The organism is Streptomyces dioscori, from assembly GCF_003024195.1.
Taxonomy (GTDB): domain Bacteria; phylum Actinomycetota; class Actinomycetes; order Streptomycetales; family Streptomycetaceae; genus Streptomyces; species Streptomyces dioscori.
The window spans coordinates 1-57,025 of sequence record NZ_KZ679045.1 but is presented as its reverse complement, the minus strand read 5'-3'; the positions used below and the strand labels follow the sequence as shown (position 1 = coordinate 57,025).

Genomic DNA, 57,025 nt, shown 5'->3' with positions numbered 1-57,025 from the left:
CAGTCTTGTCGCTTTTAGGGGCGCGGGGAACGGCGCGACAAGCCCCCACCGGACCCGCACCCGCCCACGCCCCCCCGGGCACCCCCTCCCCCCCCCGAGCGGACGCGAAGGGGCGCCCACCACGCAGGTGGACGCCCCTCGGAAAAGCCAGCCGGCTCAGACCTGCCCAGCCTTCTCCAGCGCGGAGCAGCACGTGTCGACGATCAGCCGAGTCACCACATACGGGTCGACATTCGCGTTCGGACGCCGGTCCTCGATGTACCCCTTGCCGTCCTTCTCCACCTGCCAGGGGATACGAACCGAGGCCCCACGGTTGGACACCCCGTACGAGTACTCGTTCCACGGAGCCGTCTCGTGCAGCCCCGTCAGCCGGTCGTCGATCCCCGCACCGTAGTTCTTGACGTGGTCGAGCGGCTTCGAGCCCTCACCCAGCGACTCGCACGCGGTGATGATCGCCTCGTACCCCTCGCGCATCGCCTTGGTGGAGAAGTTGGTGTGCGCACCGGCCCCGTTCCAGTCACCCTTCACCGGCTTCGGGTCCAGCGTCGCGGAGACGTCGAAGTCCTCGGCGGTGCGGTAGAGCAGCCAGCGGGCCACCCACAGCTGGTCGGAGACCTCCAGCGGGGAGACGGGACCGACCTGGAACTCCCACTGGCCGGGCATGACCTCGGCGTTGATGCCGGAGATGGCGAGCCCGGCCTTGAGGCAGTTCTCCAGGTGCGCCTCGACGATGTCACGGCCGAAGATCTCGTCGGAGCCGACGCCGCAGTAGTAGCCGCCCTGCGCGGCGGGGAAGCCGCCCACGGGGAAGCCGAGCGGACGCTCGCCCTTGAAGAAGGTGTACTCCTGCTCGATGCCGAAGATCGACTCCTGCGCGGCGAACTTCTCCGCGACCTCGGTGAGCGGCGCACGGGTGTTGGACTCGTGCGGCGTCATGTCGATGTTGAGGACCTCGCACATGACGAGGACGTCGTCACCGCCGCGGATCGGGTCCGGGTAGGTCGCGACCGGCTTGAGCACACGGTCCGAGGCGTGACCCTCGGCCTGGTTCGTGGACGAGCCGTCGAAGCCCCAGATCGGCAGCTCCGCACCCTTCGCGTCGTCGGCGAGTATCTTCGTCTTCGAACGGAGCTTGGCCGTCGGCTCGGTGCCGTCGATCCAGATGTACTCAGCCTTGAAGGTCACGGGCCACATCCTTCGGGGTGGGTCTCTAAGCGCAGTGCGGTAGCTGCGGCGCTGCGGCACTGGGGCGCCGCGGAGGATGCCCGAAGCCTGTCAACAGGCAGTTTCCCGATCATTGCCCGGATGTGAACCCCGTGTTACCTGATGTCTCTGTGGTGCGGGTCACCTACGGAGAGCATCGCCCCCTCGTATGCGATGGGTTTCGGACAGGTGGCGGCCCGCACCGCCACCCGACACGAAACCAGGCGGTCCGGTGGGACCCGTCAGCCCACCTTCTCGATGACGGCCTTGCGGATCAGGAACTTGCCGGGCTCACGGACCTGCTCGAACGCCTCGTTGTTCAGGAGTACGCAGCTGCCGGAGACCGAGGTGACCTCCACGGTCGTGGACTTGTTGTTGTCCAGGTTCGTGACCTTGAGCTTCGTACCGGCGGGGAACTGGTTGCTGGACGCGGCGGGCGCGCCCGCTTCACCCGAGAGGGTGACCGTGGACCCGTTGCAGACCTGCTCGCCGGCCGCTGCGCCGCCACCGCCACCGGCGGCCGGGGCGGACGGGGCCTGCGACGGCTGCTCGGCGGGAGCGGACGCGGCGGGCGGCGCCTCGGTGCCCGCCCCCGTACCGTCCCCGGTACCGGCACCGCCCCCTTCGCCCACGGTGGCGTCGGACTCGCCGACCGTGCAGCCGGAGGCCTCCTGCTGCACCTTGATCTGGGCGATGACCGCTTCACGGTTGGCGATCCGCGCCTCGGACTGGGCGTCCGGGGCGGTGCGCTGTCCCTCGATGAACTTCTCGTTGTTGCCGAGGGCGGTGGCCAGTCCGCCGCAGACCACGGAGGACTGCGCGGTGGACTTGGCGGAGTTCGTGGCCGGTGTCGCGTTGGACGTGGCGGCCAGGGCGAAGGCCCCACCGCCGGCCACCGCGGCGGCGCTCACCAGCAGGGCGATCTTCTTCTTCGTCCCGAGCGTTCTTCTGCGCGACATCAACGGCTCCTGTCCCCGGCCGCCCCTGGCGGCGGCCGTCCGCCGTTATGTACGAGATACCGAACGAACTTGCTCAGTGGTTGACCGGAGTCGTTCAAGTAACGTGGATCACACGGGTGTTGTCGGGGTCACTGCCGCCTGCCCAGCGCGTCCCGCACCGACTCGTCCGTCCGCGCGACGACGGCGGTCCCGTCCTCCGCGGTGATGATGGGCCGCTGGATGAGCCGGGGGTGTCCGGCCAGTGCCGCGACCCACCGCTCGCGCGAACCGGCGTCACGGGCCCAGTCCTTCAGCCCCAGCTCCTTCGCCTCGGCCTCCTGGGTCCGGGTGATGTCCCAGGGCTCAAGACCGAGGCGCTCCAGGACCGCCCGGATCTCCGCCTCGCTCGGCACGTCCTCCAGATACCGCCTGACCGTGTACTCGGCCCCCTCCGCGTCCAACACGCTGATGGCGCTGCGGCACTTCGAACAGGCCGGATTGATCCAGATCTCCATGCCGCACAAGGTACGCGAGAACACCGTGCCACTCACTTGTCACGGCACCCCCAAAAGGCCTGTGGCCAGGGGCGATTGTCAGTGGGCGGCAGTAGAATAGAAGCAGTGTTCGAGGGTGCCGCCGGAGACGCCGGCCGGTGCCCTGACCGCGACAGGAGGATGCCTGTGCCCGCTGCCGCACTGAGTCCGCTGCCCACCCAGTCCACCGCCAAGAGGGCGGTCCAGCTGGACCTGCCCTACCAGCCCGTCGAGAAGCGCCCGCTGCCCCCGGGCCGCCCGCGCGAGTGGTACGTCACGCACAACCGCCGCCTCAAGGCGATGCGGCTGGCCATCGCCCTCCTCGACTCCGGCGTCTACGTACCCAGGCAAGCCCACAACGACACGATCCGCAGCACGGCCGCACTCATAGGCGTACACCCACCGTCGGACACGACCTGCCACATGGTCCGGGCCCTGATGAGGTACGCGCGCTGAGCCCGCGCCCGTGACGCGGCCCAATCCGTGACGCAGCCCAACCCGTAGCGCCGCCCGCGTCCCGGGCGGCGCGTCGGTGAGGGCTCCTCGGGTTCTCCGGGTCTCCCGCTCTCAGCCGGACGCCAACTCCCGCTCCAGCGGGGTCCGGAAGCGGGGGGTGACCCGGGTGGGCCCCATCCACGACCGCAGCCGGTCGGCCTCGGCCCCGATCGCCTCCAGGGCCTCGGCGCCAGGGTCCTTGCTGTCCGCGTCCTCACCGTCCAGCAGCCGCCAGGCGATCTCGCCGTCGGGGCGCTGGGCCCAGCCGCCCACGATCCGCCCGTCCCACCAGACGGTCGGTCCGATGTTCCCGCTGCGGTCGAAGAGCGTGGGCCGCAGCCGGGGCGGGCAGTACCAGTCCCGTTCCTGCCATCCCATGGCCGTCGGGTCCAGGCCGGGCAGCAGCGCGGCCCACGGTTCGACGGCCCCGGCCGGCTCCACCGCGTCGGCGAGCACGTACGCCACGCCCTCGTCCACCGAGACGGTCACCGCTCCCACCGCGCCCAGCGCCCGCCGTACGTCGCTGACCTTCCACCCCGTCCACCACTTCAGGTCGGCCTCCGTGGCCGGCCCGCACGCGGCGAGCCAGCGCCGGATCAGCTCGGCCTGGGCCTCGGCGACGGGCAGTTCGGCGCACGGGGGAGCCGTGGCCCACCGGAACTGCGTGGACGTCCACGACCCCAGCGGCCGTCCCCGTACGATCCGGCCCTCGGCCCCGAGGACACGCAGCAGCCGCGACGAAACGGTGTGCACTCCCTCGTAGCTCGTGCCCGGCGCGTACGCGAACTGCTCCCTCAACCGCGGCTCCTCGCGGCCCAGTTCGGCGGCCGTCGCCTCGCCGCGCCGGGCGAGTGCGGCCAGCGTGGACGTCTCCACCTCCGCGAGCCACTGCGCGTCGGGAGCACCGGCTCGGGCCATGTCCTTGACCAGCGAGGCGCGCGCCCGGGCGGCCACGGCGAGTCCGGTGGACGCGTGCACGACCGGAACGAGCCCGGTGGGGAACACGAACACGGTCTGCCGCATGCCGTGCATCCGGATCAGCGTCCGGTCCTCGTACAGGGCCCGCTCCATCTCCGGCACGACCCGCGCCGCGTCCGTGAGCCGCGCCCCCACGGCGAGGTGGACGCTGACGGGATCCGTCCCGTGCAGCGCCACCAGCGAGGCCGCGACCTCCTCGGGAGTGCCCGCCCGGGCGGCCCCGGCCAGCCGCTGCCCGACGCCCAGCCGGGCCCGCCGCTCGGCCACACCGACGTGCCGCCGCTGCCCGCTCATGCCGTTCCCCCTGTCCGGTCCGACCCCGCGTCCTCGCATTCTCTCCGATGCCCTCTCGGGGCAGGGGCAGGGAGGGCGGTGGCCCCGGACGCAGATTTACTCACTCCGGAGCACCCTCATTGCTCCGCTCTGTGACGATTTCGCTTGACCCCGAGCTGTTTTGTGACTGCTCGTAAGCGGACCCTGCCGTTATTCGTTTCCGTCGGACAGGGATCGCCCGGCATCCTGGGGACTACTCTCGACGTCACCGACGGCCCGGCACACAGTCCGGCACCGCGTCGGACAGCTCAAGGTCCCACCACCCACGCACAAGGAGACCCGCCATGGGTACCTTGATCGTTTTGGCGATCCTCGTCCTGGTAGTCCTGGGATTCAACAGTCCCGTCTGGTGGCTCGCCGCGGCCGCCCTGGTCTACCTCTACGTCCGCTTCTTGCGGGCGGGCCAAGGGGCCTCCGGCCCGTCGTCGGGCGGCGGCGGAGGCGGCGGCGGTTCGAGTTCGAGCTCCACGGCCCGGATGGACAGCGACTACCACTCATACCGCCAGCGCCGCGACCGGATGGCCAAGTGGGAACGCCGCTACCGCCGCGAACGCCCCTGGAACGTGAAGAAGTGAACGTCAGAAAATGACGGACGTCAGGAAATGACGGAGCCCCGCCACTGCCCGAGGGGCGATGGCGGGGCTCCGTTCATACCGTACGACTGGTCACCGGGCGGACACCGGCTCGATCACACGTCGTAGTACAGCTCGAACTCGTGCGGGTGCGGGCGCAGCTGCAGCGGGGCGATCTCGTTCGTGCGCTTGTAGTCGATCCACGTCTCGATGAGGTCCGACGTGAAGACGTCGCCCGCGAGCAGGAACTCGTGGTCGGCCTCAAGGCGGTCGAGGACGGCCGGGAGCGAGGTCGGGACCTGCGCGACGCCCGCGTGCTCCTCGGGCGCCAGCTCGTAGAGGTCCTTGTCGATCGGCTCGGCCGGCTCGATCTTGTTCTTGATGCCGTCGAGGCCCGCGAGGAGCAGCGCCGAGAAGGCGAGGTACGGGTTGCCGGAGGAGTCGGGCGCGCGGAACTCGACGCGCTTGGCCTTCGGGTTCGAGCCGGTGATCGGGATACGCATGGCCGCGGAGCGGTTGCGCTGCGAGTACACCAGGTTGACGGGGGCCTCGAAGCCGGGGACCAGGCGGTGGTACGAGTTCACCGTCGGGTTGGTGAAGGCCAGCAGCGACGGGGCGTGCTTGAGGATGCCGCCGATGTAGAAGCGGGCGGTGTCCGACAGGCCCGCGTAACCGGCCTCGTCGTAGAACAGCGGGTCGCCGTTGGCCCACAGCGACGAGTGGATGTGCATGCCCGAGCCGTTGTCACCGAAGATCGGCTTCGGCATGAAGGTCGCGGTCTTGCCGTTGCGCCACGACACGTTCTTCACGATGTACTTGAAGAGCTGGAGGTCGTCGGCCGCGGCGAGCAGCGTGTTGAACTTGTAGTTGATCTCGGCCTGGCCGGCCGTGCCCACCTCGTGGTGCTGGCGCTCGACCTGGAGGCCGGACTTGGCCAGCTCCAGGGAGATCTCCGCACGCAGGTCGGCGAAGTGGTCGACCGGCGGGGTCGGGAAGTAGCCGCCCTTGTAGCGGACCTTGTAGCCGCGGTTGTCCTCGATGGCACCGGTGTTCCAGGCGCCGGCCTCGGAGTCGATGTGGTAGAACGCCTCGTTCGCCTTGGTGTCGAAGCGGACGCTGTCGAACACGTAGAACTCGGCCTCGGGGCCGAAGAACGCGGTGTCGGCGATACCGGTCGACGCGAGGTACGCCTCGGCCTTCTTCGCCACGTTGCGCGGGTCACGGGAGTACTGCTCGCCCGTGATCGGGTCGTGGATGAAGAAGTTGATGTTGACCGTCTTGTCGCGGCGGAAGGAGTCGACGCGCGCGGTGGACAGGTCGGCGCGGAGCGCCATGTCGGACTCGTGGATGGCCTGGAAGCCGCGGATGGAGGAGCCGTCGAAGGCCAGTTCCTCGGTCGGGTCGAAGGCCTCCGCCGGAATCGTGAAGTGCTGCATCACACCCGGCAGGTCGCAGAAGCGGACGTCGACGAACTTGACGTCCTCGTCCTTGATGAACTTCTTGGCCTCGTCGGCGTTCTGGAACATCCAGCTCCTCCTACTCCCGCTCACTTCGGACCGGGGTGGTAGTTCGTTCGTGCGGCCAGTGCGGTGGCACACGCTGAGCCCGACCTTAAGGACGGGTGATTTCTCCAGCGTGACCCATTTGTTTCGCCCAAGTTAACCGGACGAGGTCCGGTGTACCCCACCTGTCCGCATGGCAAAACGGTCGCAGTACCGTGGACGGGTGGACAACAGGCAAGCAATCGGATCGTGGCTGTCCGGACCCCGCGCCGCCGCGGAGGACGCCGGTGCCGACTTCGGATACCGCGGAGAGCAGCTGGGCCTGCCCGAGTCGGGCCCCGGCTCCATCGGGCGCCCCGGCAGGCGCCTGGGCGCCCTCGCCGTCGACTGGGGCCTGTGCACCTTGATCGCATACGGCCTGATCACCGACGGCTACGGCCAGGCGACCGGGAACTGGACGCTGCTCGTTTTCTTCGTCGTGAGCGTGCTGACCGTGGGCACCCTCGGCTTCACACCCGGCAAGCGGCTGTTCGGCCTGCGGGTCCTGGCTCTGGAGACCGGCACGGTCAACCCGCTGCGCGCCCTGCTGCGCACGGTCCTGCTGTGCCTCGCGCTGCCGGCCCTGATCTGGGACCGCGACGGACGCGGCCTGCACGACCGCCTGGCCCGCACGGTCGAGGTCAGGATCTAGATCCGCAACCCCTGTTCGTGCGACGAGCCCGGCTTCCGTACGGAGCCGGGCTCGGGCATGAGAACGGGGCGCCCCGGAACCGTCGGTGATTCCGGAACGCCCCGTTCCAGTGGAGCTCAGGTGCGGCGCTAGCGCATCTTCCCGCCGCGCGGCATCCGCATTCCCTTGGGCATCGGGCCCTTGGGAAGCGGCATGTTGCTCATCAGGTCGCCGAGGGCACGCAGCCGGTCGTTGGTCGCGGTGACCTGCGGGCCGGTCAGTACACGCGGCAGCTTCACCATCGTCGTACGGAGCTTCTTCAGCTCGACCTGGCCCTCGCCCGTGCCGACGAGGATGTCGTGCACCGGCACGTCCGCGACGATGCGCGCCATCTTCCGCTTCTCGGCGGCCAGCAGGCTCTTCACCCGGTTCGGGTTGCCCTCGGCCACCAGCACGATGCCGGCCTTGCCGACGGCCCGGTGGACCACGTCCTGGCTGCGGTTCATCGCCACCGCCGGGGTCGTCGTCCAGCCGCGCCCGACATTGTCGAGCACCGCCGCCGCCGCGCCCGGCTGGCCCTCCATCTGGCCGAAGGCCGCCCGCTCGGCCCGGCGCCCGAAGACGATCGCCGACGCGAGGAAGGCGAGCAGGAGGCCGAGAATGCCGAGATAGATCGGGTGACCGATCCAGAAGCCGATCGCGAGGAAGACACCAAGGGTGACGATTCCGACAGCCGCGAGTACAAGACCGATCTTTTTGTCGGCCTTGCGGGTCATCTTGTAAGTCAGAGCGATCTGCTTGAGTCGCCCGGGGTTCGCAGCGTCCGCTGCGGGTTCCTTCCTCGCCATGCCGTGAAGTCTACGTGTCGGGGGAAGCGCCGACGACGGCGGTGCCCGGTCGGCCTGCGTCACGGCCCTCACGCAAAGGCGCGGGACGGCTCAGAGGTGGGTGACGAAGGACTGCTCCACGACACGCTGTGCCTCGACGCGGTCCTTGGCGCGACGGCGGTCCTCCAGGACGGACGTCCAGGCGTTGCGACGGGCGGTGCGCTGGCCACTGCTCAGGAGCAGGGACTCGACGGCACGGAGTGCATCGGTGAACGACGGGATCGCGGTGGCGCGTACGGGCGCGGCCTGCATGATGGGGGTCCCCCCTCGGGACGGCGGCTCTGGCTAAGGCTCTACGGGGTGTAAAACCAGGGTCACTGAATGGTGTTACCAGGGCGTGACCGACCGGTCAAACGCCGGTGAAGCCTTGATATGCAGGCCTGAAACCTTGACGCGGCCCTGATATGGCCCCTATCTGCGGGGACGCCCAGGACCGCGTCGTACCGGCCATTACTGACGAGTAGCCACTTGTGCGCAGGTTCACACGCTCAAGTGGCACCGCGTGCCATTCGACGGAGTCGCCGATGGCGGCCGATATGGCTCAGACGGCCTGCGAGGCGACGTACGCGCCGCGCTTCTCGATGGCCATCTGGTAGAGGCGGCCGGCCCGGTACGAGGAGCGGACCAGTGGGCCCGACATGACTCCGGAGAAGCCGATCTGGTCGGCCTCCTCCTTCAGCTCCACGAACTCGTGCGGCTTCACCCAGCGCTCGACGGGGTGGTGGCGCACGGAGGGCCGCAGGTACTGCGTGATGGTGACGAGCTCACAGCCCGCCTCGTGCAGCTGGCGCAGCGCCTCGCTGACCTCTTCGCGGGTCTCGCCCATGCCGAGGATCAGGTTCGACTTCGTGACCAGACCGTAGTCGCGGGCCTCGGTGATGACCTTCAGTGAACGCTCGTACCGGAAGCCCGGGCGGATGCGCTTGAAGATGCGCGGGACCGTCTCCACGTTGTGCGCGAAGACCTCCGGGCGGGAGGAGAAGACCTCGGCGAGCTGGGCCGGCTCGGCGTTGAAGTCCGGGGCCAGCAGCTCGACCTTGGTCCGGCCCTCGGCGCGGTCCGCGGTCTGCTGGTGGATCTGGCGGACCGTCTCCGCGTACAGCCAGGCGCCGCCGTCCTCCAGGTCGTCACGGGCCACGCCGGTGATGGTGGCGTAGTTGAGGTCCATCGTGACCACGGACTCGCCCACGCGGCGGGGCTCGTCGCGGTCCAGCGCCTCGGGCTTGCCCGTGTCGATCTGGCAGAAGTCGCAACGCCTCGTGCACTGGTCGCCGCCGATGAGGAACGTGGCCTCGCGGTCCTCCCAGCACTCGTAGATGTTGGGACAGCCCGCCTCCTGGCAGACCGTGTGCAGGCCCTCGCTCTTCACGAGGTTCTGCATCTTGGTGTATTCGGGACCCATTTTCGCCCGGGTCTTGATCCACTCGGGCTTGCGCTCGATGGGGGTCTGGGCGTTCCGGACCTCCAGGCGCAGCATCTTGCGTCCGTCGGGTGCGACTGCGGACACATCGGCTCCCTGTAGCTTCGATTCTTCGGCGTACACCAGGGTACGCCCGTTCGGTGCGTGGCCCCCGAGGAGGGGAACCTTCGGGAACGGGGGTGCATTCCCGAGGCTCGGCGGGCGCTGCCCCCGGGCCCCCGGGTCCTCATTCGCCGGACGGGCTGATGTTCTTCGGCTGCGGGCCGGTGGGGGCGTGCCCAAAGGATTGAGCAGTTCCCCGCGCCCCTGGGTGACTCGGCCGGTCCGTCGCCTCTCAGCCCGTCCGGCGTTTGAGGACGAGCGCGTAGCGCGATTACGGGGGCGAGGGGCGAAGCCCCCTGCGTGACGGGAACGGGTAGGGGCGGCGGGGGCGAGAAAAAAAGCCCTACACCCCCGCCCCCTCCACCGCCCGAGGCAGAAGCTCCGCGTTCCCCAGGACGTCCGCCAGGTGCCGCTCGGCCACGGGCAGCACATCCGAAATGGCGAGGTCCCGCCCAAGCTCGTGCGCCAGCGACGTGACCCCCGCATCCCGGATCCCACAAGGAATGATCTTGTCGAAGCTGGACACGTCGGGGTTCACGTTCAGGGCGAAGCCGTGCATGGTGACCCCCTTGGCCACCCGGATCCCCATCGCGCAGATCTTCCGGTCCTCCCGCCGCTGCCCGGCGTTGGAGGGCGCGTACTCGGGCCCGTTGAGCCGCGGGTCGAACTCCTCGTCCGCCAGCCGCGGATCGAAGTCGAGCGAGAGCCCGCCGAGCGCCGGCCGCTGATCCACCGGGTCGCCCAGGACCCAGACACCGGCCCGCCCCTCGACCCGACTGGTCTCGACGCCGAACTCCGCGCAGACCCGGATCATCGCGTCTTCGAGCCGCCGGAGGTGGGCGACGACGTCCACCGGGCGCGGCAGTTTCTGGATCGGGTAGCCGACCAGCTGCCCCGGACCGTGCCAGGTGATCTTCCCGCCCCGGTCCACGTCGACGACGGGCGTGCCGTCGAGGGGCCGTTCGTTGTCCGCCGTGCGCCGGCCGGCCGTGTAGACCGGCGGGTGCTCAAGGAGCAGACAGGTGTCGGGGATCTCGTCCTGGAAGCGGGCCGTGTGGACACGGCGCTGCTCGTCCCAGGCTTCCTGGTACTCGACGGCGTCCGCACCGAAACCCATGCGGACGAACCGCAGCTCACTCACGGCAAGCGCCTCCCTTGCAAGAGTTCGAGGGGCCGGTCAACGGTCCCGTAAGGCTCGTAACGCCCCACGCCACTGTACGTCCGGTCGGCGCGCGTCAGCCCTGAGGGCAATCCTCACACGATCGGATGAATGAACGTCGAAATGTGCGATCGCTTGCTTACAGACCGCTACATTCGCGCCGTTCACGAGGCAAATAAGGGCTGCTCAAGGCATGGCGGCCGACCTCGCCCCGGGCCTGCCCGCGCAGGCCCCCAGCCCGGAAGGCAGGAGTTCGCACCGCAGATGACGGAACGACCCGCGCAGCGCACCCCCAACCGTCAGCTCGCCGCACTTATCGCAGAAGCGGGGTTCTCCAACGCGGGGCTCGCCCGTCGAGTGGACCAGCTCGGCCTCGAACACGGTCTCGATCTGAGATACGACAAGACATCCGTCACCCGCTGGCTGCGAGGACAGCAGCCCCGGGGCACCACACCGGCCCTGATCGCCGAGGTGTTCACCCGCCGCCTCGGCCGCCGGCTCAGCGCACAGGACCTCGGACTCGACGCGTGCGCACCCGTCTACGCGGGTCTTGAGTTCGCCGCCACACCGGAGGAGGCCGTCGACATCGTCGGCGGGCTCTGGCGCAAGGACTCGGGAAGCCATGCCGAGCTGCGCAAGATCGCGTTCACTCCGGCGGGGCTCGTCGTGCCCAGCCGGGACTGGCTGATCGGCCGGGCCGACGACCGGGTGAGCCGCGGTGACCCCGGTGCGGCGCGGATCCCCGTACAGGGCGGCCGACCGGTTTCCGTCAAGCCGCTGGCCGTGCCGGAACAGGTCAGGCCGCCGTTCCGGCAGCGTGCGGGGACCGAGCGCGGGCCCGGCCAGCGGGTCACCGCGGGCGACATCGCGGCCCTGCGCTCGGTCGGCGAGCTGTTCCGCTCGCTCGACAACGCGTACGGCGGGGGGCACGCCCGGCAGGCCCTCGTGCGGTACCTGGAGCACGAACTGGAGCCGATGCTGCGCGGCACGTACGGGGAGCAGACAGGGCGCCGGCTGTTCGCCGCGGCGGCCGATCTGACCCGGCTGGCGGGCTGGACCTCGTACGACATCGCCGCGCACGGGCTCGCGCAGCGGTACTTCGTGCAGGCGCTGCGCCTGTCGCAGGCGGCGGCGGACCGGGCGTACGGGTCCTACGTGCTCGTCACCATGAGCCGGCAGGCCGTCTACCTCGGGCACGGACGCGAGGCGGTGCAGCTGGCCCGGGTCGCGCAGCAGGGCGTGGGCTCGTCCGCGCCACCCGTCGTCCAGGCGCTGCTGTACGCGGTCGAGGCGCGCGGGCACGGCGTGCTCGGCGAGGTACGGGCGGCCACGGCCTCGCTCGTACGGGCCGAGCGGGCACTGGAGATCGCCCGGCCGGGGGACGAAGTCCCCTACTGGGCGCGGTTCTTCGACGATGCGCAGCTCGCGGACGAGTTCGGGCACTGCCACCGGGATCTGCAGCAGTACCGGGCGGCGGCTCAGCACGCCGAGCGGTCGCTGCAGTTGCGCGCGCCCGGGTATGCGCGCAGCCGGCTCTTCTGCCGGGTGGTGCTCGCTTCGGCGCGGCTCGGACTGGGGGAGCTCGACCAGGCGTGCCAGCTGGGGGCCGAGGCGGCTACGCAGGCGTCCGAGATGCGCTCGGTCCGGGCGCTGGAGTATGTGCGGGACTTCGAACGGCGGCTGGAGCCGTATCGCGACGCGGCGCCGGTGAGGGGGTACCGCGACAAGGTCGCTGCGCTGGGCTGAGCGTGGCTCCGGGGTCGCGGTTCGGCTGCGGGCCGGCGGGGGCGGGTCGCGCCGTTCCCCGCGCCCCTGAAGGGCGCTGGTGCGGCCGGCCGCGATTCGCCTGCGGCCCGGTGGGGGCTTGTCGCGCAGTTCCCCGCGCCCCTGCAAGGGGCCCTCGTCGCTGATGGGAGTGGAGGTCCCGCCCCGCGTCGGGGCCTCCACTCCGGCTTGGCGAAGGGGTGTTGTCTTTAGGGGCGCGGGGAACTGCGCGGTCAACCCCCGCCGGCCCGCAGCCGAGTCACGACCCGCCCCCCCCGGCAAGGGCTACGCGGCCGTAGGTGTCGGTAATGGGGCGGCCACCGCCGACCCCGTCGCCGCGGCGCCCAAGTCCGAGAGCACGGCCCGCGCCACCCGCCGCCCCGAGTGCAGAGCACCCTGCACCGTGCTCGTGTCCCGGTGGTCGCCGCACACGTACAGACCCGCCAGCAGCCGCACAGGACGGCGCAGATCGTGCGGCGGCGCCATCGCCGGGACGGCGTCGGGCGTGTGGTGGACCGCCAGCAGCTCCCAGCGGTGCGTGGCGGTGCCGTAGAGGGCCGCCAGCTGCGCCCGTACCGCACGGTCCGTGTCCGCGGTCGGTGCGCCCAGCACCGTCGACGAGATCAGCGCACGGCCCACGGGCGCCCGCGACGGATCGACCTGACTGATCACCGCCGTGTGGGCCACAGGCCCCCGCCGGTCCGCGTCCAGGAGCAGCGCCGCGTCCGTCAGGGGCGGCTCGTCCGCCGTGTGGTGCACCACCGTCACCGGATGGCACGGCGGCACCCGCAGTCCGGGCAGCAGCTCCGCCGCGGCGCGGGCCCCGGTCGCCACCAGGACGGCCCGGCAGCGGAGTTCACCGTGCTCGGCCGTCGTCACGGACGTCGTCGAGACGGAGGTGGCCCGCACTCCGGTACGGACCGTCCCCGGCGGCAGGGTCGCGGCGAGCAGCTCCGGCAGGGTGTCGGCCCCGCCCTCCGGCAGGCACAGCCGCCCGGAGGCGAAGGTCCGGAGGGCGAGGTCGGCGCACCGGCTGGACGTCGTCAGGTCCGGGTCGCAGAGCAGCGCCGCCAGGAGGGGGCGCAGAAAACCCTCGACCGTTCGCGCCGGCATGCCACGCGCCGCGAGCGCCTGCCCGGCGGGCCGCTCGGGCCGGGCCAGCAGCCGCTCCACGGGAACCGTCGCGATCCGGCCGAGGGCCGCGGCCAGCCGGGCCTGGTCGAGTGCGCCCCCGAGCGGGGGGTACGCCCGCGACATGGGCGGCGCGGCGGCGGGGGCGAGCTGCCGGAGCCTGCGAGGGGGGCTCACAAAGGCGCGCGCCGCGTCGAGTGCGCCCCTTGCGCCCCCGGCGCTCGCGGGCTCGCCCGCCCGGTGCACACGCCCCTCGGCGTGGACGAGGACACCGGCGGCGAACGGGCGCAGGACGAGGGCGTCCAGGCCGGGCGTCAGCCGCAGTTCGGGGTACGACGTGAAGAGGAGCCGTCCGACGCGGTCGAGACGGAAACCGTCGATCTTCTCGGTCGCCATCCGGCCGCCCACCTGAGGGGCGGCCTCCAGGACGACGGTCGACACACCTGCGCTGTTCAGCCGTTGGGCGGCCGAGAGTCCCGCGACCCCGGCCCCCACGATGACGACGTCCGCCTGGCAAGCGGGCTCAAGCACGTGCCCCTCCTAGAGGTCGCGCGGCTGCTTGGAGGCGTCCCGCCCCCAACGGGTATCCGGAATACCCGACTTCGGGACGAGCGTAGGGCCGCGACCGGCCGGAGGAACTCGCGCATGAACAGGGCACGGTCGCACGCCGGTCGCATGCGGTCGGCGTGCACGCCTGGGGAGCGGGCCCGGGTGCTGGGCCGTACCTAGCTCTGAGCCGCCCTGATGGCCTCCTCGATGCCCGGGAAGGCGAAGGTGAAGCCCGACTCCAGCAGGCGGGTGGGAAGGACGTGCTGGCTGCCCAGCACCTCCGAGGCCATCTCGCCGAGCGCGGCCTTCAGGACGGGCGCGGGCACCGAGAACAGTGTGGGGCGGTGCAGGACGCGCCCCATGGCGGCCGTGATCTCGCCGTTGGTGAGCGGTTCCGGAGCCGTCAGGTTGAAGGGCCCGGACAGCGCCTCGGAATCGATCAGGAAGCGCAGCGCGGCCACGTGGTCGTGCAGTGCGATATAGCTCCAGTACTGCCGACCGTCGCCCATCTTCCCGCCGAGCCCCGCCTTGAAGAGCGGGAACAGCCGCCCCCAGGCACCGCCCTTGGGGGCCACCACCAGTCCGGTGCGGGCGAAGACGGTCCGTACGCCCGCCTCCTGCGCGGGCGCCGCCGCCGCCTCCCACTCCACGCACAGCGAGGGCAGGAACCCGTCCCCGGGCGGCGCGCTCTCGTCCACGGCCCGCGTGCCGGTGTCCCCGTAGAAGCCCATGGCGCTGCCGTTGAGGAAGACCCGCGGCGGCCGTTCGAGGGTGGCGGCGGCCTCCGCGAGGGTGGCTGTGCCGAGGAGCCGGCTCTCACGGATCGTCCGCTTGTACGCGTCCGACCAGCGGCGGTCGGCGATCCCGGCGCCCGCGAGGTTCACGACGGCGTCGCAGCCGGTCAGGCCCACGGCGTCCACGTAACCGCGCTCGGGGTCCCACTCGACCTCGTCGTCCGACCGGGGCGTACGGCGTACCAGCCGCACCACCTCGTGCCCGTCGGCGGTCAGTGAGCGCACCAGGGCCGTACCGATGAGGCCGGACGCGCCGGCCACGGCGATTCGCGAAGCTTCCATGACCCCATCCTGCGCCAGTCTCCCCGGGAGCACCGCGCCGAGGGGCCCGCGGCCGGGGCGGCGCCCGGCGCGCCCGCTCTACAGTGACGTCCATGCCCGAGCCGTACATACGCACCGCGGTGCCCGAGGACGAAGAGGCGCTGGGCCGTCTCGACCGTGCCGTCTGGTCCTACCGGCACGCGGTCAGACCGCGGGAGCAACCGCCGTACGAGCCGTTCTTCGACGACCGCTTCGGGCCCCGCGACCACCTGGTCGCCGAGCTGGGCGGACGGCTCGCCGGCTACGTACGGCTCGGATTCCCCACCCCGCTCGCCTCCAACGCGCACGTACGGCAGATCCAGGGCCTCGCCGTCGCCGACGAGGTCCGCGGCAACGGAGTGGGCCGGGCGCTGGTCCGCGCCGCCGTCGAGGAGGCCCGCCGCCAGGGCGCACGCCGGATCACGCTGCGCGTCCTCGGCCACAACACGCCCGCGCGCAGGCTGTACGAGTCGGAGGGCTTCGCGGTCGAGGGCATCCAGCCGGAGGAGTTCCGGCTGGCGGGCGAGTACGTGGACGACGTACTCATGGGCCGCAGGCTCTGACCGGCCCGCGGGACGGCAATGCGGCCGACGGGACGGCAGCCCGGCCGACCGGGACGGTCACCCGGCCCACCGGAACGGTCACCCGCTCGGGGCGTAGGTCACGACGTCACGAGATCCCCCGTGTCCACCGGTGTCGACGCCTTCGCCGCCCGCGCCGCGTCCTCCGCGACCTCGTCGGCCGTCAGTACGTAACCCGTCTCGGCGTCGCTCGTGGAGCGGGCGAAGACCACGCCGTAGACCTTGCCGTCGGTGGTCAGCAGGGGGCCGCCGGAGTTGCCGGGGCGGACCGTGGAGCGGATCGAATAGATCTCGCGGTTGACCACCTCGGAGCCGTAGATGTTCCGCCCCTGGGCGTTGATCTTGTTCGCGACCGTGGCCGCCTGGAGGTCGAGCCCGCCGTCCTGCGGGTAGCCCGCGACCACGGCCGCGTCGTCGCGCTTCGCAGTCGTGTCGAAGGACAGCACGGGAGCCTTGAGCCCCGGCACGTCCAGCACGGCCACGTCCTTCTGCGGGTCGAAGAGGACGACCTTCGCCTCGTACGCCCGGCCCGTGCCGCCCACCCGCACGGTCGGGTCGTCGATGCCCGCCACCACGTGCGCGTTGGTCATCACGTGCTCCGGGGCGAACACGAAGCCGCTGCCCTCGCGGCCCTGTGTGCCGACGGCGCCCTCGACCTTCACCGTGGAGCGCTGGGAGGCCCGCGTGGCGGCGGCCGTGACGCTGTCCCCGGAGGGCTTGGCGACCGAGGCCGTCGGCTCGTTCTCGAAGGGGTTGAAGACCTGCGGGAAACCGGCCTCCGTGAGCGCCGAGGTGGCCCGGGAGAACCATGCCGGGGTCGTCTCCGGCATCGTGTCCTGCACCGCGCCGAGCAGTGCGGAGTCCCGGATCGAGGACGTGACGACGGGCGAGGCCGACGCGCCGAGCACGCTCGCGGCCACCCACGCCACGAGCAGCACGGAGACCGTGTTCGCCGCGGCGCCGCCCACCCCGTCGACCACACGCAGGGGCCCCTGGTCCAGCTCGCGGCGCAGCTTCAGCCCCAGCCGCCCCGCCAGTTCGTGGCCCACCGCGGCGGGCAGCAGCACGGTGAGTACCGCCGTGACCGTCGCCGTCGTGGTCCCCGCCTCCACCAGGTCCATCACCCAGGGCAGCACCCATACACCGATGACGGCACCGCCCACGAAACCGGCCAGCGAGACACAGCCCGCGACCAGTCCGCGCCGGTAGCCGGACGCCGCGTAGCCGAGAATGACCAGCAACAGCAGGATGTCGAGCAGGTCCACGGAGCTCCCTTTCTCTTGGGCCCCCTAATACGCGCCGGGCGGGCCCAGTGATCAGGTACGCGCGTGGGGGACCGGCCGGCCGGCACACGTGCGTGGACCTGTAGAAACGTCCCGGACCGGGGCGTTGGTTCCACCGGGTGGCACACCACACATCGCGGACCCTCCCGGCGTCCCGGAGAGTGGGTCGCATGTGCGCCCACCGGAGCCCGCTCACGGCCCGCGTACCCCGCCTGCCGCGCGTCGTGCCGGACCGGCTGCCCCGGTCCGCGCGCGCCGTGCTGGCCTGCGTGCCCGGCCTCGCGGCCGTCGCCGCGCTGGTGCTCTGCGCCGTGGGCGTCGACCGGACGCCGGGCGGCGGCGAGCGGGACGTCGCGGCCCGCGCCTCCGTCGGGCACCGGGCCCCGAAGCCGCCCATCGTGCCGAGGGAACGCTGGCTGGGCGACGCCGCGTCCACCCAGCCGCCGACCCGGTACGCCGACCGGGTGTCCGCCGTCTTCGTGCACCACACCGACTCGCCCAACGGCTACGACTGCGCCGACGCGCCCCGCATCATCCAGTACCTGTACACGGGGCAGGCCGGGGTCCGGCACTGGGACGACATCGGCTACAACTTCCTCGTCGACCGCTGCGGCACCGTGTACGAGGGGCGGGCGGGTGGCGTCGAGCGGGCCGTCGTCGGCGCCCACACCCAGGGCTTCAACGTGGGTACGACGGGCATCGCGGCACTCGGTACGTTCACCGCGGGCGTGCCCGTTCCCCGGGCGATGACCGACGCCATCGCGGCCGTGGCCGCCTGGAAGCTGGGGCTCACGGGGGTCGACCCGCGGGCGCCCGTGCGGCTCGTGTCGACGAACAGTCTGAGCAAGTACCGGGCGGGTACGCGGGGCACGTTCACGGCGGTGTCAGGGCACACGGACGGGTACTGGACCGCGTGCCCGGGGGCCGCGCTCATGGCCCGTCTGCCCGCGATCCGGCAGGAGGCCGCACGGTTGCAGGGGCGGCGCTGAGGCGTCCCGCCGGGGGTGCGGTGTTTCGGCTGCGGGCCCGGTGGGGGCTGGTCGCGCAGTTCCCCGCGCCCCTTCAGGGCGCCGGCGTGCCGCGCGCCTCTTCGGGGCGCCAGTGTGCCGCCGGGCGCCTTTTCGGGGCGTCGGCGTTCCTCACAGGTCGTGCACAGCGGGGTCATCGATCACCCCGAGGCACGCCTTCTAGCGTCGGGGTACGCACTGACCGGAGGTGGGGATCATGGACCGTCGTACGAGTACGAGCAGTCGCGAGGGGCAGGCCGGGCGGACGTCTCTCTGGGGGCGGGTCGCACGCAGTCCCTGGACCGTCGCCTGCGTGGTGGCCGCGGTCGTGGTGGGTCCCTCCGCCGCCACCGCGTCCGCCCTGGACCGGGCCAACGCCGCGCCCCCGCACAGCTCCCCGCGGGCGTCAGTCCGCGAAGCGGTCCCACAGCTGGGGCAGGCGTTCCTCAAGGAGTGAGTGGTTCTCCAGGTCGAGCGGGGTGCCCAGCGGCTCCGGAGGGGCCGCCGGGATCCCCAGGTCGGGGGCGACCGCGCCGGTGAGCTGCTCGTACGCCTCGTCCGCCGCGTACCCCAGCTCCTCGGCGTCCCCGTCGACCTCGTCGTCGAAGTCGCCGAGCAGGTCGGCCAGTTTGTCCGGGTCGTGCACGGCACCCTCGTACGTCTCCCGGCCCTGGCCGATCAGCCAGCAGCGGAAGAAGTCGAAGGCGTCGTCACTGGCCCCGTCGAGCAGGATCCAGGCCGCGCCCCACAGGTCCCAGGTGTACGCGCGGTTGTAGCGGGCCTCGAAGTGACGGGCGAAGTCGAGGACCATCTCGGGGTCGAGCCGGAGCAGCCGTTCGACGAGCAGGTCGGCCTGCTCCTCGGGGTCGCCCTCGGCGGCCTCGCGGGTCGCGTCCACCAGCTCCCAGAACTCCGTCTCGTCCATCACGGGACAAGCATCGGGCCTGTACCCGGCCCGCGCACCCGGGGACAGGCGGATCGTTATGCGCGCACATGCCGCCGGAAAATCCGACAGCAGGTGTCGGCATTCGGCGCGATGCTCGGCACATGGAGAGAGCAGAGCAGGCTTCAGGACAGAACGCGGGACCGCTCGACGGCAGGATCGCGCTGGTCGCGGGTGCCACGCGCGGTGCCGGCCGGGCCATGGCGGTCGAACTGGGGCGCGCGGGGGCCACGGTGTACGTGACCGGACGCACGACCCGCGATCAGGTCAGCGAGGTCGGCCGGACCACCGAGACGATCGAGGGGACGGCCGGACTGGTCGACGAGGCCGCCCGCGCCGCAGGTGGCGCGGGGCGTGGGATCGCCGTACCCACGGACCACCTGGAACCGGAGCAGGTACGCGCCCTGGTCGAGCGCATCGACCAGGAGCAGGGGCGCCTCGACATCCTCGTCAACGACATCTGGGGCGGCGACGTCCACCTCGACTTCACGGTCGAGAAGCAGCCCGACATGTGGGACATGGATCTCGGCAAGGGGCTGCGGATCATGCGCCTGGGCATCGAGTCGCACCTCGTGACCAGTCACATCGCGGCGCCCCTGCTGATCCGTAACCCCGGCGGGCTGCTCGTCGAGGTCACGGACGGCACCGAGGAGTACAACCGGCGCTACCGCAAACCGCTGTTCTACGACCTCGCCAAGACGGCCCCGATCCGGATGGCGTACGACCTTGGGGAGGAACTGAAGGAGTACGGCTGTACGGCGGTCTGCGTCACCCCGGGCTGGCTGCGCTCCGAGGCGATGCTCGACACCGCGTTCAAGGTCACCGAGGAGAACTGGCGGGACGCCTGCGAGCAGGCACCGCACTTCGCGATCTCCGAGTCGCCCACGTACATCGGGCGGGCCCTGGTCGCCCTCGCCGCCGACCCTGACGTGGCCCGCTGGAACGGGCAGTCGCTGTCCAGCGGCGGGCTCGCCCAGGAGTACGGCTTCACCGACGTCGACGGCTCGGCGCCCGACGCGTGGCGCTATCTGCTGGAGGTGGAGTCGCAGGGCAAGCCGGCGGACGTGACGGGCTACCGCTAGCCGTCGTTCTCCCGGCCCGGGTCGCCGTAGTACGCGGCGATCCGGGCCGCGGCGTCGGAGAAACGTTTCCTTAGCTCGGTCGGCTCCAGTACCTCCGCCTCCGGGCCGAGGGACAGGAACTGCGTGTACGCGACGTCGTACGACTCGACCGGCAGCGTGAGCGTCACCCGCCCCTCGCCGTCGGGCGGGCCCGCCGCGTCCAGGGCCTCCTGGGCCGAGAGCGGATCCACGGTGTGTCTGAGCCGCCGCGCACCCGCCTCCGTGAGGCGCACCACGACGGTCGCCCGCAGGAGCGAGCGGGCGAACCGCTCGGCGTGGTCGGCCCAGAAGCCGGGCAGGTCGAAGGTCCCGTCGCGCTCGAAGCGGTCGCCTGCCGGTTCGGCGGAGGTGAACCGTTCGATGCGGTAGACCCGGAAGGGGCCGGGTTTCTGCTCCGGTACGTGCTCCGGTGCGTGCTCCGGCCCGCCGGCCACCCTGGCGCACACGTACCAGACACCGGCCTTGAGGACGAGCCCGTACGGCTCCAGCTCACGCTCGATGTCCGTGTCCTCGCGGCGGTACCGCGCGGTGATCCGGCGGTCGTCCCAGACCGCTTCCGCGATCGCGGGGAGCAGTTCGGGGGTCTTCGGCTCGGCGAACCACGCGGGGGCGTCCAGGTGGAAGCGCTGGGCCGCGGTGCGGGAGGCGTCCTTGAGGGAGGGCAGCAGGGCGGCGGACACCTTCAGGAGGGCGGCGGAGGAGGCGTCCTCCAGGCCCATCTCGCGCAGGGCGCCGGGTACGCCGGAGAGGAACAGGGCCTCGGCCTCACTGCGGGCGAGGCCTGTCAGCCGGGTCCGGTAGCCGCCGACGAGCCGGTATCCGCCGGTGCGGCCGCGGTCGGCGTACACCGGGACGCCGGCCTCCGACAGTGCTTGCGCGTCCCGCGTGATCGTCCGCTCGGACACTTCCAGCTCGCGCGCCAGCTCGGCGGCGGTCATGGAGGGCCGGGACTGCAGAAGCAGCACCATCTTGATGAGCCGGGCAGCGCGCATGCCCCCCATGATGCCGGTGGCTCCGCCGGTGCGGTGAGTGGGGTGGGTACGCGTTCGCCTGCGGCGGGCCGGGGGGTGGGGGTGCAGGGTCGGGTGCGACCTCGTCGTGGCTGGCCGCGCAGTTCCCCGCGCCCCTAAAGACGGGCCGGTGGGTGGGTGCGGCGCCGTCGTGGTTGCTCGCGCAGTTCCCCGCGCCCCTGAAAAGCGGGGCTGCGCCCCTGCCTTTCGCCTTTGGGGGCGCGGGGAACTGCGCGGGTCACCCCCACCCTCCCGCAGGCTGCGAACCGGCCGCGGGAGGGTGGGGAGGAACTACAGGCCGTACCTCGCGCGGGCTTCCTTCACCGCGGATGCGGGGACCTCGCCCCGCCGCGCGAGCTGCGCCAAAGCCGCCACCACGATCGACTGCGCGTCGACGCCGAAGTGGCGACGGGCAGCCGCCCGGGTGTCGGAGAGACCGAACCCGTCCGCGCCCAGCGACGAGTAGTCCTGCTCGACCCACTGCGCGATCTGGTCCGGCACCTGCCGCATGTAGTCGGAGACGGCCAGTACCGGCCCCTCCGCCCCCTGCAGCGCCTGCCGAAGGAACGGCACCCGGTCCTCGCCGCGCAGCAGCGCCGCGTCGGCCTCCAGCGCATCGCGCCGCAGCTCGGTCCAGGACGTGGCGGACCAGACGTCCGCGGCCACGCCCCACTCCTCGGCGAGCAGCTTCTGCGCTTCCAGGACCCAGTGGATCGCCGTGCCGGAGCCCAGCAGCTGGATCCGCGCGGCGTTGGCGGCGTTGACCTGGACGCCCGCCGACTCCGCCGTGTTGAAGCGGTAGAGCCCCTTGACGATGCCCTCGTCGATGCCGGTGGCGGCGGGCTTTGCGGGCTGCGGGATCGGCTCGTTGTAGACGGTGAGGTAGTAGAAGACGTTCTGGTCCTCGCCGGGGGCGGCCTCGCCGTACATCCGGCGCAGCCCGTCCTTGACGATCGTGGCGACCTCGTACGCGAACGCCGGGTCGTACGACAGCGCCGCCGGGTTCGTCGCGGCGATCACCGGCGAGTGCCCGTCCGCGTGCTGCAGGCCTTCGCCCGTCAGCGTCGTACGCCCTGCCGTGGCGCCGACCAGGAAGCCGCGGCCCAGCTGGTCGCCGAGCTGCCACATCTGGTCGGCCGTGCGCTGCCAGCCGAACATCGAGTAGAAGATGTAGAACGGGATCATCTGCTCGCCGTGCGTGCTGTACGCGGTCGACGCGGCGATGAAGTCCGCCATGGAACCGGCCTCGGTGATCCCCTCGTTGAGGATCTGGCCGTCCTTGGCCTCCTTGTAGTACATCAGCTGGTCGCGGTCGACCGGCTCGTACGTCTGGCCCTTGGGGGAGTAGATCCCGAGCGACGGGAAGAGGCTCTCCATGCCGAAGGTGCGCGCCTCGTCGGGGACGATCGGCACCCAGCGCTTACCGGACGTCTTGTCCCGGACGAGGTCCTTGACCAGGCGTACGAAGGCCATGGTCGTCGCGACGTTCTGCGAGCCGGAGCCCTTGTCGAAGGCCGCGAACGCCTTGTCGGCGGGTGCGGGAAGGGGCGCCAGCGGCTGCGTACGACGGGCCGGGGCCGGGCCGCCGAGGGCCGCGCGGCGCTCCTGGAGGTAACGGACCTCGGGGGAGTCGGCGCCGGGGTGGCCGTAGGGCACGACCCCGTCGACGAAGTCGCTGTCCTTGATCGGCAGCTCCAGCAGGTCACGCATCTGCTTGAACTCGTCCGTCGACAGCTTCTTCATCTGGTGGTTGGCGTTCTTCGACGCGAAGCCCGAGCCGAGGGTGTGGCCCTTGACCGTCTGGGCCAGGATGACCGTCGGAGCGCCCTTGTGCTCGACGGCCGCCTTGTACGCCGCGTACACCTTGCGCGCCTCGTGACCACCGCGGGAGAGGTGGAAACACTCCAGGATCTTGTCGTCGCTGAGCAGCTTCGCCAGCTCGACGAGTGCCGGGTCCGAGCCGAAGAAGTCCTGGCGGATGTAGGCGGCGTCGCGCGTTTGGTACGTCTGCACCTGTGCGTCCGGGACCTGACGGAGGCGGCGGACGAGGGCGCCGGTGGTGTCGAGCCGGAACAGCTCGTCCCAGGCGTTGCCCCACAGCGACTTGATCACGTTCCAGCCGGCGCCGCGGAACTGGGCCTCCAGCTCCTGCACGATCTTGAAGTTCGCGCGGACCGGGCCGTCGAGGCGCTGCAGGTTGCAGTTGATGACGAAGGTCAGGTTGTCCAGGCCCTCGCGGGAAGCCAGCGCGAGTGCCGCGGTCGACTCGGGCTCGTCCATCTCGCCGTCACCGAGGAACGCCCACACGTGGGACGCCGAGACGTCCTTGATGCTGCGGTTGGTGAGATAGCGGTTGAAGCGCGCCTGGTAGATCGCGGAGAGCGGGCCGAGGCCCATCGACACCGTCGGGAACTCCCACAGCCAGGGCAGGCGCCGCGGGTGCGGGTACGACGGGAGGCCGTTGCCGCCCGCCTCCTGGCGGAAGTTGTCGAGGTGCGCCTCGTTCAGCCGGCCGTCGAGGAAGGCACGGGCGTAGATGCCGGGGGAGGCGTGGCCCTGGATGTAGAGCTGGTCGCCGGACCCGTCGGCCTCCTTGCCCTTGAAGAAGTGGTTGAAGCCGGTCTCGTAGAGCCAGGCCGCGGAGGCGAAGGTGGCGATGTGGCCGCCGACGCCGTGTTTCGCGCCGCGGGTCACCATCGCGGCCGCGTTCCAGCGGTTCCACGCGGTGATCCGGCGCTCCATCTCCTCGTCGCCGTCCACGGTGGGCTCGGCGGCGGTCGGGATGGTGTTGACGTAGTCGGTCTCAAGCAGCTTGGGCAGCGCGAGTCCGTTGCCCTCGGCGCGCTCCAGAGTGCGGCGCATCAGGTACGCGGCACGGTGCGGCCCGGCCGCCTCGGTGACGGCGTCCAGGGAGGCCTGCCATTCGGCGGTCTCCTCGGGGTCGCGGTCCGGGAGCTGGTCGAGCTCGCTCGGCTGGATAGCGGTGGGGTCGGTCATAGCGCCGCCTTCCGGATGCGGAGGGGGTTCCCTCGTCGGCAAGGGGTGTGTCGGGGGATTGCCCTTGGTCTTTGGCAGGACAGGGCGGCGGGCTCTGGTGGGAGCCCGCCGATGACTGTAACTCGCTGATCGATGATCGATCAAAGGGTTGAAGGGCAAAACCTCTTGATCACGAGAAAGTAGGCACGCGGTGCCTTCGCTGTGGGCACGGGGTGCCTTGTTTTCGCAGGTGAGGTGGGCTGTCGGCGGTCTGCGGGGGTACGTATGAGCGGGCCGGCGCTCCGCTGGTCGCGATCACGGTCGTCATCGAGTCCGCGGTCACGTCGCGGGTTCGTCGCCCGTCCTGGGGGCGCAGCCCAGCACATGCGCCTTCACCAGCTCCGCGATCAGCGGGTCCCGGCGCCGGAACGCCTCCACCAGGGCCTCGTGCTCCTCCGCGTACGACTGCTGGACCGTGCCCAGCCAGCGGATCGACAGGGCCGTGAAGACCTCGATGCCCAGGCCTTCCCAGGTGTGCAGCAGCACGCTGTTGCCCGCGGCGCGTACCAGCTCGCGGTGGAAGCCCACCGTGTGGCGGACCTGGCCCGTGCCGTCCGCCCTGCGGTCGGCCTCGTACAGGGCGGCCACGTGCGGTTCCAGGGTCGAGCAGTCGGCCGCGAGGCGCTCCGCGGCCAGCTCGGCGGCGATGGCCTCCAGGCCGGCCCGGACGGGGTAGCTCTCCTCCAGGTCGGCCGCGGTCAGATTGCGTACGCGTACGCCCTTGTTCGGGGCCGACTCGATCAGGCGCAGCGACTCCAGCTCGCGCAGGGCCTCCCGTACGGGGGTCTGGCTGACCTCCAGCTCCGTGGCGATCCGGCGCTCCACGATCCGCTCGCCCGGCTTCCAGCGGCCGCTGACGATCCCCTCCACGATGTGCTCGCGGATCTGCTCGCGGAGCGAGTGGACGACGGGCGCGGTCATGGGGGCTCCTTCGTTTTGACCTTTAGACAATAAGGCCACGGCGCTCCGCGGGGTCGGGCCGGGCGCGTGCGGGGTGGGGCTGCGGCCCGCAGGGCGTCTGCGGGCCGCAGCCCCGGAGGGTTGTTCTTCGGCTGCGGGCCGGCGGGGGCCGTTCGCGCAGTTCCCCGCGCCCCTCAAAGACGGGGCTGCGCCCCAGCCTTTGCCCCTTCAGGGGGCCCTGAAGGGGCGCGGGAATCTGCGCGCTCAGCCCCCACCGCCCCGCTTTCAGGCCCCGCAGACGCAGAACCGCCCCGCCTTTAGGGGCGCGGGGAACGGCGCGGCCAGCCCCCACCGGCCCGCAGGTGGAGAGCCGGCCCGATTTCAGGGGCGCGAGGAACTGCGCGACCAGCCCTCACCGGCCCGCAGCCGTGGAACCGGCCCGTTTTTTCAGGGGCGCGGGGAACTGCGCGGCCAGCCCCCACCGGCCTGCAGCCGTGGAACCGGCCCGTTTTTTCAGGGGCGCGGGGAACTGCGCGACCAGCCCCCACCGGCCCGCAGGTGTAGGACGGGCCTGTCTTCAGGGGGCTCTGCCAGCCCGCGGGCAACGCGAAGGTGCCCCTGTCCGGTGGACCGGACAGGGGCACCTCGTCGTGCCTTGCGGTGGTGGCGGCGGAGCCTACAGGCCGAGCTCGACCTCGAACTCGCCCGCCTCAAGGATCGCCTTGACCGCGGTCAGGTAACGCGCCGCGTCCGCGCCGTCCACCAGCCGGTGGTCGTACGACAGCGTCAGGTACGTCATGTCACGCACACCGATGACCGTACCCTCGTCCGTCTCGATGACGGCCGGCCGCTTGACCGTCGCACCGATCCCCAGGATCGCGACCTGGTTCGGCGGCACGATGATCGTGTCGAACAGCGCCCCGCGCGATCCCGTGTTGGAGATCGTGAAGGTCGCCCCGGACAGCTCGTCCGGAGTGATCTTGTTCGCCCGGACCTTGCCCGCGAGCTCGGCGGTGGCCTTGGCGATACCGGCGATGTTGAGATCCCCCGCGTGCTTGATGACCGGAGTCATCAGGCCCTTCTCGGAGTCCACCGCGATACCGACGTTCTCGGTGTCGAAGTAGGTGATCGTGCCCTCGTCGACGTTGATCCGGGCGTTGACGGCCGGGTGGGCCTTCAGCGCCTGGGCCGCCGCCTTCACGAAGAACGGCATCGGGGAGAGCTTGACGCCCTCACGCGCCGCGAAGGACTCCTTCGCCTGCGCGCGGAGCTTCATCAGCCGGGTGATGTCGACCTCGACGACCGAGGACAGCTGGGCCTGCTCGTGCAGGGCCTTCACCATGTTGTCGCCGATGACCTTGCGGATGCGGGGCATCTTCACGGTCTGGCCGCGGAGGGGGGAGGCCTCCAGCTTCGGCGCCTTCTTGCCGGCGCTCGGTGCGGCCGGGGCGGCGGCCGGAGCCGGTGCCGCGGCTGCGGCCTTCGCGGCCTCGGCGGCGGCGATGACGTCCTGCTTGCGGATCCGCCCGCCGACGCCGGTGCCCTTGACGGTGGACAGGTCGACGCTGTTCTCGGCGGCGAGCTTGCGCACCAGCGGGGTCACGTACGCGCCGTCGTCACCGGAGGTCGCGGCGGGCGCCGCGGCCGGGGTGACAGGAGCCGGGGCGGGCGCGGGAGCCGGTACCGGCGCGGCCGGAGCCGGGTCGGGGGCCGGAGCCGTCTGCTGCTGCGGCGCGGGAGCCGAGGGCGCCTGCGGAGCCGGCGCGGCCGGAGCAGGAGCCGGAGCGGCGGGAGCTGCCGGAGCCGGTGCCGGTGCCGGGGCAGCGGCGGCGGGCGCCGGAGCCGGGGCGGCCGGAGCGGGCGCCGCGGCCGGAGCCGCGCCGGGAGCGCCGATGACGGCCAGCTTCGCGCCGACCTCCGCGGTCTCGTCCTCGCCGACCACGATTTCGAGCAGCACACCGGAGGTGGGCGCCGGAATCTCGGTGTCGACCTTGTCCGTGGAGACCTCAAGCAGCGGTTCGTCGGCCTCGACCGATTCACCGACCTCCTTGAGCCAGCGGGTGACGGTGCCCTCGGTGACCGACTCGCCCAGTGCCGGAAGCACCACGTCGGTGCCCTCGGCGCTGCCGCCGCCGGAGGCGGCCTCGGCGGTCGGGGCCGGCGCCGGAGCGTCGGTCTCGGTGGACGGAGTGGTCTGCGGGGCCGGCTCCGGAGCCGCGGCGGGCTCCGGGGCGGGGGCCGCCTCGGGCTCGGGCTCGGCGGCCGGAGCGGACTCGGCGGGGGCGCCGGAGCCGTCGTCGATGACGGCCAGCTCGGCGCCGACCTCGACGGTCTCGTCCTCGGCGACCTTGATGGAGGCGAGCACACCGGCGGCAGGGGAGGGGATCTCGGTGTCGACCTTGTCGGTGGACACTTCGAGCAGCGGCTCGTCGGCCTCGACGCGCTCGCCCTCGGCCTTCAGCCAGCGGGTGACAGTGCCCTCGGTGACGCTCTCGCCGAGCGCCGGAAGGGTTACGGAAACCGCCATGGTTTCGGTTGCTCCTTACGAATTGCGGAAGTCTGTGTCGTCGCGTCGTGAGTTGACCGAGGGTCGGTCAGTCGTGCGAGTGCAGCGGCTTGCCCGCCAGGGCGAGGTGCGCCTCGCCCATGGCCTCGTTCTGCGTCGGGTGCGCGTGGATGAGCTGCGCCACCTCGGCGGGCAGCGCCTCCCAGTTGTAGATCAGCTGGGCTTCGCCCACCTGCTCGCCCATGCGGTCGCCGACCATGTGGACGCCGACCACGGCACCGTCCTTGACCTGGACGAGCTTGATCTCGCCCGCGGTCTTGAGGATCTTGCTCTTGCCGTTGCCCGCGAGGTTGTACTTCAGAGCGACGACCTTGTCCGCACCGTAGATCTCCTTGGCCTTGGCCTCGGTGATGCCCACGGAGGCGACCTCCGGGTGGCAGTACGTCACCCGGGGCACGCCGTCGTAGTCGATCGGGACGGTCTTGAGACCGGCCAGACGCTCCGCCACCAGGATGCCCTCGGCGAAGCCGACGTGCGCGAGCTGGAGCGTCGGGACGAGGTCACCCACGGCCGAGATGGTCGGCACGTTGGTGCGCATGTACTCGTCGACCAGGACGTAACCGCGGTCCGTCGCGACGCCCTGCTCCTCGTAACCGAGACCGGCGGAGACCGGGCCGCGGCCGATGGCGACCAGGAGGATCTCCGCCTCGAAGGTCTTGCCGTCGGCGAGGGTGACGCGGACGCCGTCCTGCGTGTACTCGGCCTTGTCGAAGAACGTGCCGAGGTTGAACTTGATGCCGCGCTTGCGGAACGCGCGCTCAAGAAGCTTGGAGCTGTTCTCGTCCTCGACCGGGACGAGGTGCTTGAGGCCCTCGATCACGGTGACGTCGGTGCCGAAGGACTTCCACGCCGAGGCGAACTCGACGCCGATGACACCGCCGCCCAGCACGATCGCGGACTGCGGTACGCGGTCCAGCGTCAGCGCGTGGTCGGAGGAGATGATGCGGTTGCCGTCGATGTCCAGGCCCGGCAGCGACTTCGGCACGGAGCCGGTCGCCAGGAGCACGTGACGGCCTTCCACGCGGCGCCCGCCGACGTCCACGGAGGTGGCGGACGACAGACGTCCCTCACCCTCGATGTACGTCACCTTGCGGGAGGCCACGAGGCCCTGCAGGCCCTTGTACAGGCCGCTGATCACGTCGTCCTTGTACTTGTGGACGGCGGCGATGTCGATGCCCTCGAAGGTGGCCTTGACACCGAACTGCTCGCTCTCGCGTGCCTGGTCGGCGATCTCGCCGGCATGCAGCAGGGCCTTGGTGGGAATGCAGCCGTTGTGCAGGCAGGTGCCGCCGAGCTTGTTCTTCTCGATCAGGGCGACGTCCAGGCCCAACTGCGCTCCGCGCAGCGCCGCGGCGTAGCCGCCGCTACCACCGCCGAGGATCACTAGGTCGAAAACGGTGCTGGCGTCGTTCGCCACGTCACGTCCTCCATGCATGTGCGCCGGCGCCGGTCTTCAGTGACCGGGCGGCGGCTGGTGTGGCCGCTCTTTCTTCGGCCCTGAGGTGGGCCCTGTCCTGCCGAGCCCATCTTCGCACTTGTCGACGACAGGCGGGACGCCGGGCTGCGCTGTGGGACGTCTGATCGATCACACGAAGGCCCCGCACCCCCTCAGGGGCGCGGGGAACCGCGCGATCGGCCCCCGCCGGCCCGCACTCGCCGTACGACGGGCGGGCCCGAGCCGTCGGGCGTGCGTCAGCCCAGGTCGCCGACGGCAGTCAGCTCGGCCAGCCGCACCAGCGTACGCACGGCGGACCCCGTACCACCCTTGGGCGTGTACCCGAACGGCCCCTGCTCGTTGAAGGCGGGCCCGGCGATGTCCAGGTGCGCCCACGTGATGCCCTCGCCCACGAACTCCTTCAGGAAGAGCCCGGCCACCAGACCGCCGCCGTAGCGCTCGCCCATGTTGGCGATGTCGGCGGTCGGGGAGTCCATCCCCTTCTTCAGGTGGTCCGGCAGCGGCATCGGCCACGCGGCCTCGCCGACCTCCTCGGCGGCCTCGTGCACCGCGGAGCGGAACGCGTCGTCGTTCGCCATGATCCCGAACGTACGGTTGCCGAGCGCCAGCATCATCGCGCCGGTCAGCGTCGCCACGTCGACGATCGCGTCGGGCTTCTCCTCGGACGCCTTGGCGAGCGCGTCGGCGAGCACGAGCCGGCCCTCGGCGTCGGTGTTGAGGACCTCGACGGTCTTGCCGCTGTACATGCGCAGCACGTCGCCCGGACGGGTGGCGGAGCCGGAGGGCATGTTCTCGGCCAGCGCGAGCCAGCCGGTCACGTTGACCTCAAGGCCCAGACGCGCGGCGGCGACCACGGCGGCGAAGACCGCCGCCGCACCGCTCATGTCGCACTTCATCGTCTCGTTGTGCCCGGCGGGCTTGAGCGAGATGCCGCCCGAGTCGTACGTGATGCCCTTGCCGATGAAGGCGAGGTGCTTCTTCGCCTTGGACGAGGTGTACGAGAGCTTCACCAGCCGGGGCGCGGACGCGGAACCGGCGCCGACGCCGAGGATGCCGCCGTACCCGCCCTTGGCGAGCGCCTTCTCGTCGAGCACCTGCACCTTGATGCCGTGCTCCTTGGCCGCGGCCTGCGCGACGGCGGCGAAGGCCTCCGGGTTCAGGTCGTTCGGCGGGGTGTTGATGAGGTCGCGGGCACGGTTCAGCTCCTCGGACACGGCCGTGGCGCGCTCGATCGCCGCCTTGAACGCCTTGTCGCGGGCCTTGCCGCCGAGCAGCGTGGCCTCGGCGAGCGGGGCCTTGCCGCTCTTGGAGCCGTTCCCGTCCTTGGCGGCCTCCTTGTACGTGTCGAAGGCGTACGCGCCCAGCAGCACGCCCTCGCCGATGGCGCCCGCGTCGGCGGCGTCCGAGACCGGCAGGGCGAACCCGGCCTTCTTGGTACCGGCCAGGGCGCGGGCGGCGACGCCGGCGGCGCGGCGCAGCGTCTCCGCGGAGAAGGAGCCGTCCTTCTCCGGGAGGGCACCGAGGCCGACCGCCACGACGAGTGGTGCCTTGAAGCCGGAAGGTGCCGGCAGCTTCGTCACCTCGCCCTCGCCGCCCGAGGCGCCGAGGGTCTCCAGAACGCCGGCGAGCCTGCCGTCGTACGCCTTGTCCACGGCTTCGGCGCCCGGTGCGACCACCAGGTCCCCGGACTTGGACCCGGTGACCTTGGCGACACCGACGACGATCGCGTCGGTGCGCAGACCGGGCGCCGCGGCGGTGCTGAGAGTGAGAGCAGTCACGGTGGTGAAATCTCGCTTCCGTTGAGTTGCTGTGGCCGGCGGGGGTGTGGTCGGCCAGGGGGTTGGAGTCCCGCCCCCGAGCCTACGCGCGCCACCGACTTTCGCTCCTACCAGAGGGGCCTCCGCCCCCGCCGCCCCTACCCTTCCCGTCACTGCATGGGGGCTGCGCCCCCTCGCCCCCTGATCGCGCTGCGCGCTCGTCCTCAAACGCCGGACGGGCTGGTTTTCCAGCCCGTCCGGCGTTTGAGGACCGGGGGTTCGGGGGCTGGCCCCCGAGTCAGTGACGGGAACGGTAGGGGCGGCGGGGGCGAGGAACCCGCCGCTAGGCGAAGAGACAGAACGCGACCAGCGCGACGGTCACGGCGGTCTCTTCGAGCGCGCCGAAGACGTCCCCCGTCACTCCGCCGAAGCGCCGCACACAGCGCCGCAGCAGTGACTCGGCGGCGGCGCAGGCGAGCAGGACGGCCAGCACGGCGCCGAGGACGCCGTACACGCCGAGGAGCGCGCCCGCGGCGGCTGCCAGGGCCGTCACGGCGACGGCGACGGCGACGGCGGCCCGCACGGAGACCACCCCCGCCACCACCGCCCCCAGCCCCTCGGCCCGAGCACCCGGCACCCCCGCCCGCGCGGCCAGCGTGAGGGCAAGCCGCCCGACGGTCGCGGACACGACCGCCGCGAGAACACCTCGCCCCCACGAGTCGCCGTACGCCTGAGCGAGCGCGGCCACCTGCGTGAGCAGGACGAACAGCAGCGTGATGACCCCGAAGGGTCCGATGTCCGACTGCTTCATGATGCGCAGCGCGTCCTCGGCGGGTTTGCCGCTGCCGAGGCCGTCGGCGGTGTCGGCGAGGCCGTCGAGGTGGAGGCCGCGGGTCAGGACGGCGGGTACGGCGGCACTCGCCACGGCCGCGAGGAGCGGTCCCGCGCCGAGCACCAGCAGGAGCAGCCCCGTCGCGGCGGCGAGAACACCCACGGCGAGTCCGGCGACGGGCGCGACCGACATCCCGGTGCGCGCGGCCCCGCGGTCCCAGCGCCGCACGGTCACGGGGAGCACGGTCAGCGTGCCGAAGGCGAAGCGGAGCCCGTCACTCCAGGACGCCGCCGCCGATGCCGCCGATGCAGCCGACGCCTCGGGCGTCCCGGGCGTCCCGGGCTTCTCGGGCAGGGGGCCGGGCGGCGGGTTCGGCGGGGGCGTGGACACCGGCGCAGAGTACCGGTCGCCACCCACGGACCGACCGCCGGACGACCGCTGGGCCACCGCCGGACGTGCGCCGGACAAGCGTCGGACGAGCGCCTGCCGACCAGGAGACGCCCACGGCAGCCGCGGATAAAGTGCGCACATGGGGCATTGGTGGACACGGAACATCATCGAGCCGGGAAAGCTGCCGCTGCTGCTGGCGCTGGCCTCGTTCGTCCTCACCTTCGTGATCACCCGGATCGTGGTCCGGCTCATCCGCGCGGGCAAGGGCCCGTTCGGCAACGTGAAGGCGGGCGGTCTGCACATCCACCACGTCGTCCCCGGGGTCGTCCTGACCGTGATCGGCGGCTTCGGCGCGGTGGGCAGCGACCGGCACGGCCTCGGCTCGGCCGTGTCCGCCGTGGTGTTCGGGATGGGCGCGGGCCTGGTGCTCGACGAGTTCGCGCTGATCCTGCACCTCGACGACGTCTACTGGAGCGAGGAGGGCCGCAAGAGCGTCGAGGTCGTGGTGGTCACGGCGGCGCTGGTCGGCCTGATGCTCAGCGGCTTCCTGCCGTTCGGCGTCAACGACCTCACCGAGGACGAGCTGCAGAACCGTGCCGGTGTCGCCTTGAGCATCGGGCTGAACTTCGGCGTCGCGCTGCTGGCGCTGAGCAAGGGCAAGGCGCGTATGGCGATCTTCGGGGTGATCGTCCCGCTCGTCGCCCTGGTCGGCGCGATCCGGCTGGCCCGCCCCACGTCACCCTGGGCCAGGCGCTTCTACCGGCGCCGGCCGCGCGCCCGCGCCAAGGCCCGTCTGCGGGCCTACCACCACGACCGCCGCTGGGCGGGCCCGCGCCGCAGGTTCCAGGACTTGATCGGCGGCAAACCCGACCCGGAACCCGTACGCCCGCTGCCCGGACGCTCCTGACGGCTCACTCATTCCCGTGGGTCGGCATGCGAGTCCAGTCGCTTGCGGTGCAGCCACTTCGGCAGGCCCGGGGCCTCCAGGAAGCCCTCCGCGCGGGCGGCGGCGAGGCCGATACGCGGCAGGTCGGCGCTCTTCTCGAAGAGCAGGAACCGCGGTTCCCAGATGGGCCGGTACTTGGCGTTGGCGCGGTACAGCGACTCGATCTGCCACCAGCGCGAGAAGAAGCTGAGCAGTGAGCGCCACAGCCGCAGCACCGGTCCCGCGCCGAGGCGCGCGCCGCGTTCGAAGACGGAGCGGAACATGGCGAAGTTGAGCGAGACCTGCGTGATCCCGAGCTCGGGGGCCCGCTGGAGGAGCTGGATCACCATGAACTCCATGAGCCCGTTCTCGGAGTCCCGGTCCCGCCGCATCAGATCGAGGGAGAGCCCGCGGGGCCCCCAGGGCACGAAGGAGAGCACGGCCCGCAACTCGCCTTCCCCGTTCCCCTCCTCCCCGCCGCCGTCCCGGCATTCGAGCATCACGCACCGCCCGTCGCCCGGGTCCCCGAGCCGCCCCAGCGCCATGCTGAAGCCGCGCTCGGTCGCCCCGTCCCGCCAGTCGTCCGCGCGGGCGAGGAGGTACGCCATCTCGTCGGCCGGGATGTCCTCGTGCCGCCGGATGCGTACCCGGTAGCCCGCGCGCTGCACACGGTTGTAGGCCTGGCGGACGGTCCGCATGGCCCGCCCGTCGAGGGTGAACTCGGCGGTCTCGACGATCGCCTCGTCCCCGAGTTCCAGTGCGTCGAGGCCGTGCCGGGCGTAGACGGTCCCGGCCTCCTCGCCCGCGCCCATCACGGCGGGGATCCAGCCGTGGGCGCGGGCCTCGGAGAGCCACGGTTCGATGGCGCCGGGCCATGCCTCGGAGTCGCCGATGGGGTCGCCGGAGGCCAGCGAGACACCGCCGACGACCCGGTAGGCGACGGCGGCCTTGCCGGTCGGCGACCACACCACGCTCTTCTCGCGGCGCAGGGAGAAATAGCCCAGGGAGTCGCGGTCGCCGTGCCGGTCGAGCAGGGCCCGCAGCCGTTCCTCGTCGTCGGCGGTGAGCGGGTCGACGACGCGGCGGGAGCGGAAGGCCGCGTACAGGACGGCGAGGACGAGCAGGGTGCTCAGTACGTTGATGGCGACGTTCACCCAGTTGGGAGTGGTGATCCCGGGGAAGCGGGAGTCGTCGGCGGCGACCGAGACGAGCCGCAGGGTGCCGTAGCGCCAGCGGTCGGTGAAGGTCGACAGGTGCGCGTCGTGGGCGTGGTTCGTGACGGTCACCAGGAGCGCGGCCAGCAGGGAGCAGACGAGGAGGCCGCCGACGCCGACGGCTGCCGCGAGCCGGGGGTTCGAGCGGTCGCCCTTCGCGTAGAACGCGGGGCGGCCGACGATCAGCGAGGCCACGAAAGCCGCCGTCAGGACGAGGGAGATCCAGTTCTGCGGGTAGCGGCGGACCTCGGGGAAGGCCATGGCGAAGGCGAAGAGCAGCAGGAAGAGTCCGCTGAGCACGAGGTTGAGAATCCAGGCGGCTCGCTTGCGCCTGCGCATCGTGATCGCCAGGAACATGGTGAACACACCTGACGCGAAGCCGGCGGTCAGGAGGTACGGGGTGAAGTAGTCCTCCGTGTTGTGGCGCCGCACGTCCTGGCCGAGGGAGACCCAGACGGCGCTCAGGAAGTTGAGGAACGCGACGGTGCGGAGGTACCACACGGCGGTTGCCGCGGCGGCAGTGGTTCGGGCGCTTCCCATGAAAGTGGATCATATGGGGCACGTATGCCGTCGGGCCGCCTCCCGGGCGTGGCGGCTCGCCCGCGGTACGCGCCTGCGGCCCGGCGGGGGTTGCTCGCGCCGTTCCCCGCGCCCCTGAAGGAGCCCGGGTGCGGGCCGGTGGGGGCCGTTCGCGCCGTTCCTCGCGCCCCTGATGGAGCCCGGGTGCGGGCCGGTGGGGGTCGCCCGCGCAGTTCCCCGCGCCCCTAAAAGAAGGGGGCTGCGCCCCCGTTCTTCCGGGGCGCGGGAAACGGCGCAGTCTTTTCGCCTTTAAGGGGCGCGGGGAACGGCGCAGTCTTTTTGCCCTTAAAGGGCGCGGGGAACTGCGCGAGCAACCCCCACCGGACCCGCACCCGACCCCCGGGCCGGAGCCCACCCCTACTCGGCCTCCAAGGCCTCCAAGGCCTCCAAGGCCTCCGTGGCGTCCGGGGCCTCCAAGCCCTCGGTGCCCGAAGGAGCCGAAGGAGCCGAAGGAGCCAAAGGCAGCTCCGCCGCCAGCGCCGCAGCAGCCTGCACCAAAGGCAGCGCCAGCAACGCCCCCGCCCCTTCCCCCACGGTCACCCCATGCGAAAGCAGCGGTTCGAGCGCCATCCGGTCGAACGCCTTCGCCTGCGCCGGCTCCCCACTGCTCTGCCCCGCCAGCCACCAGTCCGGCGCCCGGAAGGCGACCCGCTGCCCGACCAGCGCGCAGGCCGCGGAGACGACCCCGTCGAGCACGACGGGCGTCTTGCGCACGGCGCTCTGCAGCAGGAACCCGGTGATCGCCGCGAGATCGGCCCCACCCACCGTCGCGAGCAACTGCAACTGGTCCCCGAGAACAGGCCGAGCGCGACGCAACGCGTCGCGAACCGCCGCGCACTTGCGCATCCACGCGAGGTCGTCGATCGCCCGCCCCCCGCGCCCGGTCACAACCGACGCGTCGGTCCCGCAGAGCGCCGCCACCAGTACGGCCGCCGCGGTCGTCCCGCCGACGCTCACGTCCCCGAGCACGACGAGATCGGTCCCGGAGTCGGCTTCCTCGTCCGCGACGGCGACGCCCGCCCGGAACGCGGCCTCCGCCTCCTCCAGGGTCAGCGCGTCCTCGATGTCGATCCGCCCGGACCCGCGCCGCACCCGGTGCCGTACGACCTCGTCGGGCAGGCTCTCCGGCTCGCAGTCGAGTGCCATGTCCACCACCCGCAGGGGCACTCCGAGCCGCCGGGCGAGGACCGACACGGGGCTCGCGCCCTCCAGCACGGAGCGCACCAGGTCGTCCGCGCCCCCGGCGGGCCGTGCCGAGACGCCCAGTCCGGCGACCCCGTGGTCGCCCGCGAACAGCACCACGCGCGGACGCTCGATCGCCCGCACCGGCACGGCCGCCTGCGCGGCGGCCAGCCACTCACCGAGTTCGTCCAGGCGTCCCAGTGACCCGGGCGGCACGACCTGGCGCTCGCGGCGCGCCTCGGCGTCACGGCGTACGCCACCGTCGGGGCGCTCGATCAGGTCGGTGAAGTCGTCGAGATTAAGCGAGCTCATTCGCCGAACAGTACCGGCAGTGATCGGACCGGGATCCTGACGGGCGGTCAGTGGCACGCGCGGGGTGGGCGCGTCAAAGACGGCAATCCCATGTGTGCCGGTTTGCAGTGGATTGTCATACCGGTTTGTATCAGCTGGTAGCGGCTCATATCAGCCTCTACAGGGTCTTACCCCGTCGGACCGGCAGGAGCAGACAGACCATGCCCCCCACACCCGTCACACCCCCGACCCCGGCCACACCCCCCACGCCGCCTCCCGCAGCCGTCACGGCCGCCGCCCAGCAGTCCCCTGCTCAGCAGTCCGCCGTCCCTCAGTCCGCGACCCCGCAGCCCACCGCCCCGCAGTCCGTCGCCCAGCGCCGGGCCGCGTACCTGGGGGAGCTGGCCCAGGGCACCGACCGCTTCCACGAACCGCGCAGGCCCGACTGCCCCTGGTGCGGCTCGGCACGGCTGCGCACCCGGCTGCGTACCCCCGACCTGCTTCAGCACAAGCCCGGCACCTTCGTCGTCGACGAGTGCGAGGACTGCGCCCACGCCTTCCAGAACCCGCGCCTGACCACCGAGGGACTCGCCTTCTACTACCGCGACTTCTACGAGAACCAGGACGGCGGCGAAGATCGCCAGGAGCACGACGGCGAACGCCAGGAGCACGAGAGCTTCGCGGAACGGACCCTGCGCTCCCGGGCCGGCCGCCGCCGTCACGAGGCCGCGGCCCGCGCGATGCTCCCGTTCCCGGAACCCGAGAGCTGGCTGGACGTCGGCACCGGACACGGCCACTTCCCGGCGGCGGCCAAGGAGTTGTTCACGTACACGTCCTTCGACGGGCTCGACCCCACCTCACGCGTCGACAAGGCCCTGGCGGCGGGCCGGGTCGAGGAGGCGCACCGCGGCCGGCTGCCGGACCTGGTCGGCCGGCTGCGCGCCCGCTACGACGTGGTCAGCATGTTCCACCACCTGGAGCACAGCCCCGACCCGCGCGAGGAACTGCGCGCCGCGCTCGCCGTACTGCGCCCCGGCGGTCATCTGCTCGTCGAAGTCCCGGACCCGGACTGCGCGTTCGGCGCGCTGCTCGGCAAGTGGTGGGTGTCGTACTGCCAGCCGCAGCACCTCCACCTCATGCCGCTGCGCAACCTGCTCGACGAGCTGGACGCGCTGGGCTGCTCGGTCGTCTCCACCGACCGCCGCGAGCCGCACGTCCCGTACGACCTGACCGGCGCCCTCGCCCTGGCGATCGGCAACCGGCTGCCCGGCGGCGACGAGCCCTGGCGCCCCGCCCCGCCGACCGACCTCCAGCGCACCCTGCGCACGGCCCTCACCCGGGCCGCCGCCCCGCTGCTCGCCTCCGCGTTCGTCCTGGACCACGCCCTGGCCCCGCTCCTGCGCCGCACCCGCTTCTCGAACGCGTACCGGATCATCGCCCGCAAGAACCCGCGAGCGAACCCCCTCTGACCGGGCCTCAGCCTGACCGGTCCTCAGCCCTTCAGGGTCACCGCCTGGCCCGCCACCACCAGCAGCACGTGCTCGCACTCGGTCGCGAACGCCGCGTTGAGGCGGCCCAGTTCGTCGCGGTAGCGGCGGCCCGAGGGGGTGGCGGGGACGATCCCGGAGCCGACCTCGTTGGAGACGGCGACCACCGTGCGGCGCGACTCGCGGACGGCGGCCGTCAGCTCCTCGACGCGCGCCCGCAGCACGCGCTCGCCGCCACCGGCCCACTCGGCGTCGTCCCACGCGTTCGCGGAGTCCATCGCGTCCGTCAGCCACAGCGACAGACAGTCGATGAGCAGCGCGGGCCCGTCGTCCTTGAGGAGGGGTACGAGGTCGCAGGTCTCGGTGGTACGCCAGGAGCCGGGGCGCCGCTCGCGGTGCGCGTGCACCCGGGCCGCCCACTCCCCGTCCCCGTTGCGCGCGCCGCCCGTCGCCACGTACAGCACGTCCGGGAAGGCTTCGAGCCGTCGCTCGGCCTCCACCGACTTGCCCGACCTGGCCCCGCCGAGGACCAGCGTCCGGCGCGGTACGTCGGGCACGTCCTCGTACACCCCGACGGTCAGCGTCCTGCCGTCCAGGACCGTGCGCGCCCCCGCCGCCGCGAGGCGCCGCCGCAACTCCCGGCCCGGCGGCACGTCGTGGTCCAGATGCGCCGCGATCACATCGGTGGCGGGCCCCACCGCACCCACCAGCCGCAGCCGGGCCAGCGCGTCCGGCCGCCCGACGACATCGCCGACCACCATGTCGTACGTCTCGGTCGTCTCGTCCAGGCCCGCGGGCGCCGCGCCCGGCGGGAGGTAGAGGAGCCGCTGTCCGTCGGGGCCCGTGACCGCGTACCCGGTGCCCGGCGCGTCCATCGACAGCGCCCGTACCCGATGGCCCGTCAGCAGCGTCAGCTCCCGGCCGTCCGGCACGCGGCCCGGCTGCGGCAGCCCCGCCGGGACCTCCACGGCGGGTCCGTCGTGCGGGTGCGACAGCAGGACCTGGCGCACCCCGCCCAGCGAGTGCCCGGCCCGGGCCGCCGCGAAGGCCGCCCCGGGTGTCAGGTCCAGCAACAGCGTGCCGTCCACCAGCAGGGCGGTGGCCGCGCGGGCGTCCGCACCGAGCGCCACCGCGCAGACGGCGCACGAACAATCGGGCCTGGGCAGCCCCAGGGGCCCGCCGGTACCAAGCAGAGTCACTTCCACGGGCCCGATTTTCCCGTGTCGGCGCGGCTCGTGCCCGTCAGGGGGTGCACAAGGGCGCACGTCGAGCGGGGCACGGGTGAGCGCGCGAGCGGAGCGCGCACACCCACCACCGGCACCCCATGGTTCTCGACCTGCACTTTTGAACACCGGACCAGCAGGGGACCGCCTAGGCTGACGGCGAGAGCCCGATCTTGCTCGGTACTTTGGGAACTTTTGGGAGGCTGACATGGCGGCATGGACGTGGCGGTTCGAGAAGGCCGACGGGACGGAAGTCCAGCCCGCGGTCCAGCCCGAGGAGTTCACCACCCAGGGCGACGCGGAGTCCTGGCTCGGCGAGAACTGGAAGGAACTGGCCGAGGGCGGAGCGGACCAGGTCCGCATCTTCGAGGACGCCGCGGAGATCTACGGCCCGATGAGCCTGCACGCCGAGGCGTCCTGACCTCGTAGATCCGCAAAGGCCTGGTGGTCCGTACGGGTCCTGGTGGTCCGTACGAGTGAGGGGCCGCGACCGTACGAACCGGTCGCGGCCTCCTGCTGTCCGGCCGGGCGTGCGACCCGCTTCAGCCCCGTACGCCGCACAGGTGCAGCAGCGCCGCCACCCGGCGGTAGGGGTCGGTCCGGCCGGCCCGCTCCTCGGCGGCCAGCAGGGAGTCCACGTCGTCCGGCACCGGCGCGTCGTCGGCGGCCGTGTCCGTGAAGACCCGCACCCCGTACCAGGCGTGCAGCGGCGCGCCGATCCCGGCGAGGGTGCCGGTGAGGGTGTCGAGCCCGTCGGCGCGGACGTCGAGCCCGAGCCGGTTCGTGTACGAGCTGGTGTCGAACGCGGTCAGCGTCGCCGCCCAGTCCCCGGCCAGCCCCGGCCGCATGGCCAGCGCGTCGGCGTTGCGCACCAGCAGGGACAGCAGCCCGCCGGGGGCCAGCATCCGGGCGAGGCCGGCGAGCAGCGCGTCGGGCTCCTCGACGTACATCAGTACGCCGTGGCACAGCACCACGTCGAAGCTGCCGGGCAGGAAGTGCACGCCGGTGTCGCGTCCGTCGCCCTCGACGATCCGGACCCGGCCGCGGATGCCCTCGGGCTCGGCGGCGAGCGCCTCACGGGCCACGGCGATCATCGTGCAGTCCTGCTCGACGCCGGTCACCTGGTGCCCGGCGCGAGCCAGCCGCAGGGCCTGCGTGCCCTGGCCCATACCCACGTCGAGCACGCGCAGCCGCTGCCCGACGGGAAACCGCCCGGCTATCTGCTCGTCGAGCTGCCGGGCCACCAGCTCCTGCCGTACGACATCACGCAGGCCGCCCAGCTTGTTCAGCCAGGCGTCCGCCGCGCCTCCCGAGAAAGGTGCCGCGCTCAGGGCCGCTCTCCGCGCTTGACCTGCGGCTTCGGCAGCCGGAGGCGACGCATCTGGAGGCTGCGCATCAGCGCGTACGCGACAGCGCCGCGCCGGGGCTCGTCCGGGAAGCGGGCGGCCAGCTGCTTCTTCAGGCGGATCGCGATGCCGACCGAGTCGAGCACGATCAGCACGATCACGAAGAGCCACATCAGCAGCGCGACGTTCTGCAGCTGCGCGATGCGGACCATGCTCAGGACGAGGATGACCACCGCGAGCGGCAGGAAGAACTCGGCGATGCAGAACCGCGAGTCGATGAAGTCACGCGCGAGCTTGCGCACCGGGCCCTTGTCACGGGCGGGCAGATAACGCTCGTCGCCGCTGGCCAGCGCCTGGCGCTGCTTCTCCATGTGGGCGCGGCGCTCGTCGCGCTGCCGCTTGGAGGCCTCCTTGCGCGACGTCGGCGTATTGGCGACGCTGCGGCGCTGGGACTGGGCCTCACTGCGCTTGGGAGTGGGCCTGCCCTTGGGGGCCTGCGGGTCACGGATCTGAGGGGAGTCGGTCACCGACGCCTTGTCGGCGTGGGCCTTCTCGTCTTTGGCGCGGCTACGGAACACAAAACCCAAGGGTAAGGGGTGCGGAGGCATGGACGTCAGCCGAGTGGGGAACGATCCGGCAACACCGGTCGTCTGTAGGGGGACAGGAGGCCTGAAATGGGGTGGTGGCGTGCGGTTGCGCGTGGCGTCCCGGGGACGGCTCCGGAGCGAACCGGGAACCGACCCGGATCGGACCCGGGGTGAACCCCTGGGGGGACGCCTACTCCCTACGCCGGAGCAAGATCGTCATCAGTCGTCCTTGGGGATGAGCGCATCCGTCCCCGAACAGTGCGGTAATGGATGCAGGGCCCGTACTGTGGGTTCTGTTGCAGTCGCTGGAGCCGGAGTCCGTCAGAAGGGGGCGCGCGAAGCCCATGAGCGGTGTCATGAAGCGTATGGGGATGATCTTCCGCGCGAAGGCGAACAAGGCCCTTGACCGGGCCGAGGACCCGCGCGAAACCCTCGACTACTCGTACCAGAAACAGCTGGAGCTGCTGCAGAAGGTGCGCCGCGGCGTCGCCGACGTGGCGACCTCCCGCAAGCGCCTGGAACTGCAGCTGAACCAGCTGCAGGGCCAGTCCTCCAAACTGGAGGACCAGGGGCGCAAGGCGCTCGCGCTCGGCCGTGAGGACCTCGCCCGTGAGGCGCTGTCCCGCCGGGCCGCCCTCCAGCAGCAGGTGACCGATCTGGAGACGCAGCACCAGACCCTGCAGGGCGAGGAGGAGAAGCTCACCCTCGCCGCGCAGCGACTCCAGGCCAAGGTCGACGCCTTCCGTACGAAGAAGGAGACGATCAAGGCGACGTACACGGCCGCCCAGGCGCAGACCCGGATCGGTGAGGCCTTCTCCGGCATCTCCGAGGAGATGGGCGACGTCGGGATGGCCATCCAGCGGGCCGAGGACAAGACCGCGCAGCTCCAGGCGCGGGCCGGTGCCATCGACGAGCTGCTCGCCTCCGGCGCGCTCGACGACCACTCCGGGCTCGCCAAGGACGACATCCAGAGCGAGCTGGACCGGCTGTCCGGGGGTACGGACGTCGAGCTCGAACTGCAGCGGATGAAGGCCGAACTGGCCGGGGGGTCCTCGTCCCAGCAGGCGATCGAGGGCGGTCAGGGGCAGACTCAGTCCCAGCAGCCGTCGAAGTCGGACACCCCGCGCTTCGACAAGCAGTAGCCGCAGAACGCGGGAGCGTCCCACGCCGAGGAGGGCGTCATGATCGTACGGATCATGGGGGAGGGACAGGTGAGGCTGGACGACGGGCACCTCGCCGAGCTGAACGAGCTGGACGACGAGCTCCTCGCGGAGACTCGGGCCGGGGACGAGGAGGGGTTCCGGCGGACGCTGGGGGCGCTGCTCGACGCGGTGCGTCGTCTGGGGGCGCCGCTCCCGGACGACTCGCTGGAACCGTCGGAACTGATCCTCCCGTCCGCGGACGCGACGCTGTCGGAAGTCCGAGAACTCCTGACGGACGACGGCCTGCTCCCCGGCTGACGTTCCCTTTCGCCCCCGAACCCCCGGCCCTCAAACGCCGGACAGGCCAAAAACGAAAGGCCGGGGCGCAGCCCCGCTTTTCAGGGGCGCGGGGAACGGCGCGCTCAGCCCCCACCGGGCCCGCAGGTGAATTCTCCGCCCCACCCCCACCCCCCTGAGGGGCGCGGGGAACGGCGCGGCCAACCCCCACCGGGCCCGCAGGCGAACCCTCCGCCCCGCCCCCACCCCCCTGAGGGGCGCGGGGAACGGCGCGGCCAACCCCCACGGTCCGCAGCGAACCCTCTCCGCGAGGCCCCCACCCCCCCCAGGGGCGCGGGGAACTGCGCAACAAGCCCCCATCGGCCCCAGCCGAAGCCGAGGCCGTAGCCGAACCCCCCGCCCCCGCCAGGGCCCCGTACCGTAAAGAAGCGTGAGCACACTGACGCGCGCAAGGACCTGGCTGCGGTCCCACCCCCTCGTCGCCGACGCCACTCTCGCCACCGCGGTCCTCGCCTGCATGCTGGCCGGCTCCTTCGCGGAGCCGAACGGTCGGCACGGCGGCACGATGTGGGGCACCCGCGCCCCCGACGCCCTCGGCCTCACCCTCATGCTGCTCGCCGCGGCCACCCTGGTCCTCCGCCGCAGGCACCCGCTCGGGGTCCTCGCCGCGACCGGCGCCCTGTCCGTCGTGGAGTTCGTGACGGGCGACCCCCGCGCCCCCGTGGCGATGTCCGCCGTGGTCGCCCTGTACACCGTCGCCGCCGCGACCGACCGCCCCACCACGTGGCGCGTGGGCCTGCTCACGATGACGGTCCTGACCGCCTTCGCCATGCTCGCGGGCCCTCTGCCCTGGTACGCCCAGGAGAACCTGGGAATCTTCGCCTGGACGGGCATGGCCGCCGCCGCGGGCGACGCGGTCCGCAGCCGCCGCGCCTTCGTGCACGCCATCAGGGAGCGCGCCGAGCGGGCCGAACGCACCCGTGAGGAGGAGGCCCGCCGCCGCGTCGCGGAGGAACGCCTGCGTATCGCCCGCGATCTGCACGACGTCGTCGCCCACCACATCGCCCTGGTCAATGTGCAGGCCGGAGTCGCCGCGCACGTCATGGACAAGCGACCCGACCAGGCGAAGGAGGCCCTGGCCCACGTCCGTGAGGCGAGCCGCTCCGCGCTCAACGAACTCCGCGCCACGGTCGGCCTGCTGAGGCAGTCGGGCGACCCGGAGGCCCCCACCGAACCGGCCCCGGGCCTGCACCGCCTCGAAGAGCTGGTCGGCACCTTCCGCAGCGCGGGCCTGCCCGTCGAAGTGGCCCGCACCGACCAGGGCACGGCCCTGCCGGCGGCCGTCGACCTGGCCGCGTACCGCGTCATCCAGGAAGCCCTCACCAATGTGCGCAAGCATGCGGGCCAGGAGGCGAAGGCCGAGGTCAGCGTCGTGCGGGTGGGCCCGAACGTGGAGATCACCGTCCTCGACAACGGCCCCGGCGATGACGCGCCCGCCCGTCTGGAGGAGAACGGCGGTCACGGACTGCTCGGCATGCGCGAGCGGGTCACCGCGCTCGGCGGCACCTGCAGCGCGGGACCCCGATACGGAGGCGGCTTCCGGGTGCATGCGATCCTGCCGGTCAAGAGCCGCGCCGGAGCCACCGCGTCTACCACAGCCACCGCGTCCGCGAAGGCCACCGCTTCCACGACAGCCACCGCGTCCACGACCGAGGCAGCCAAGGGGAACCCCGTATGACGATCCGTGTCCTGCTCGCCGACGACCAGGCCCTGCTGCGCAGCGCCTTTCGCGTCCTGGTCGACTCCGAGCCCGACATGGAGGTGGTCGGAGAGGCCTCGGACGGCGCGGAGGCGGTCCGTCTCGCCCGCGAGGAGCGGGCCGACGTCGTCCTGATGGACATCCGCATGCCCGGCACCGACGGACTGGCCGCGACCCGGCTCATCAGTGCCGACCCCGGCCTCGCCCAGGTGCGCGTCGTCATGCTGACGACCTTCGAGGTCGACGAGTACGTGGTGCAGTCGCTGCGCGCCGGCGCCTCCGGCTTCCTCGGCAAGGGCTCCGAGCCGGAGGAACTGCTCAACGCCATCCGCGTCGCGGCGGCCGGCGACGCCCTGCTGTCGCCCGCCGCCACCAAGGGGCTGATCGCGAAGTTCCTCGCGCAGGGCGGCGACGACGACCGCGACCCCGCCCGCGCCGAACGCCTCGAAGCACTCACCGTCCGCGAGCGCGAGGTCCTCGTCCAGGTCGCCGGCGGGCACTCCAACGACGAGATCGCCGAGCGTCTGGAAGTCAGTCCGCTCACCGTGAAGACGCACGTCAACCGGGCCATGGCCAAGCTGGGAGCCCGTGACAGGGCCCAACTCGTGGTGATCGCCTACGAGTCCGGACTGGTACGCCCAAGGGTGGAGTGAGCTCCACCCGTACGTACTGCGGGCGCGGTATGCGCCGTATAAGGAAACGGGACCTGGGGGCGAGGGGAGTGGCCCCACCCATGGCTCAGAGTGATAGGCGGACGCTCACATGAGCCCATCCGCTCAGCAGAGCCCACCGCGCCGCTCCCCACACCCAGGCAACAGCCTCCAGTCACACAGGCAACCGCCTCAAGCAACAGAAGAGAGACCCGTCACCCATGTCCTGGCTGTCCCGCTTCAGCCTCGCCCAGCGTGCCCTCATCGGGCTGATGTCGATCATCGCGCTCGTCTTCGGGGCGATAGCGATACCGCAACTCAAGCAGCAGCTGCTGCCCACCATCGAACTGCCCATGGTGTCGGTCCTGGCGCCGTACCAGGGCGCGTCCCCCGACGTGGTCGAGAAGCAGGTCGTCGAGCCCATCGAGGACAACCTCGAAGCGGTCGACGGGATCTCCGGCGTCACCTCCACGGCCAGTGAGGGCAACGCCCTGATCATGGCCTCCTTCGACTACGGCAACGACTCCGCCCGGATCGTCGCCGACGTCCAGCAGGCCGTGAACCGCGCCCGCGCCCAGCTCCCGGACGACGTGGACCCGCAGGTGGTCGCCGGTTCGACCGACGACATCCCGACCGTGGTCCTCGCCGTCACCTCCGGCAAGGACCAGCAGGCCCTCTCGGACCAGCTGGACCGTACGGTCGTCCCCGCGCTGAAGGACATCGACGGCGTCGCCCAGGTCACGGTCGACGGCGTACGGGACCTTGAGGTCGCGGTCACGCCCGACGACGCGAAGCTGGCGAAGGCGGGGCTGACCACGGCCGCGCTCGGCCAGGCCCTCCAGGCGGGCGGCGCGACCGTACCGGCCGGGTCCTTCGACGAGGACGGCAGCAACCGCACCGTCCAGGTCGGCGGCGGCTTCACCTCGCTGAAGCAGATCGAGGACCTGATGGTCACGGGCGGGGGCGAAGGCGCGGGCGGCGGCAAGAAGCCCGTACGACTCGCCTCCGTCGCCACCGTCGCGGAGAAGCCCGCCAGGACGGAGTCCATCACCCGCACCGACGGCAAGCCCAGCCTCGCGATCTCCGTCACCATGGACCACGACGGCAGCGCGGTCGCGGTCTCCGACGACGTCCAGGACAAGCTGCCCGGCCTGCGCAAGGACCTCGGTTCCGGCGCCACCCTGACGGTCGTCAGCGACCAGGGCCCCGCCGTCTCCAAGTCCATCGCGGGCCTGACCACCGAAGGCGCTCTCGGACTGCTCTTCGCGGTCCTGGTGATCCTGGTCTTCCTGGCGTCGGTCCGCTCGACGCTGGTCACCGCGGTCTCCATCCCGATGTCGGTCGTCCTCGCGCTGATCGTGCTGTGGGTCCGCGACGAATCGCTCAACGTCCTCACGCTGGGCGCCCTGACCATCGCCATCGGCCGGGTCGTCGACGACTCGATCGTGGTCCTGGAGAACATCAAGCGGCACCTCGGCTACGGCGAGGAGCGCCAGGAGGCGATCCTCAAGGCGGTACGCGAGGTCGCGGGCGCGGTCACCGCCTCGACGCTCACCACGGTCGCGGTCTTCCTGCCCATCGGTCTGACCGGCGGTGTGGTCGGCGAGCTCTTCGGCTCGTTCTCCCTGACGGTCACCGCGGCCCTGCTGGCCTCGCTGCTCGTCTCGCTGACGGTCGTCCCCGTCCTGTCGTACTGGTTCCTGCGCGCCCCCAAGGACGTACGCGGGGCCGACCCGGAGGAGGCCCGCCGCAAGGCCGAGGAGAAGGAGGCCCGCAGCCGCCTCCAGCGCTTCTACGTCCCCGTCCTGCGCTTCGCCACCCGCCGCCGCCTCACCAGTGTGGCCATCGCGGTGGTCGTGCTCCTCGGTACGTTCGGCATGACGCCCCTGCTGAAGACGAACTTCTTCGACCCGGGCGACCAGGAGGTCCTCTCCGTCAAGCAGGAGCTGAAGCCCGGCACCAGCCTGGCCGCGACCGACGCGCAGGCGAAGAAGGTCGAGCGGATGCTCGCCGGCGTCAAGGGCGTCGAGGACTACCAGGTCACGATCGGCTCCTCCGGCTTCATGGCCGCGTTCGGCGGGGGCACGGACACCAACCAGGCCTCGTACACCGTGAAGGTCGCCGACTCGGCCTCCTTCGACGACGTGCAGGACAGCATCGAGGAGGGGCTCGGCAAGCTCTCCGGGATCGGTACGACGACGGTCGCGGCCGGTGACGGCTTCGGCAGCCAGGACCTGAGCGTCGTGGTGAAGTCCGCCGACGGCGAGGTGCTGCGCGAGGCGGCGGAGAAGGTCCGCGACGAGGTCGCGAAGCTGGACGACGTCACCGACGTGACCAGCGACCTCGCCCAGTCGGTGCCGCGCATCTCCGTCAAGGCCAACGACAAGGCCGCCGCCGCCGGGTTCAACGACGCCACGCTCGGCGCGGCCGTCGGCCAGGCCGTCCGCGGCACCACCAGCGGCAAGGCGATCCTCGACGACACCGAGCGGGACGTCGTCATCAAGTCGGCGAAGCCCGCCGCGACGCTGGCCGAGCTGAAGAACCTCAAGCTCGGTCCGGTGAAGCTCGGCGACATCGCGACGGTGAAGCTGGTCGACGGCCCGGTGTCGATGACCCGCATCGACGGTCAGCGCGCGGCCACCATCACGGCCAAGCCGACCGGCGACAACACCGGCGCGGTCAGCAACGAGCTGACGACGAAGCTCGACAAGCTGAAGCTGCCGGCCGGGGCCACGGCGTCCATCGGCGGTGTCTCCGAGGACCAGGACGACGCGTTCGCGTCCCTCGGCCTCGCGATGCTCGCGGCGATCGCGATCGTGTTCATGCTGCTGGTGGCGACCTTCCGGTCGCTGATCCAGCCGCTGATCCTGCTCGTCTCGATCCCGTTCGCGGCGACGGGAGCGATCGGTCTGCTCCTGGTGACCGGCACCCCGCTGGGCGTGCCGTCGCTGATCGGCATGCTGATGCTCATCGGCATCGTCGTCACCAACGCGATCGTGCTGATCGACCTGATCAACCAGTACCGCAAGCAGGGGTACGGGGTCGTGGAGGCCGTGATCGAGGGCGGCAGGCACCGTCTCCGCCCGATCCTCATGACGGCCCTGGCGACCATCTTCGCCCTGCTGCCGATGGCCCTGGGCATCACCGGCGAGGGCGGCTTCATCGCCCAGCCGCTCGCGGTGGTCGTGATCGGCGGTCTGATCACATCGACGCTGCTGACGCTGCTGCTCGTACCGACGCTGTACGCGATGGTGGAGCTCCGCAAGGAGCGCCGCGCGGAGAAGAAGTCCGCGAAGCGGACGGCTGCCGCCGAGCGGGAGGCAGTGGGGGTGTAGGTCACCGATTGCGCCGTTCCCCGCGCCCCTACCGAGTAGGGGCGCGAGGAACGGCGCAGTCTTTTGCTTTTAGGGGCGCGGGGAACTGCGCGATCAGCCCCCACCGGGGCCGCAGACGAACGGTTACGGCAGCGCCAGCATCCGTTCCAGCGCCAGCTTCGCGAACTGCTCCGTCTCGCGGTCGACCTCGATGCGGTTGACGAGATTCCCCTCGGCCAGGGACTCCAGGGTCCAGACCAGGTGCGGCAGGTCGATCCGGTTCATCGTCGAGCAGAAGCAGACCGTCTTGTCGAGGAAGACGACCTCCTTGCCCTCGGGCGCGAACCGGTTCGCCAGGCGGCGGACGAGATTCAGCTCCGTACCGATGGCCCACTTCGAGCCGGCCGGAGCCGCCTCCAGCGCCTTGATGATGTACTCCGTGGATCCCACGTAGTCCGCCGCGCTCACGACCTCGTGCTTGCACTCGGGGTGCACCAGCACGTTCACGCCGGGTATCCGGGCGCGGACGTCCTCCACCGACTCCACCGAGAAGCGGCCGTGCACCGAGCAGTGCCCGCGCCACAGGATCATCTTCGCGTTCCGCAGCTGCTCGGCGGTCAGGCCGCCGTTGGGCTTGTGCGGGTTGTAGAGGACACAGTCGTCGAGCGACATCCCCATGTCCCGCACGGCGGTGTTGCGGCCCAGGTGCTGGTCGGGCAGGAACAGCACCTTCTCGCCCTGCTCGAACGCCCACTCCAGGGCCTTCTTCGCATTGGACGACGTGCAGATCGTGCCGCCGTGCTTGCCCGTGAACGCCTTGATGTCCGCGGAGGAGTTCATGTACGAGACGGGCACGACCTGCTCGGCCACCCCCGCCTCGATCAGCACGTCCCAGCACTCGGCGACCTGCTCGGCGGTGGCCATGTCGGCCATCGAGCACCCGGCGGCCAGGTCGGGCAGGACGACCTTCTGGTCGTCGGAGGTCAGGATGTCCGCCGACTCGGCCATGAAGTGCACACCGCAGAACACGATGTACTCGGCCTCGGGGCGCGCGGCGGCGTCCCTGGCCAGCTTGAAGGAGTCGCCCGTGACATCCGCGAACTGGATGACCTCGTCGCGCTGGTAGTGGTGACCGAGCACGAACACCTTGCTGCCGAGCTTCTCCCTGGCGGCGCGGGCGCGCTCCACCAGGTTCGGGTCGGACGGCGAGGGCAGGTCACCGGGACACTCGACGCCGCGCTCGCTCCGCGGGTCGGCCTCGCGACCGAGCAGCAGCAGGGCGAGGGGCGTCGGCTGTACGTCGAGTTCCTGGGTCTGGGCGGTGGTCACGACACGCACCCTTTCTGTTCTGCGGCTCGCTTGGACCGTCCGACTGGAGCGATCAAGCAGGACACGCCTTTTCGTCGAAATGACGCTATCTATCATAACCGCTTCACGTCACGTTGACGATGCCCATAGCGTCCATGTGACGTGAATCCCGTGGAGGCCGCCGTGAGGACCCCGACGGCCGTCCATCGACGTTGTCCACAGGCCGTTTTCCGCTTCCGGGCGGGTGTGCGAGCATGAAGAGAGAAGACAAAGACTCAAAGCCCGGCCCGGAATGAATCCGCGGCCCCGCCGGTTGGAACCGTCGGCAAGCAGTCTCCGTACAACCCGGGAGAGAAGCAGATGTCCGTATCGGACGAGACCACCACCGTGAGCGACGGCATCCTCCTGTCGGACGCCGCCGCGGCCAAGGTCAAGGGCCTGCTGGAGCAGGAGGGCCGCGACGACCTGGCGCTGCGCGTCGCCGTCCAGCCCGGCGGCTGCTCCGGCCTGCGGTACCAGCTCTTCTTCGACGAGCGCTCCCTCGACGGCGACGTCGTCAAGGACTTCGGCGGTGTGAAGGTCGTCACCGACCGCATGAGCGCTCCGTACCTGGGCGGTGCCTCCATCGACTTCGTGGACACCATCGAGAAGCAGGGCTTCACGATCGACAACCCGAACGCGACGGGCTCCTGCGCCTGCGGCGACTCGTTCAGCTAGTCGGCCGGCCATGGCCCCGTAAGCCGTGGCGACAGCGAAAGGCGGCGCCCCCTCCAACAGGGCGCCGCCTTTCGCGTTCCCGGACCGACGGGCCGACGGGCCGCGGTGCTGCCCGGCCCTCCGGCCGTCAGCCGGTCGGGTTGGGCAGATCCTTCTCCTTGGGTACTGCCTTGCCGTCCGAGCCGACCACCTTGCGGTCCCCGAGCGGCTTGTCGAGGTCGATCTTCTCGTGGAAGACCTTGGCGATCAGGATGCAGACCTTGTCCGGCTTTTCCGGCTTGTCGATGACCTTGACCGTCACCTCGCCGCCGCTCTCGTCCGCCGAGGCCGAGTAGTCGCTGCAGACACCGCCGGTGAAGCGCACGGTCAGTTCCTTGCCGTCCGCGCTGTAACCCTCGACCCGTACGTCCCGGGTCTCGGGCTCCGTGCTCGTCCCGCCACCGGGTTCGCTGGTGCGCGGGCTCGGCCGCCCGGTCGCGCTGCCGCTCGGCTCGGTCTTCGGCGGCTGCGGGGCCGTCAGGTACTCAGGGTCGACCGCGGGATGGGTGACCGTGAACGTGTCGTCGGTCCCCGCGGGCCGTACTTCGAAGAGCCAGGACGGCACCAGCGCCTGCCGGCCGTCCACGAAGTGCGCGGCGAGCCCGAACACGGCGTCCTCCACGACGACCGGATCGGACTTCGGCACCGCACTCGACGCCTCGCACGGCGTCTCGTTCTTCTCCTTCAGCGGTACGGGGCTCGCGCAGCCGCCGATACCCACGCGCCCGTCACCGGTCCCGGACCCGTTCAGCAGACCGAGGGTCTTCTCCGCACCGATGACGGGGTACGTGTCCGTCTTCGCCGGGGCCTTCAACTGGCCGCTGCCGCCCACCACCTGGCCGTCCGGACCGATCTGCACGCCGGTCGTCCAGCCGTAGGTCGGCAGTCCGCCCACCTTCGGCTCCGCGTTCACCACGCGCACGGCGTCCATCAGCTGGCCGGCGTCGAGCTTCGCGTCGTCCTGGCCGACCGCCTTGAGGACAGGCGCTGCGGCCTTCTTCGCGGCGGCGGCGCTCACCGGGTCCACGGCGCCGCCCTCGGCGCTCTCGCTCCGGCCCGCGGGCCCGCTCCGGTTCGCGCACGTGGTGGTGCCCTTGCAGTTGTCGGTGCCGGGGGCGAATCGGCTGAACGTCCAGGTACCGGGCGCCTGCTTGCTCACGCGCAGACCGGCCCCGAAGCCGTCCTTCGTGGCGCCGACCTTCCAGGCGTCGCCCTCCGCCTTCGGGGTGCCCTCCACCCCCAGCGCCTCGGCCAGCTTCGCCACCTCGGCGGCCGTGACCGTGCCCTTGGTCCGGTAGACGGCCGCGGAGGAGGGGCCGTCCGGCAGGTCGCCCTCGGCGCGGTAGGTCACGCCGTTCGGGTCGGGCTCACCGGGCGCGATACCGTCCGTGCCGCCGGAGCCCGCGCTGCCACTGCTCGTACCGCTCTCCGTGTAGCCGTCGAGGGCCAGGAGCGGCGGGTCCCCGTCGCCACGCGGCGCACCGGAACCGTCCTTGCCTCCGGAGCCGCCGGTCGCGGTCGCGGCGAAGTACGCGCCGCCGCCTCCGACGAGGAGCACGGCGGCCGCCACCGAGGCGACGGCCACCGGGGAACGCCGTCGGCGCGGCCGGTCCTCGTCGGCGGCTTCGGCCGCTTCGTTGTCGGGTCGCTCGCTGTCCACCGCATTGCTCCTTCTGCCACGCCGTCGTCCCACGGGACCCACCCCCGACCGGACCGGGCCGGATCAGGGCAGAGCAGGGTCGTATCCTGCCTCCCCTTTACGGGGGACAGCGATGGGACGCGGCGGGGGAGCGTGCGGTTCCCTTCAGGGGGAGCGGGTTCGGGATCGGCGGGCCGTCGTCGTCCCGCGCGCCTTCGCCGGGTGATCAGTCGCCGTAGTCCGACATGCCGTCCAGCAGGCGGGCGGAGGCCGGCGGCACGGTCACGCCGTTGATGAGTGCCGGGGACACCGGCCGGGCAGTGATCCGGGCGGGGGCCTCCCAGTGCGGGACCATCCGCGCGCAGTCGCCCCTCAGCTCAGCGAGACCGCCTTCGGGGCCTTCGGGGCCTTCGGCGGCGGCGAGGGCTTCGAGACCGAGCGGAGCGTCGCCATGGATCTTGAGGTTCGTCATAACGGAACCGTATGCACCGGAAGCCGGACGGAAAAGCCCTACTATCGGGTAGTTCTGCCCGCTTCACGGCTCAGGACTCCAGCGGACTGCGGTGACGACTCCAGTAGGACCCCACCGTCGGCCGTACGCCGACCCGATAGCGTGAACTGTCAATCCCCCTCCTCGCAGGAGTGTGTCCTAGCCGTGCGTATCGCTGTCTCGGGCTCCATCGCCACCGACCACCTCATGACCTTCCCCGGCCGCTTCGCCGACCAACTGGTCGCGGATCAGCTGCACACGGTCTCCCTCTCCTTCCTGGTCGACAATCTGGACGTACGCCGGGGCGGCGTGGGCGCGAACATCGCGTTCGGCATGGGCCAGCTCGGCTCGTCGCCCATCCTGGTCGGGGCCGCGGGCTCCGACTTCGACGAGTACCGGGCCTGGCTCGACCGGCACGGCGTCGACACCGAGTCCGTGCGGATCTCCGAGGTGCTGCACACCGCGCGCTTCGTCTGCACCACGGACGCCGACCACAACCAGATCGGCTCCTTCTACACGGGTGCCATGAGCGAGGCCCGCCTCATCGAGCTCAAGAAGGTCGCCGACCGGGTGGGCGGGCTCGACCTCGTCCTCATCGGCGCGGACGACCCCGAAGGGATGCTCCGGCACACCGAGGAGTGCCGGACGCGCTCGATCCCGTTCGCCGCGGACTTCTCCCAGCAGATCGCGCGGATGGACGGCGACGAGATCCGGCTGCTGCTCGACGGGGCGACGTACCTCTTCTCGAACGAGTACGAGAAGGGGCTCATCGAGTCCAAGACCGGCTGGAGCGACGCGGAGATCCTGTCGCGGGTCGGCCACCGGGTGACCACGCTCGGGGCGCGCGGCGTGCGCATCGAGGCCGTCGGGTCCGACCCGATCGAGGTCGGCTGTCCGGAGGAGACGGCGAAGGTCGACCCGACCGGGGTCGGGGACGCCTTCCGGGCTGGGTTCCTGTCGGGGCTGACGTGGGGGGTCGGGCACGAGCGGGCGGCGCAGGTCGGGTGCATGCTGGCGACGCTGGTCATCGAGACGAAGGGCACGCAGGAGTATCAGCTGCGGCGGTCGCACTTCCTCGACCGCTTCACGAAGGCGTACGGGCATGACGCGGCGACGCAGGTCCAGGGGCATCTGGCCTAGGCCGCTGCCCCGGGTCCGAGTGCCTCGGGCGCATTGTTCTCCGCGGGCGCGTGGGGGCGGGCCGCGCAGTTCCCCGCGCCCCTAGAGGGGAGTGGGGGTGAGGCTGCGCTCTGTCCTGCGCGCTCGGGGGCTTGAGGCCAAGGATTGCGCAGTTCCCCGCGCCCCTGACGGGGCGGGGGCGGGGATGGGGCGTAGCCCCTCCCCGAGGGGCGCGGGGAACTGCGCGGGTGACCACGACGGGCCCGCAGTCGCCGACGTACCGCGCTACCCGAGCTCGCCGGCGTCCGTGCGGCGACGGGCCGCGTCACCCGAGCTCGCCGGCGTCCGCACGGCGGCGGGCCGCGGCGCCCGAGCTCGGCGGCGTTCGTACGGCGGCGGGCCGTGGCGCCTGAGCTCGGCGGCGTTCGTGCGGCGGCGGGCCGCGGTGGCGCTAGAGGGTCACCCGGCGGACCAGGTACGCCGTGCCCCGGGGTGCCGGTTCCGCGCCCACATACTCCTGCCCCCGCATCTCGCACCACGCCGGAATGTCCAGCCGTGCCGCCTCGTCGTCCGACAGGACCCGGACCGTGCCACCGAGCGGGACCTCGGTGATCACCTTGGCGAGTTCGATCACCGGGATCGGGCAGCGCTTGCCGAGGGCGTCCACGACGAGCGCGTCCGGCGCGCCGGAGGGCGACACCGTCACGGCGGCCGGCCCGGGAGCGCCCAGCTTCTCGCGGACCGCGGCGACCGCGACGGGCAGGACGGCCAGGAAGCGGTCCACCTCCTCGGCCGGTGTGCCCAGCGGCAACGACACCCGCACATTGCCCTCGCTCAGCACTCCCATCGCCTTCAGCACATGGCTGGGTGTCAGCGTGCTGCTAGTGCAGGACGATCCGGACGACACCGAGAACCCCTCGCGGTCCAGCTCGTGCAGCAGTGTCTCTCCGTCGACATAGAGACAGGAGAAGGTGAGGAGATGGGGCAGCCGGGTGACCGGATCGCCCACCACCTCCACGTCCGGGACCAGTTCGGGCACCCGCGCGCGGATCCGGTCCGTCAGCTCGCGCAGCCGGACCGACTCGGCGGCGGCCTCGGCCCGTACGGCCCGCAGGGAGGCCGCGGCGGCGACGACGGCCGGGATGTTCTCGAAGCCGGGAGCGCGCCCCGACTCCCGCTCGTCGGCGGGGCCTTGAGGCGCGTACCGCACCCCCTTGCGTACGGCGAGGAGGCCGACGCCCGCCGGTCCGCCCCACTTGTGGGCGCTGCCCGTGAGCAGGGACCAGCCGCCTTCGACCGGGCCCCAGGCCAGCGACTGCGCCGCGTCCACCAGCAGCGGTACACCCGCGCCGCGGCACGCCTCCGCGACCTCGACCACCGGCTGGTGCGTCCCCACCTCGTGGTTGGCGGACTGGAGGCAGGCGAGCGCGGTGTCGGGGCGCAGGGCGTCCGCGTACGCGTCGGGGGAGACCGCGCCTGTCCGCAGAACGGGCACTTCGGACACCGTTCCGCCGGCTTGGAGGTGCGACTCCGCCGAATGGAGTACCGAAGAGTGTTCGACCGCGGACACGATCAGGTGGCGTCCGACGCGGTGCCGGCCGGCGAGCGCGCCGGCGATTCCCGTGTGTACGGCGCGGGTGCCGGACGTGGTGAACACCAGCTCGTCCGGGCGGCAGCCGATCGCCTCGGCGGCGGCCTCGCGGGCGGCGTCCAGGAGGAGCCTGGCGCGGCGGCCCTCGCGGTAGAGGCGGGCGGGGTCCGCCCAGCCTTCGTCGAGCGAGGCGTGCAGGGCCTGGCGGGCGACGGGGTGGAGGGGGGCGGACGACGCGGCGTCGAAGTAGGACACGACGCTCACGCTATGCGGTGGCCTCCGGCGGGGGTAGCGGGGGTATGGGGGGTCGGTTAGGTCGTCTGCGGGCCGGTGGGGGCTGACCGCGCAGTTCCCCGCGCCCCCAAGGGCCTCAGGGGCGCGGGGAACGGCGCGGCCAGCCACGACGCACCCGCGCCCGTCCGACGAACCGTCCCGCAGGGGAACCGCGCGGCCCGCCGCGACGTGCCCGCGGTCGTCGACGGACCGCCCCGCAGGGGAACCGTCCCGCAGGGACGCGGCGGCCGTGCGTCGGTGGCGGACCATGGTGCCTCGGAACGCGCGCACACCCGAACGCCCCGTCACATGCCTCGCAGAGCCCCGTATTCCACCCCTTCGGGGTGAGTGGCGGCGCGTTGGGGACCCTCCCCGCGCGACCCCAAAAAGCGTCCAGTAGGGTTTGGTCCGCATAAACATCCAAACCCCTGCCCGACGCAGGGCGGCGACCGACCAGCGAGAAGGCCGCAGCCAACCGCGCGGGCGAGACTCTCGGAAGGCGCTACGTGAGTCCCTACGGCTCCGACCGCTCGCCGCGGCGCCCGATGCGGCGGAAGCTGCTGCAGGCACTGACTGCGGGTCTGGTCCTGGCGACCGCGACCGGTTGCACATACAAGGACTTCCCCCGCCTTGGTATGCCCACCCCGACCACGGAAGAGGCTCCCCGGATCCTCTCCCTGTGGCAGGGCTCGTGGGCCGCAGCACTCGCCACGGGCGTGCTGGTCTGGGGCCTGATCCTGTGGAGCGCGTTCTTCCACCGGCGCAGCCGCACCAAGGTCGAGGTTCCCCCGCAGACCCGGTACAACATGCCCATCGAGGCGCTGTACACGGTGGTCCCCCTCATCATCGTCTCGGTGCTGTTCTACTTCACAGCCCGCGACGAGTCGAAGATCCTCAGTCTCGACAAGAAGCCCGACGTCACGGTCAACGTCGTCGGCTTCCAGTGGAGCTGGGGCTTCAACTACATCGAGAACGTCGACGGCTCGACCGGTGACGCGAAGACCGACAAGAATCTCGACGCGATCCCGGATCGCTTCAAGAAGGACTTCCCGGCGGCCGCCGGCGGGGTCTACGACGTCGGTACGCCCGCCTCGAAGAACCCGCAGACGCTCAACCCGGGTCCGACCCTCTGGCTCCCCAAGGGCAAGACGGTCCGCTTCGTCCTCACTTCGCGTGACGTCATCCACTCCTTCTGGGTGGTGCCGTTCCTCATGAAGCAGGACGTCATCCCGGGTCACACCAACTCCTTCCAGGTGACCCCCAACAAGGAGGGCACCTTCCTGGGCAAGTGCGCCGAGCTCTGCGGCGTCGACCACTCCCGGATGCTCTTCAACGTGAAGGTCGTCTCTCCCGAGCGCTACGAGGCCCACCTCAAGGAGCTCGCCGAGAAGGGTCAGACCGGTTACGTCCCGGCCGGCATCGAGCAGACGGACCACGAGAAGAACCGGGAGACGAACAACCTGTGAGCATCCTCAACGAACCTCAGGGTGCCGCCGCGGCTGAAGACTCGTACGAGAGCGAGCTGCCGGTACGGCGCAAGCAGCCCGGCAACGTCGTGATCAAGTGGCTGACCACCACGGACCACAAGACGATCGGCACGATGTACCTGGTCACGTCGTTCGCGTTCTTCTGCATCGGTGG

The 57,025-nt window shown here is 71.6% G+C and carries 48 protein-coding genes and 1 pseudogene; 20 read left to right on the top strand and 29 right to left on the bottom strand.

Annotated elements, in window-relative coordinates; translation table 11 throughout:
* Nucleotides 1-156: 156 nt before the first annotated feature.
* The 3 genes from glnII to C6Y14_RS20895 form a co-directional block, all read right to left on the bottom strand.
* A complete protein-coding gene (gene glnII, locus C6Y14_RS20905; RefSeq protein ID WP_107018297.1) occupies nt 157-1,185 on the bottom strand; it encodes a glutamine synthetase in 1,029 nt (342 codons plus the stop codon).
* A gap of 260 nt (nt 1,186-1,445) precedes the next feature.
* Nucleotides 1,446-2,162 carry an RlpA-like double-psi beta-barrel domain-containing protein gene (locus tag C6Y14_RS20900; RefSeq protein WP_107018296.1) on the bottom strand — a complete coding sequence of 239 codons (717 nt, stop codon included), beginning with the start codon at nt 2,160-2,162 and terminating at the stop codon, nt 1,446-1,448.
* Between the two features lie 128 nt (nt 2,163-2,290).
* Nucleotides 2,291-2,656, bottom strand: a complete 366-nt coding sequence (locus C6Y14_RS20895; protein ID WP_107018295.1) for an arsenate reductase family protein — start codon at nt 2,654-2,656, stop codon at nt 2,291-2,293.
* Between the two features lie 165 nt (nt 2,657-2,821).
* On the opposite strand from C6Y14_RS20895, the gene C6Y14_RS20890 reads away from it, so the two are divergent.
* Nucleotides 2,822-3,130, top strand: a complete 309-nt coding sequence (locus C6Y14_RS20890; protein ID WP_107018294.1) for a hypothetical protein — start codon at nt 2,822-2,824, stop codon at nt 3,128-3,130.
* A 111-nt stretch (nt 3,131-3,241) separates the two neighbouring features.
* On the opposite strand, the gene C6Y14_RS20885 is transcribed toward C6Y14_RS20890, so the two are convergent.
* Nucleotides 3,242-4,441, bottom strand: a complete 1,200-nt coding sequence (locus C6Y14_RS20885; protein WP_107018293.1) for a winged helix DNA-binding domain-containing protein — start codon at nt 4,439-4,441, stop codon at nt 3,242-3,244.
* Nucleotides 4,442-4,764: 323 nt separating this feature from the next.
* On the opposite strand from C6Y14_RS20885, the gene C6Y14_RS20880 reads away from it, so the two are divergent.
* Nucleotides 4,765-5,055 carry a hypothetical protein gene (locus C6Y14_RS20880; protein WP_107018292.1) on the top strand — a complete coding sequence of 97 codons (291 nt, stop codon included), beginning with the start codon at nt 4,765-4,767 and terminating at the stop codon, nt 5,053-5,055.
* Nucleotides 5,056-5,168: 113 nt separating this feature from the next.
* Here the strand turns inward: C6Y14_RS20880 and glnA are convergent, their stop codons facing one another.
* Nucleotides 5,169-6,578: a type I glutamate--ammonia ligase gene (gene glnA, locus C6Y14_RS20875; RefSeq protein ID WP_107018291.1), complete on the bottom strand. Its 1,410-nt coding sequence runs from the start codon at nt 6,576-6,578 to the stop codon at nt 5,169-5,171.
* Between the two features lie 199 nt (nt 6,579-6,777).
* Here glnA and C6Y14_RS20870 point away from each other — a divergent pair, with 199 nt between their 5' ends.
* Nucleotides 6,778-7,245, top strand: a complete 468-nt coding sequence (locus tag C6Y14_RS20870; protein WP_107018290.1) for an RDD family protein — start codon at nt 6,778-6,780, stop codon at nt 7,243-7,245.
* A 128-nt stretch (nt 7,246-7,373) separates the two neighbouring features.
* Here C6Y14_RS20870 and C6Y14_RS20865 read toward each other — a convergent pair whose 3' ends face one another.
* From C6Y14_RS20865 to lipB, 4 genes are all read right to left on the bottom strand, one after another.
* On the bottom strand, nt 7,374-8,072 hold the full coding sequence (locus tag C6Y14_RS20865; RefSeq protein WP_107018289.1) for a DUF4191 domain-containing protein: 699 nt from the start codon (nt 8,070-8,072) through the stop codon (nt 7,374-7,376).
* A gap of 90 nt (nt 8,073-8,162) precedes the next feature.
* Nucleotides 8,163-8,363 (bottom strand): SCO2195 family GlnR-regulated protein, encoded by a 201-nt coding sequence (locus tag C6Y14_RS20860; RefSeq protein WP_107018288.1) that lies wholly within the window; start codon nt 8,361-8,363, stop codon nt 8,163-8,165.
* 289 nt (nt 8,364-8,652) lie between these two features.
* Nucleotides 8,653-9,618, bottom strand: coding sequence for a lipoyl synthase (gene lipA, locus C6Y14_RS20855; protein WP_107018287.1), 966 nt, complete (start codon nt 9,616-9,618; stop codon nt 8,653-8,655).
* A gap of 358 nt (nt 9,619-9,976) precedes the next feature.
* Nucleotides 9,977-10,774, bottom strand: coding sequence for a lipoyl(octanoyl) transferase LipB (lipB, locus tag C6Y14_RS20850; RefSeq protein ID WP_107018286.1), 798 nt, complete (start codon nt 10,772-10,774; stop codon nt 9,977-9,979).
* Nucleotides 10,775-11,056: 282 nt separating this feature from the next.
* Here lipB and C6Y14_RS20845 point away from each other — a divergent pair, with 282 nt between their 5' ends.
* Nucleotides 11,057-12,538, top strand: coding sequence for a tetratricopeptide repeat protein (locus C6Y14_RS20845; protein ID WP_107018285.1), 1,482 nt, complete (start codon nt 11,057-11,059; stop codon nt 12,536-12,538).
* Between the two features lie 303 nt (nt 12,539-12,841).
* Here the strand turns inward: C6Y14_RS20845 and C6Y14_RS20840 are convergent, their stop codons facing one another.
* Together C6Y14_RS20840 and C6Y14_RS20835 are read right to left on the bottom strand one after the other, a co-directional pair.
* Entirely contained in the window at nt 12,842-14,218 is a 1,377-nt protein-coding gene (locus tag C6Y14_RS20840; RefSeq protein ID WP_107018284.1) for an NAD(P)/FAD-dependent oxidoreductase, read from the bottom strand.
* Nucleotides 14,219-14,412: 194 nt separating this feature from the next.
* On the bottom strand, nt 14,413-15,312 hold the full coding sequence (locus C6Y14_RS20835) for a TIGR01777 family oxidoreductase (RefSeq protein WP_107018283.1): 900 nt from the start codon (nt 15,310-15,312) through the stop codon (nt 14,413-14,415).
* 92 nt (nt 15,313-15,404) lie between these two features.
* Here C6Y14_RS20835 and C6Y14_RS20830 point away from each other — a divergent pair, with 92 nt between their 5' ends.
* Nucleotides 15,405-15,893 carry a GNAT family N-acetyltransferase gene (locus C6Y14_RS20830; RefSeq protein WP_107018282.1) on the top strand — a complete coding sequence of 163 codons (489 nt, stop codon included), beginning with the start codon at nt 15,405-15,407 and terminating at the stop codon, nt 15,891-15,893.
* A 98-nt stretch (nt 15,894-15,991) separates the two neighbouring features.
* Here the strand turns inward: C6Y14_RS20830 and C6Y14_RS20825 are convergent, their stop codons facing one another.
* Nucleotides 15,992-17,176, bottom strand: coding sequence for a MarP family serine protease (locus C6Y14_RS20825; protein ID WP_107018281.1), 1,185 nt, complete (start codon nt 17,174-17,176; stop codon nt 15,992-15,994).
* Between the two features lie 188 nt (nt 17,177-17,364).
* Between C6Y14_RS20825 and C6Y14_RS20820 the strand changes: the two genes are divergently transcribed.
* Both C6Y14_RS20820 and C6Y14_RS20815 read left to right on the top strand, forming a co-directional pair.
* Nucleotides 17,365-18,183 carry a peptidoglycan recognition protein family protein gene (locus tag C6Y14_RS20820; protein ID WP_107018280.1) on the top strand — a complete coding sequence of 273 codons (819 nt, stop codon included), beginning with the start codon at nt 17,365-17,367 and terminating at the stop codon, nt 18,181-18,183.
* A gap of 235 nt (nt 18,184-18,418) precedes the next feature.
* A complete protein-coding gene (locus C6Y14_RS20815; protein ID WP_107018279.1) occupies nt 18,419-18,658 on the top strand; it encodes a hypothetical protein in 240 nt (79 codons plus the stop codon).
* Here C6Y14_RS20815 and C6Y14_RS20810 read toward each other — a convergent pair.
* A complete protein-coding gene (locus tag C6Y14_RS20810; RefSeq protein WP_199854812.1) occupies nt 18,608-19,126 on the bottom strand; it encodes a DUF4240 domain-containing protein in 519 nt (172 codons plus the stop codon). The two genes, C6Y14_RS20815 and C6Y14_RS20810, sit on opposite strands and share 51 nt — an antisense overlap.
* A 122-nt stretch (nt 19,127-19,248) precedes the next feature.
* Between C6Y14_RS20810 and C6Y14_RS20805 the strand changes: the two genes are divergently transcribed.
* Complete coding sequence (locus C6Y14_RS20805; protein ID WP_107018277.1) at nt 19,249-20,226, top strand: SDR family oxidoreductase; 978 nt, start codon at nt 19,249-19,251, stop codon at nt 20,224-20,226.
* On the opposite strand, the gene C6Y14_RS20800 is transcribed toward C6Y14_RS20805, so the two are convergent.
* From C6Y14_RS20800 to C6Y14_RS20770, 7 genes are all read right to left on the bottom strand, one after another.
* Entirely contained in the window at nt 20,223-21,257 is a 1,035-nt protein-coding gene (locus C6Y14_RS20800) for a helix-turn-helix transcriptional regulator (RefSeq protein ID WP_107018276.1), read from the bottom strand. The genes C6Y14_RS20805 and C6Y14_RS20800 overlap by 4 nt on opposite strands.
* A gap of 309 nt (nt 21,258-21,566) precedes the next feature.
* Entirely contained in the window at nt 21,567-24,272 is a 2,706-nt protein-coding gene (gene aceE, locus C6Y14_RS20795; RefSeq protein ID WP_107018275.1) for a pyruvate dehydrogenase (acetyl-transferring), homodimeric type, read from the bottom strand.
* Between the two features lie 318 nt (nt 24,273-24,590).
* Entirely contained in the window at nt 24,591-25,232 is a 642-nt protein-coding gene (locus C6Y14_RS20790; protein WP_107018274.1) for a GntR family transcriptional regulator, read from the bottom strand.
* A 655-nt stretch (nt 25,233-25,887) separates the two neighbouring features.
* Nucleotides 25,888-27,738: a 2-oxoglutarate dehydrogenase, E2 component, dihydrolipoamide succinyltransferase gene (gene sucB / locus C6Y14_RS20785; RefSeq protein ID WP_107018273.1), complete on the bottom strand. Its 1,851-nt coding sequence runs from the start codon at nt 27,736-27,738 to the stop codon at nt 25,888-25,890.
* Between the two features lie 67 nt (nt 27,739-27,805).
* Nucleotides 27,806-29,194, bottom strand: coding sequence for a dihydrolipoyl dehydrogenase (lpdA, locus tag C6Y14_RS20780; protein ID WP_107018272.1), 1,389 nt, complete (start codon nt 29,192-29,194; stop codon nt 27,806-27,808).
* Nucleotides 29,195-29,469: 275 nt separating this feature from the next.
* Nucleotides 29,470-31,011 carry a leucyl aminopeptidase gene (locus tag C6Y14_RS20775; protein ID WP_107018271.1) on the bottom strand — a complete coding sequence of 514 codons (1,542 nt, stop codon included), beginning with the start codon at nt 31,009-31,011 and terminating at the stop codon, nt 29,470-29,472.
* A gap of 322 nt (nt 31,012-31,333) precedes the next feature.
* The gene (locus C6Y14_RS20770; RefSeq protein WP_404828809.1) at nt 31,334-32,212 is read right to left on the bottom strand and encodes an adenosylcobinamide-GDP ribazoletransferase; all 879 of its coding nucleotides are present in this window, start codon (nt 32,210-32,212) and stop codon (nt 31,334-31,336) included.
* A gap of 139 nt (nt 32,213-32,351) precedes the next feature.
* On the opposite strand from C6Y14_RS20770, the gene C6Y14_RS20765 reads away from it, so the two are divergent.
* Nucleotides 32,352-33,119, top strand: a complete 768-nt coding sequence (locus C6Y14_RS20765; RefSeq protein ID WP_107018269.1) for a hypothetical protein — start codon at nt 32,352-32,354, stop codon at nt 33,117-33,119.
* Nucleotides 33,120-33,127: 8 nt separating this feature from the next.
* On the opposite strand, the gene C6Y14_RS20760 is transcribed toward C6Y14_RS20765, so the two are convergent.
* Complete coding sequence (locus C6Y14_RS20760) at nt 33,128-34,891, bottom strand: phosphatidylglycerol lysyltransferase domain-containing protein (RefSeq protein ID WP_107018268.1); 1,764 nt, start codon at nt 34,889-34,891, stop codon at nt 33,128-33,130.
* A gap of 396 nt (nt 34,892-35,287) precedes the next feature.
* The gene (gene cobT, locus C6Y14_RS20755) at nt 35,288-36,424 is read right to left on the bottom strand and encodes a nicotinate-nucleotide--dimethylbenzimidazole phosphoribosyltransferase (RefSeq protein ID WP_225891181.1); all 1,137 of its coding nucleotides are present in this window, start codon (nt 36,422-36,424) and stop codon (nt 35,288-35,290) included.
* A 200-nt stretch (nt 36,425-36,624) separates the two neighbouring features.
* Here cobT and C6Y14_RS20750 point away from each other — a divergent pair, with 200 nt between their 5' ends.
* Nucleotides 36,625-37,872, top strand: a complete 1,248-nt coding sequence (locus C6Y14_RS20750; RefSeq protein ID WP_107018267.1) for a class I SAM-dependent methyltransferase — start codon at nt 36,625-36,627, stop codon at nt 37,870-37,872.
* Between the two features lie 23 nt (nt 37,873-37,895).
* Here C6Y14_RS20750 and C6Y14_RS20745 read toward each other — a convergent pair whose 3' ends face one another.
* Nucleotides 37,896-39,095: a bifunctional adenosylcobinamide kinase/adenosylcobinamide-phosphate guanylyltransferase gene (locus tag C6Y14_RS20745; protein ID WP_107018266.1), complete on the bottom strand. Its 1,200-nt coding sequence runs from the start codon at nt 39,093-39,095 to the stop codon at nt 37,896-37,898.
* 226 nt (nt 39,096-39,321) lie between these two features.
* On the opposite strand from C6Y14_RS20745, the gene C6Y14_RS20740 reads away from it, so the two are divergent.
* Complete coding sequence (locus tag C6Y14_RS20740) at nt 39,322-39,534, top strand: hypothetical protein (protein WP_107018265.1); 213 nt, start codon at nt 39,322-39,324, stop codon at nt 39,532-39,534.
* A 121-nt stretch (nt 39,535-39,655) separates the two neighbouring features.
* Here C6Y14_RS20740 and C6Y14_RS20735 read toward each other — a convergent pair whose 3' ends face one another.
* Entirely contained in the window at nt 39,656-40,357 is a 702-nt protein-coding gene (locus C6Y14_RS20735; protein WP_107018264.1) for a class I SAM-dependent methyltransferase, read from the bottom strand.
* Nucleotides 40,358-40,440: 83 nt separating this feature from the next.
* Entirely contained in the window at nt 40,441-41,067 is a 627-nt protein-coding gene (locus C6Y14_RS20730; protein WP_107018263.1) for a DUF3043 domain-containing protein, read from the bottom strand.
* 323 nt (nt 41,068-41,390) lie between these two features.
* Between C6Y14_RS20730 and C6Y14_RS20725 the strand changes: the two genes are divergently transcribed.
* From C6Y14_RS20725 to C6Y14_RS20705, 5 genes are all read left to right on the top strand, one after another.
* Complete coding sequence (locus C6Y14_RS20725; RefSeq protein WP_107018262.1) at nt 41,391-42,188, top strand: PspA/IM30 family protein; 798 nt, start codon at nt 41,391-41,393, stop codon at nt 42,186-42,188.
* Nucleotides 42,189-42,227: 39 nt separating this feature from the next.
* Nucleotides 42,228-42,506 carry a PspA-associated protein PspAA gene (pspAA, locus tag C6Y14_RS20720; protein ID WP_107018261.1) on the top strand — a complete coding sequence of 93 codons (279 nt, stop codon included), beginning with the start codon at nt 42,228-42,230 and terminating at the stop codon, nt 42,504-42,506.
* A gap of 409 nt (nt 42,507-42,915) precedes the next feature.
* A complete protein-coding gene (locus C6Y14_RS20715; protein WP_107018260.1) occupies nt 42,916-44,223 on the top strand; it encodes a sensor histidine kinase in 1,308 nt (435 codons plus the stop codon).
* Nucleotides 44,220-44,897 carry a response regulator gene (locus C6Y14_RS20710; protein WP_107018259.1) on the top strand — a complete coding sequence of 226 codons (678 nt, stop codon included), beginning with the start codon at nt 44,220-44,222 and terminating at the stop codon, nt 44,895-44,897. Before C6Y14_RS20715 ends, C6Y14_RS20710 begins: the two co-directional genes overlap by 4 nt.
* A gap of 218 nt (nt 44,898-45,115) precedes the next feature.
* Nucleotides 45,116-48,229, top strand: a complete 3,114-nt coding sequence (locus tag C6Y14_RS20705; RefSeq protein WP_107018258.1) for an efflux RND transporter permease subunit — start codon at nt 45,116-45,118, stop codon at nt 48,227-48,229.
* Between the two features lie 123 nt (nt 48,230-48,352).
* Here the strand turns inward: C6Y14_RS20705 and nadA are convergent, their stop codons facing one another.
* Nucleotides 48,353-49,537, bottom strand: a complete 1,185-nt coding sequence (nadA, locus tag C6Y14_RS20700) for a quinolinate synthase NadA (protein ID WP_107018257.1) — start codon at nt 49,535-49,537, stop codon at nt 48,353-48,355.
* Between the two features lie 339 nt (nt 49,538-49,876).
* On the opposite strand from nadA, the gene C6Y14_RS20695 reads away from it, so the two are divergent.
* Nucleotides 49,877-50,233: a HesB/IscA family protein gene (locus tag C6Y14_RS20695; protein WP_107018256.1), complete on the top strand. Its 357-nt coding sequence runs from the start codon at nt 49,877-49,879 to the stop codon at nt 50,231-50,233.
* Between the two features lie 127 nt (nt 50,234-50,360).
* Here the strand turns inward: C6Y14_RS20695 and C6Y14_RS20690 are convergent, their stop codons facing one another.
* The gene (locus C6Y14_RS20690; RefSeq protein WP_107018255.1) at nt 50,361-51,932 is read right to left on the bottom strand and encodes a hypothetical protein; all 1,572 of its coding nucleotides are present in this window, start codon (nt 51,930-51,932) and stop codon (nt 50,361-50,363) included.
* 205 nt (nt 51,933-52,137) lie between these two features.
* The gene (locus C6Y14_RS20685; protein ID WP_107018254.1) at nt 52,138-52,383 is read right to left on the bottom strand and encodes a hypothetical protein; all 246 of its coding nucleotides are present in this window, start codon (nt 52,381-52,383) and stop codon (nt 52,138-52,140) included.
* 183 nt (nt 52,384-52,566) lie between these two features.
* On the opposite strand from C6Y14_RS20685, the gene C6Y14_RS20680 reads away from it, so the two are divergent.
* Nucleotides 52,567-53,541 (top strand): carbohydrate kinase family protein, encoded by a 975-nt coding sequence (locus tag C6Y14_RS20680; RefSeq protein ID WP_107018253.1) that lies wholly within the window; start codon nt 52,567-52,569, stop codon nt 53,539-53,541.
* Nucleotides 53,542-53,971: 430 nt separating this feature from the next.
* On the opposite strand, the gene C6Y14_RS20675 is transcribed toward C6Y14_RS20680, so the two are convergent.
* Nucleotides 53,972-55,366, bottom strand: a complete 1,395-nt coding sequence (locus C6Y14_RS20675) for a cysteine desulfurase/sulfurtransferase TusA family protein (protein ID WP_107018588.1) — start codon at nt 55,364-55,366, stop codon at nt 53,972-53,974.
* A 524-nt stretch (nt 55,367-55,890) separates the two neighbouring features.
* On the opposite strand from C6Y14_RS20675, the gene ctaC reads away from it, so the two are divergent.
* Together ctaC and C6Y14_RS20660 are read left to right on the top strand one after the other, a co-directional pair.
* Nucleotides 55,891-56,850, top strand: coding sequence for an aa3-type cytochrome oxidase subunit II (gene ctaC / locus C6Y14_RS20665; protein ID WP_107018251.1), 960 nt, complete (start codon nt 55,891-55,893; stop codon nt 56,848-56,850).
* Nucleotides 56,847-57,025: pseudogene (locus C6Y14_RS20660) on the top strand (cytochrome ubiquinol oxidase subunit I); the annotation flags it as partial. The gene ctaC and the pseudogene C6Y14_RS20660, both read left to right, overlap by 4 nt.

Excerpts from the sequence above, each read along its gene's own strand:
- C6Y14_RS20860 (WP_107018288.1), bottom strand. The coding sequence starts at position 8,363 with ATGCAGGCCGCGCCCGTACGCGCCACCGCGATCCCGTCGTTCACCGAT.
- C6Y14_RS20685 (WP_107018254.1), bottom strand. The coding sequence starts at position 52,383 with ATGACGAACCTCAAGATCCATGGCGACGCTCCGCTCGGTCTCGAAGCC.
- C6Y14_RS20885 (WP_107018293.1), bottom strand. The coding sequence starts at position 4,441 with ATGAGCGGGCAGCGGCGGCACGTCGGTGTGGCCGAGCGGCGGGCCCGG.
- C6Y14_RS20810 (WP_199854812.1), bottom strand. The coding sequence starts at position 19,126 with ATGGACGAGACGGAGTTCTGGGAGCTGGTGGACGCGACCCGCGAGGCC.
- C6Y14_RS20765 (WP_107018269.1), top strand. The coding sequence starts at position 32,352 with ATGGGGCATTGGTGGACACGGAACATCATCGAGCCGGGAAAGCTGCCG.
- C6Y14_RS20760 (WP_107018268.1), bottom strand. The coding sequence starts at position 34,891 with ATGGGAAGCGCCCGAACCACTGCCGCCGCGGCAACCGCCGTGTGGTAC.
- C6Y14_RS20740 (WP_107018265.1), top strand. The coding sequence starts at position 39,322 with ATGGCGGCATGGACGTGGCGGTTCGAGAAGGCCGACGGGACGGAAGTC.
- pspAA (WP_107018261.1), top strand. The coding sequence starts at position 42,228 with ATGATCGTACGGATCATGGGGGAGGGACAGGTGAGGCTGGACGACGGG.
- C6Y14_RS20880 (WP_107018292.1), top strand. The coding sequence starts at position 4,765 with ATGGGTACCTTGATCGTTTTGGCGATCCTCGTCCTGGTAGTCCTGGGA.
- C6Y14_RS20845 (WP_107018285.1), top strand. The coding sequence starts at position 11,057 with ATGACGGAACGACCCGCGCAGCGCACCCCCAACCGTCAGCTCGCCGCA.
- C6Y14_RS20830 (WP_107018282.1), top strand. The coding sequence starts at position 15,405 with ATGCCCGAGCCGTACATACGCACCGCGGTGCCCGAGGACGAAGAGGCG.
- C6Y14_RS20805 (WP_107018277.1), top strand. The coding sequence starts at position 19,249 with ATGGAGAGAGCAGAGCAGGCTTCAGGACAGAACGCGGGACCGCTCGAC.
- C6Y14_RS20725 (WP_107018262.1), top strand. The coding sequence starts at position 41,391 with ATGAGCGGTGTCATGAAGCGTATGGGGATGATCTTCCGCGCGAAGGCG.
- C6Y14_RS20790 (WP_107018274.1), bottom strand. The coding sequence starts at position 25,232 with ATGACCGCGCCCGTCGTCCACTCGCTCCGCGAGCAGATCCGCGAGCAC.
- C6Y14_RS20695 (WP_107018256.1), top strand. The coding sequence starts at position 49,877 with ATGTCCGTATCGGACGAGACCACCACCGTGAGCGACGGCATCCTCCTG.
- C6Y14_RS20800 (WP_107018276.1), bottom strand. The coding sequence starts at position 21,257 with ATGCGCGCTGCCCGGCTCATCAAGATGGTGCTGCTTCTGCAGTCCCGG.
- C6Y14_RS20710 (WP_107018259.1), top strand. The coding sequence starts at position 44,220 with ATGACGATCCGTGTCCTGCTCGCCGACGACCAGGCCCTGCTGCGCAGC.
- C6Y14_RS20705 (WP_107018258.1), top strand. The coding sequence starts at position 45,116 with ATGTCCTGGCTGTCCCGCTTCAGCCTCGCCCAGCGTGCCCTCATCGGG.
- C6Y14_RS20815 (WP_107018279.1), top strand. The coding sequence starts at position 18,419 with ATGGACCGTCGTACGAGTACGAGCAGTCGCGAGGGGCAGGCCGGGCGG.
- C6Y14_RS20865 (WP_107018289.1), bottom strand. The coding sequence starts at position 8,072 with ATGGCGAGGAAGGAACCCGCAGCGGACGCTGCGAACCCCGGGCGACTC.
- C6Y14_RS20895 (WP_107018295.1), bottom strand. The coding sequence starts at position 2,656 with ATGGAGATCTGGATCAATCCGGCCTGTTCGAAGTGCCGCAGCGCCATC.
- C6Y14_RS20900 (WP_107018296.1), bottom strand. The coding sequence starts at position 2,162 with ATGTCGCGCAGAAGAACGCTCGGGACGAAGAAGAAGATCGCCCTGCTG.
- C6Y14_RS20730 (WP_107018263.1), bottom strand. The coding sequence starts at position 41,067 with ATGCCTCCGCACCCCTTACCCTTGGGTTTTGTGTTCCGTAGCCGCGCC.
- aceE (WP_107018275.1), bottom strand. The coding sequence starts at position 24,272 with ATGACCGACCCCACCGCTATCCAGCCGAGCGAGCTCGACCAGCTCCCG.
- glnA (WP_107018291.1), bottom strand. The coding sequence starts at position 6,578 with ATGTTCCAGAACGCCGACGAGGCCAAGAAGTTCATCAAGGACGAGGAC.
- C6Y14_RS20750 (WP_107018267.1), top strand. The coding sequence starts at position 36,625 with ATGCCCCCCACACCCGTCACACCCCCGACCCCGGCCACACCCCCCACG.
- C6Y14_RS20820 (WP_107018280.1), top strand. The coding sequence starts at position 17,365 with ATGTGCGCCCACCGGAGCCCGCTCACGGCCCGCGTACCCCGCCTGCCG.
- sucB (WP_107018273.1), bottom strand. The coding sequence starts at position 27,738 with ATGGCGGTTTCCGTAACCCTTCCGGCGCTCGGCGAGAGCGTCACCGAG.
- C6Y14_RS20835 (WP_107018283.1), bottom strand. The coding sequence starts at position 15,312 with ATGGAAGCTTCGCGAATCGCCGTGGCCGGCGCGTCCGGCCTCATCGGT.
- cobT (WP_225891181.1), bottom strand. The coding sequence starts at position 36,424 with ATGAGCTCGCTTAATCTCGACGACTTCACCGACCTGATCGAGCGCCCC.